56 protein-coding genes, 1 tRNA gene and 1 rRNA gene (1 of these 58 only partly in view) are annotated in these 57,318 nt (G+C 66.6%); 29 read left to right on the top strand and 29 right to left on the bottom strand.

The features are described 5' to 3' along the window. The 4 genes in view from EV580_RS29535 to EV580_RS29520 are tightly spaced (each overlapping or abutting the next) and all read left to right on the top strand, a layout consistent with a single transcriptional unit that may run on beyond the window. Positions 1-1,357 carry the 3' portion of an MCE family protein gene (locus EV580_RS29535; protein ID WP_286171920.1) on the top strand. It extends 47 nt beyond the left edge of the window, so the window shows 1,357 of its 1,404 coding nt (coding positions 48-1,404); its start codon lies beyond the left edge, outside the window; it ends in the stop codon at positions 1,355-1,357. Next, positions 1,354-2,520 carry an MCE family protein gene (locus EV580_RS29530; protein WP_133696108.1) on the top strand — a complete coding sequence of 389 codons (1,167 nt, stop codon included), beginning with the start codon at positions 1,354-1,356 and terminating at the stop codon, positions 2,518-2,520. Before EV580_RS29535 ends, EV580_RS29530 begins: the two co-directional genes overlap by 4 nt. Next, positions 2,521-4,029: an MCE family protein gene (locus tag EV580_RS29525; RefSeq protein WP_133696106.1), complete on the top strand. Its 1,509-nt coding sequence runs from the start codon at positions 2,521-2,523 to the stop codon at positions 4,027-4,029. Then, positions 4,026-4,532, top strand: a complete 507-nt coding sequence (locus EV580_RS29520) for an Rv2253/PknI dimerization domain-containing protein (protein ID WP_286171919.1) — start codon at positions 4,026-4,028, stop codon at positions 4,530-4,532. Before EV580_RS29525 ends, EV580_RS29520 begins: the two co-directional genes overlap by 4 nt. Positions 4,533-4,555: 23 nt before the next feature. Here EV580_RS29520 and EV580_RS29515 read toward each other — a convergent pair whose 3' ends face one another. Then, positions 4,556-5,755 (bottom strand): cytochrome P450, encoded by a 1,200-nt coding sequence (locus EV580_RS29515; protein WP_133696105.1) that lies wholly within the window; start codon positions 5,753-5,755, stop codon positions 4,556-4,558. Between the two features lie 87 nt (positions 5,756-5,842). Then, positions 5,843-7,063 (bottom strand): CaiB/BaiF CoA transferase family protein, encoded by a 1,221-nt coding sequence (locus EV580_RS29510; protein WP_133696798.1) that lies wholly within the window; start codon positions 7,061-7,063, stop codon positions 5,843-5,845. A 130-nt stretch (positions 7,064-7,193) separates the two neighbouring features. Between EV580_RS29510 and EV580_RS29505 the strand changes: the two genes are divergently transcribed. The 8 genes from EV580_RS29505 to EV580_RS29470 all read left to right on the top strand — a co-directional run bounded on the left by EV580_RS29505 (position 7,194) and on the right by EV580_RS29470 (position 15,153). Beyond that, positions 7,194-7,628 (top strand): Zn-ribbon domain-containing OB-fold protein, encoded by a 435-nt coding sequence (locus tag EV580_RS29505; protein WP_133696103.1) that lies wholly within the window; start codon positions 7,194-7,196, stop codon positions 7,626-7,628. Further along, positions 7,625-8,761: a thiolase family protein gene (locus EV580_RS29500; protein ID WP_133696101.1), complete on the top strand. Its 1,137-nt coding sequence runs from the start codon at positions 7,625-7,627 to the stop codon at positions 8,759-8,761. Before EV580_RS29505 ends, EV580_RS29500 begins: the two co-directional genes overlap by 4 nt. 12 nt (positions 8,762-8,773) lie before the next feature. Next, positions 8,774-10,282: an aldehyde dehydrogenase family protein gene (locus EV580_RS29495; protein WP_133696100.1), complete on the top strand. Its 1,509-nt coding sequence runs from the start codon at positions 8,774-8,776 to the stop codon at positions 10,280-10,282. 45 nt (positions 10,283-10,327) lie between these two features. Beyond that, positions 10,328-11,188 (top strand): mycofactocin-coupled SDR family oxidoreductase, encoded by an 861-nt coding sequence (locus EV580_RS29490; protein WP_133696098.1) that lies wholly within the window; start codon positions 10,328-10,330, stop codon positions 11,186-11,188. A gap of 32 nt (positions 11,189-11,220) precedes the next feature. Then, entirely contained in the window at positions 11,221-12,063 is an 843-nt protein-coding gene (locus EV580_RS29485) for an LLM class F420-dependent oxidoreductase (protein ID WP_133696097.1), read from the top strand. Between the two features lie 27 nt (positions 12,064-12,090). Then, positions 12,091-13,194 carry a Zn-dependent alcohol dehydrogenase gene (locus tag EV580_RS29480; protein ID WP_133696095.1) on the top strand — a complete coding sequence of 368 codons (1,104 nt, stop codon included), beginning with the start codon at positions 12,091-12,093 and terminating at the stop codon, positions 13,192-13,194. Positions 13,195-13,199: 5 nt separating this feature from the next. Continuing rightward, positions 13,200-14,576, top strand: a complete 1,377-nt coding sequence (locus EV580_RS29475) for a lipocalin-like domain-containing protein (protein WP_133696093.1) — start codon at positions 13,200-13,202, stop codon at positions 14,574-14,576. Between the two features lie 70 nt (positions 14,577-14,646). Next, positions 14,647-15,153 (top strand): hypothetical protein, encoded by a 507-nt coding sequence (locus EV580_RS29470; protein ID WP_208114678.1) that lies wholly within the window; start codon positions 14,647-14,649, stop codon positions 15,151-15,153. On the opposite strand, the gene EV580_RS29465 is transcribed toward EV580_RS29470, so the two are convergent. The 3 genes from EV580_RS29465 to EV580_RS29455 form a co-directional block, all read right to left on the bottom strand. Continuing rightward, complete coding sequence (locus EV580_RS29465) at positions 15,119-16,285, bottom strand: cytochrome P450 (RefSeq protein ID WP_133696090.1); 1,167 nt, start codon at positions 16,283-16,285, stop codon at positions 15,119-15,121. The two genes, EV580_RS29470 and EV580_RS29465, sit on opposite strands and share 35 nt — an antisense overlap. Before the next feature lie 83 nt (positions 16,286-16,368). Then, entirely contained in the window at positions 16,369-16,935 is a 567-nt protein-coding gene (locus EV580_RS29460) for a TetR/AcrR family transcriptional regulator (RefSeq protein WP_133696088.1), read from the bottom strand. Then, positions 16,932-17,924, bottom strand: a complete 993-nt coding sequence (locus EV580_RS29455; protein WP_133696087.1) for an NAD-dependent epimerase/dehydratase family protein — start codon at positions 17,922-17,924, stop codon at positions 16,932-16,934. Before EV580_RS29455 ends, EV580_RS29460 begins: the two co-directional genes overlap by 4 nt. A gap of 83 nt (positions 17,925-18,007) precedes the next feature. Between EV580_RS29455 and EV580_RS29450 the strand changes: the two genes are divergently transcribed. Continuing rightward, complete coding sequence (locus EV580_RS29450; RefSeq protein ID WP_133696086.1) at positions 18,008-18,820, top strand: SDR family NAD(P)-dependent oxidoreductase; 813 nt, start codon at positions 18,008-18,010, stop codon at positions 18,818-18,820. A 4-nt stretch (positions 18,821-18,824) separates the two neighbouring features. On the opposite strand, the gene EV580_RS29445 is transcribed toward EV580_RS29450, so the two are convergent. The 7 genes from EV580_RS29445 to EV580_RS29415 all read right to left on the bottom strand — a co-directional run bounded on the left by EV580_RS29445 (position 18,825) and on the right by EV580_RS29415 (position 24,701). Then, positions 18,825-19,628, bottom strand: a complete 804-nt coding sequence (locus EV580_RS29445; protein WP_133696085.1) for an SDR family NAD(P)-dependent oxidoreductase — start codon at positions 19,626-19,628, stop codon at positions 18,825-18,827. Positions 19,629-19,642: 14 nt separating this feature from the next. Beyond that, positions 19,643-20,308 (bottom strand): TetR/AcrR family transcriptional regulator, encoded by a 666-nt coding sequence (locus EV580_RS29440; RefSeq protein WP_166654948.1) that lies wholly within the window; start codon positions 20,306-20,308, stop codon positions 19,643-19,645. 23 nt (positions 20,309-20,331) lie between these two features. Continuing rightward, positions 20,332-21,477, bottom strand: coding sequence for a sulfotransferase family protein (locus EV580_RS29435; protein ID WP_133696084.1), 1,146 nt, complete (start codon positions 21,475-21,477; stop codon positions 20,332-20,334). Then, positions 21,474-22,676: a DUF1214 domain-containing protein gene (locus EV580_RS29430; protein WP_133696796.1), complete on the bottom strand. Its 1,203-nt coding sequence runs from the start codon at positions 22,674-22,676 to the stop codon at positions 21,474-21,476. The genes EV580_RS29435 and EV580_RS29430 overlap by 4 nt, the downstream gene beginning before the upstream one ends. Positions 22,677-22,903: 227 nt before the next feature. Next, the gene (locus tag EV580_RS29425; RefSeq protein ID WP_133696083.1) at positions 22,904-23,251 is read right to left on the bottom strand and encodes a VOC family protein; all 348 of its coding nucleotides are present in this window, start codon (positions 23,249-23,251) and stop codon (positions 22,904-22,906) included. 88 nt (positions 23,252-23,339) lie between these two features. Continuing rightward, on the bottom strand, positions 23,340-24,554 hold the full coding sequence (locus EV580_RS29420; RefSeq protein ID WP_133696795.1) for an RtcB family protein: 1,215 nt from the start codon (positions 24,552-24,554) through the stop codon (positions 23,340-23,342). Between the two features lie 63 nt (positions 24,555-24,617). Further along, a tRNA-Leu gene (locus EV580_RS29415) sits at positions 24,618-24,701 on the bottom strand. Between the two features lie 575 nt (positions 24,702-25,276). Between EV580_RS29415 and EV580_RS34380 the strand changes: the two genes are divergently transcribed. From EV580_RS34380 to EV580_RS29400, 3 genes are read left to right on the top strand one after another with little or no spacing between them, the layout of a single operon-like run. After that, positions 25,277-25,528 (top strand): LAGLIDADG family homing endonuclease, encoded by a 252-nt coding sequence (locus tag EV580_RS34380; protein ID WP_286171917.1) that lies wholly within the window; start codon positions 25,277-25,279, stop codon positions 25,526-25,528. A 49-nt stretch (positions 25,529-25,577) separates the two neighbouring features. Beyond that, a complete protein-coding gene (locus EV580_RS29405; RefSeq protein ID WP_133696081.1) occupies positions 25,578-25,970 on the top strand; it encodes a hypothetical protein in 393 nt (130 codons plus the stop codon). Then, a complete protein-coding gene (locus tag EV580_RS29400) occupies positions 25,967-26,326 on the top strand; it encodes a DUF3817 domain-containing protein (RefSeq protein WP_133696080.1) in 360 nt (119 codons plus the stop codon). The genes EV580_RS29405 and EV580_RS29400 overlap by 4 nt, the downstream gene beginning before the upstream one ends. Here the strand turns inward: EV580_RS29400 and EV580_RS29395 are convergent. The 9 genes from EV580_RS29395 to clpS all read right to left on the bottom strand — a co-directional run bounded on the left by EV580_RS29395 (position 26,316) and on the right by clpS (position 33,623). Continuing rightward, positions 26,316-27,770 carry an MFS transporter gene (locus EV580_RS29395; RefSeq protein ID WP_133696078.1) on the bottom strand — a complete coding sequence of 485 codons (1,455 nt, stop codon included), beginning with the start codon at positions 27,768-27,770 and terminating at the stop codon, positions 26,316-26,318. The two genes, EV580_RS29400 and EV580_RS29395, sit on opposite strands and share 11 nt — an antisense overlap. Before the next feature lie 46 nt (positions 27,771-27,816). After that, a complete protein-coding gene (rdgB, locus tag EV580_RS29390) occupies positions 27,817-28,425 on the bottom strand; it encodes an RdgB/HAM1 family non-canonical purine NTP pyrophosphatase (RefSeq protein ID WP_133696793.1) in 609 nt (202 codons plus the stop codon). Next, entirely contained in the window at positions 28,422-29,201 is a 780-nt protein-coding gene (gene rph / locus EV580_RS29385) for a ribonuclease PH (RefSeq protein WP_133696076.1), read from the bottom strand. Before rph ends, rdgB begins: the two co-directional genes overlap by 4 nt. Positions 29,202-29,246: 45 nt before the next feature. After that, complete coding sequence (locus EV580_RS29380) at positions 29,247-30,020, bottom strand: cyclic nucleotide-degrading phosphodiesterase (protein WP_166654947.1); 774 nt, start codon at positions 30,018-30,020, stop codon at positions 29,247-29,249. A 57-nt stretch (positions 30,021-30,077) separates the two neighbouring features. Further along, positions 30,078-30,899 (bottom strand): glutamate racemase, encoded by an 822-nt coding sequence (murI, locus tag EV580_RS29375; RefSeq protein ID WP_133696067.1) that lies wholly within the window; start codon positions 30,897-30,899, stop codon positions 30,078-30,080. Further along, positions 30,896-31,558, bottom strand: a complete 663-nt coding sequence (locus EV580_RS29370; protein WP_133696065.1) for a rhomboid family intramembrane serine protease — start codon at positions 31,556-31,558, stop codon at positions 30,896-30,898. Before EV580_RS29370 ends, murI begins: the two co-directional genes overlap by 4 nt. Before the next feature lie 118 nt (positions 31,559-31,676). Further along, entirely contained in the window at positions 31,677-32,711 is a 1,035-nt protein-coding gene (locus tag EV580_RS29365) for a P1 family peptidase (RefSeq protein ID WP_133696063.1), read from the bottom strand. Then, the gene (gene aosR, locus EV580_RS29360) at positions 32,708-33,295 is read right to left on the bottom strand and encodes an oxidative stress transcriptional regulator AosR (RefSeq protein ID WP_133696061.1); all 588 of its coding nucleotides are present in this window, start codon (positions 33,293-33,295) and stop codon (positions 32,708-32,710) included. The genes EV580_RS29365 and aosR overlap by 4 nt, the downstream gene beginning before the upstream one ends. A gap of 22 nt (positions 33,296-33,317) precedes the next feature. Beyond that, on the bottom strand, positions 33,318-33,623 hold the full coding sequence (gene clpS, locus EV580_RS29355; protein WP_133696059.1) for an ATP-dependent Clp protease adapter ClpS: 306 nt from the start codon (positions 33,621-33,623) through the stop codon (positions 33,318-33,320). Between the two features lie 66 nt (positions 33,624-33,689). Between clpS and EV580_RS29350 the strand changes: the two genes are divergently transcribed. Genes EV580_RS29350 through EV580_RS29335 form a run of 4 tightly spaced genes read left to right on the top strand, consistent with a single transcriptional unit; the run spans position 33,690 to position 38,981 of the window. Then, positions 33,690-34,979: a nicotinate phosphoribosyltransferase gene (locus tag EV580_RS29350; RefSeq protein WP_133696057.1), complete on the top strand. Its 1,290-nt coding sequence runs from the start codon at positions 33,690-33,692 to the stop codon at positions 34,977-34,979. Further along, positions 34,976-36,961, top strand: a complete 1,986-nt coding sequence (locus EV580_RS29345) for an ATP-dependent DNA helicase (protein WP_133696056.1) — start codon at positions 34,976-34,978, stop codon at positions 36,959-36,961. Before EV580_RS29350 ends, EV580_RS29345 begins: the two co-directional genes overlap by 4 nt. Before the next feature lie 43 nt (positions 36,962-37,004). Further along, positions 37,005-38,447, top strand: coding sequence for a neutral zinc metallopeptidase (locus EV580_RS34685; RefSeq protein ID WP_133696054.1), 1,443 nt, complete (start codon positions 37,005-37,007; stop codon positions 38,445-38,447). Positions 38,448-38,471: 24 nt separating this feature from the next. Beyond that, positions 38,472-38,981, top strand: coding sequence for a DUF3887 domain-containing protein (locus EV580_RS29335; protein ID WP_133696052.1), 510 nt, complete (start codon positions 38,472-38,474; stop codon positions 38,979-38,981). Positions 38,982-38,987: 6 nt separating this feature from the next. Here EV580_RS29335 and EV580_RS29330 read toward each other — a convergent pair whose 3' ends face one another. Together EV580_RS29330 and glgP are read right to left on the bottom strand one after the other, a co-directional pair. After that, positions 38,988-39,722, bottom strand: coding sequence for an MspA family porin (locus EV580_RS29330; RefSeq protein ID WP_286171914.1), 735 nt, complete (start codon positions 39,720-39,722; stop codon positions 38,988-38,990). Between the two features lie 119 nt (positions 39,723-39,841). Next, positions 39,842-42,424 carry an alpha-glucan family phosphorylase gene (glgP, locus tag EV580_RS29325; RefSeq protein WP_133696051.1) on the bottom strand — a complete coding sequence of 861 codons (2,583 nt, stop codon included), beginning with the start codon at positions 42,422-42,424 and terminating at the stop codon, positions 39,842-39,844. Positions 42,425-42,627: 203 nt separating this feature from the next. On the opposite strand from glgP, the gene EV580_RS29320 reads away from it, so the two are divergent. Together EV580_RS29320 and glgB are read left to right on the top strand one after the other, a co-directional pair. Continuing rightward, the gene (locus tag EV580_RS29320) at positions 42,628-44,715 is read left to right on the top strand and encodes an alpha-1,4-glucan--maltose-1-phosphate maltosyltransferase (RefSeq protein WP_133696049.1); all 2,088 of its coding nucleotides are present in this window, start codon (positions 42,628-42,630) and stop codon (positions 44,713-44,715) included. Between the two features lie 23 nt (positions 44,716-44,738). Further along, a complete protein-coding gene (gene glgB / locus EV580_RS29315) occupies positions 44,739-46,934 on the top strand; it encodes a 1,4-alpha-glucan branching protein GlgB (protein ID WP_133696047.1) in 2,196 nt (731 codons plus the stop codon). Here glgB and EV580_RS29310 read toward each other — a convergent pair. Genes EV580_RS29310 through EV580_RS29300 form a run of 3 tightly spaced genes read right to left on the bottom strand, consistent with a single transcriptional unit; the run spans position 46,931 to position 49,456 of the window. Then, complete coding sequence (locus tag EV580_RS29310) at positions 46,931-47,827, bottom strand: tetratricopeptide repeat protein (RefSeq protein WP_133696046.1); 897 nt, start codon at positions 47,825-47,827, stop codon at positions 46,931-46,933. The genes glgB and EV580_RS29310 overlap by 4 nt on opposite strands. A gap of 13 nt (positions 47,828-47,840) precedes the next feature. After that, the gene (locus tag EV580_RS29305; RefSeq protein ID WP_133696044.1) at positions 47,841-48,215 is read right to left on the bottom strand and encodes a DUF3817 domain-containing protein; all 375 of its coding nucleotides are present in this window, start codon (positions 48,213-48,215) and stop codon (positions 47,841-47,843) included. A 59-nt stretch (positions 48,216-48,274) separates the two neighbouring features. Then, positions 48,275-49,456, bottom strand: coding sequence for an acetyl-CoA C-acetyltransferase (locus EV580_RS29300; protein WP_133696042.1), 1,182 nt, complete (start codon positions 49,454-49,456; stop codon positions 48,275-48,277). Positions 49,457-49,547: 91 nt separating this feature from the next. Between EV580_RS29300 and mce the strand changes: the two genes are divergently transcribed. Then, the gene (mce, locus tag EV580_RS29295; RefSeq protein ID WP_133696041.1) at positions 49,548-50,018 is read left to right on the top strand and encodes a methylmalonyl-CoA epimerase; all 471 of its coding nucleotides are present in this window, start codon (positions 49,548-49,550) and stop codon (positions 50,016-50,018) included. A gap of 4 nt (positions 50,019-50,022) precedes the next feature. Here the strand turns inward: mce and EV580_RS29290 are convergent, their stop codons facing one another. Both EV580_RS29290 and nucS read right to left on the bottom strand, forming a co-directional pair. After that, positions 50,023-50,319, bottom strand: coding sequence for an Rv1322 family protein (locus EV580_RS29290; RefSeq protein ID WP_133696039.1), 297 nt, complete (start codon positions 50,317-50,319; stop codon positions 50,023-50,025). Further along, positions 50,319-50,993, bottom strand: a complete 675-nt coding sequence (nucS, locus tag EV580_RS29285; RefSeq protein ID WP_133696037.1) for an endonuclease NucS — start codon at positions 50,991-50,993, stop codon at positions 50,319-50,321. Before nucS ends, EV580_RS29290 begins: the two co-directional genes overlap by 1 nt. A 49-nt stretch (positions 50,994-51,042) precedes the next feature. Here nucS and EV580_RS29280 point away from each other — a divergent pair, with 49 nt between their 5' ends. The 6 genes from EV580_RS29280 to EV580_RS29255 all read left to right on the top strand — a co-directional run bounded on the left by EV580_RS29280 (position 51,043) and on the right by EV580_RS29255 (position 57,163). Next, positions 51,043-52,647: an adenylate/guanylate cyclase domain-containing protein gene (locus EV580_RS29280; protein ID WP_133696035.1), complete on the top strand. Its 1,605-nt coding sequence runs from the start codon at positions 51,043-51,045 to the stop codon at positions 52,645-52,647. Between the two features lie 69 nt (positions 52,648-52,716). Beyond that, on the top strand, positions 52,717-53,679 hold the full coding sequence (locus tag EV580_RS29275; protein ID WP_133696033.1) for a GlxA family transcriptional regulator: 963 nt from the start codon (positions 52,717-52,719) through the stop codon (positions 53,677-53,679). A 63-nt stretch (positions 53,680-53,742) separates the two neighbouring features. Beyond that, positions 53,743-54,411 carry an HD domain-containing protein gene (locus EV580_RS29270; RefSeq protein WP_133696032.1) on the top strand — a complete coding sequence of 223 codons (669 nt, stop codon included), beginning with the start codon at positions 53,743-53,745 and terminating at the stop codon, positions 54,409-54,411. Between the two features lie 33 nt (positions 54,412-54,444). Then, entirely contained in the window at positions 54,445-55,938 is a 1,494-nt protein-coding gene (locus EV580_RS29265) for a DNA-3-methyladenine glycosylase 2 family protein (protein WP_133696031.1), read from the top strand. After that, complete coding sequence (locus EV580_RS29260; RefSeq protein ID WP_133696029.1) at positions 55,938-56,438, top strand: methylated-DNA--[protein]-cysteine S-methyltransferase; 501 nt, start codon at positions 55,938-55,940, stop codon at positions 56,436-56,438. The genes EV580_RS29265 and EV580_RS29260 overlap by 1 nt, the downstream gene beginning before the upstream one ends. Positions 56,439-56,488: 50 nt before the next feature. Further along, entirely contained in the window at positions 56,489-57,163 is a 675-nt protein-coding gene (locus EV580_RS29255) for a GAP family protein (protein ID WP_255525402.1), read from the top strand. Positions 57,164-57,231: 68 nt separating this feature from the next. Here the strand turns inward: EV580_RS29255 and rrf are convergent. Beyond that, positions 57,232-57,318: ribosomal RNA gene (rrf, locus tag EV580_RS29250) — 5S ribosomal RNA — on the bottom strand; the annotation flags it as partial.

The following is a 57,318-nucleotide window of genomic DNA, read 5'->3' as shown; positions in this document are numbered from 1 at the left end:
TCTGGTCGGCGGCGCAGCGGTCCTCCTCGTGCGTAACACCTTCTTCGGGCCCACAACGATCACCGCGTACTTCGCCAGTGCGACAGCGATCTACCCCGGTGACGACGTCCGGGTGTCAGGAGTCAAGGTCGGCACCATCACCGCGATCGAACCCCAAGGGCCGCAGGCGAAGATGACGTTGCGGGTCGATCACGGTGTCGCGATTCCCGCTGACGCCAAGGCTGTCGTCGTCGCGCAGAATCTGATCGCCGCGCGCTACGTCCAGTTGACACCGGCCTACACCACCAGCGGACCGAAAATGGCCGATAACGCGGTCATCCCGCGCGAGCGCACCGCGGTACCGGTCGAATGGGACGAGGTGAAGGCGCAATTGATGCGCCTGGCAACCGATCTGGGCCCCAAGGCCGGGACCGATACGACATCGGTGGCGCGCTTCATCGATTCCGCCGCCAATGCGCTCGACGGCAATGGTGAGAAGTTGCGGGGCACGCTGTCGCAGTTGTCGACGATCGCCCGGGTATTGGCAAACGGCAGTGGCAATCTCGTCGATATCATCAGCAATCTGCAGGTCTTCGTAACCGCACTGCATGACAGCAACACTCAGATTGTGCAGTTCGAGGACCGGTTGGCCACCCTGACGAGCGTTCTGAACAACAGCCGCAGCGACCTAGACGCGGCGTTGACATACTTGTCGGCGGCTGTCGGCGACGTCCAGAGTTTCATCGCCGAGACCAGGGACAAGACCTCCGAGCAGATTCGCCGCCTGGCCGCGGTCACGCAGAACCTGGCCGATCACAAGGTCGACCTGGAAAACATTCTGCACATCGCGCCCAACGCCTTCTCCAACCAGTACAACATCTACGGACCTGACAACGGCGCGCCGATCGGCGCGTTCGTGTTCAACAACTTCTCCAATCCGGTTCAGTTCATCTGCTCCCAGATCGGCGCGATCCAGAACGCCACCGCACCGGAAACGGCCAAGCTCTGCGCGCAGTATCTCGGCCCGGCGCTGCGCCTGCTGAACTTCAACTACCTCCCGATGCCGGTCAATCCGTACCTGATGAAGTCAACCGATCCCGACAAGCTCATCTACACCGATCCCGCGCTGGCGCCCGGCGGTAGCGGCCCGGCTCCCGGCCCGGCTGACGAGCCACCGGCGGTCTCGGCGTACACCGGACTGGAGCCACCGGGGCCGGGCCAGCCGCCTGCCGTCGCACCGGGACCGTCTGCGCCCGAACATCTTCCGGCTTTCCCGTCACCGGCGTTGTTTCCCGGCGCCCCCGTTCCGCAGGGACCCCCGCCCGGTCCGGCAAGCCTGCCCGGCATGCTCATGCCCGCCGAGAGGCCTGCGCCATGACCGGGCGGACGTACCGCGTGGTCGCTGTCGGCGCCGCCGCGCTGATCACCGCGGGCTGCGGCTTTCAGGGACTGAACTCGCTGCCACTGCCCGGCGCCGTGGGTCGCGGATCCGGTGCCGAGGTGTACCACGTCGAGATCGCCAATGTGGGCACGCTGGAGTCGAATTCTCCGGTGATGATCAACGATGTCGTCGTCGGCAGCGTCGGGAAGATGCGGTTCACGAACTGGCATGCCGACGTCGAGATTTCGCTGCGCCCCGGGGTCACGGTGCCGGCCAACGCGATTGCCCGGGTCGGTCAGACGAGCCTGCTGGGATCGATGCACCTGGCCCTCGACCCACCCGTGGGCCAGCCCCCGCAGGGTCATCTGCAACCCGGCAGCACCCTGACATTGAACGAGTCGTCGACCTATCCGTCCACCGAACAGACGTTGTCGGCGTTGTCGGCAGTGGTCAACGCGGGCGGTCTGGGGCAGGTCGGCGATATCATCCACAACTTCAACGCCGCACTCTCGGGGCGAGAACCCCAGATCCGGGATCTGTTGTCTCGTCTCAACGACTTCGTCGGAATGCTGGCACGCCAGCGGGACAACATCATCGCCACGATCAACGGGCTGGACAGGTTGTCGAGCACTCTCGCCGGGCAGGTCGGCGACATCGACGAGGCCCTGCACAAGATCCCGCCGGCCCTGGACGTGCTGATCCGCGAACGTCCCAGGATCACCGACGCGTTGGACAAACTGCGCTTGTTCAGCGACACGACGACCACTCTCGTCAACGACACCCAGGCCGACCTCGTCAGGAATCTGACCAATTTGGGGCCGACCATTCGCGCCCTCGCCGACGTCGGTCCGGGTCTGAACCGGGCGTTGGCCTTCGCCACGGTCTTCCCCTACGGCCAGGATCTGATCGATCGCGGCGTGAAGGGCGATTACATGAACTTGTTCACGGTCATCGACCTCACGATTCCGCGACTCAAACGGTCACTGTTTCTCGGAACCCGTTGGGGCGACGCCAATGCGCAGCTCGTCGCCGCACCCGGTGATCCCTCCTACTTGAACTACACCTACAACCCACTGGGCGTCGGGGTGCTGCCGCCGGACCCTGCACCGCCGGCGGCTCCGCCACCCCCGGTCGCCCCGGCCGACGAAGGTGGTCGCTAGATGCTCACTCGTTTCGTCCGCATCCAGCTGATCATCTTCACGATTGCCTCGGTCGTCGGGCTCACTGTGATCGGAGTCAAATACCTCCAGACCGCGACCCTGCTCGGCCTGGGCCGGCTCACCGTCACCCTGCAACTGCCCGCCAGCGGCGGGCTCTACCGGTTCAGCAACGTCACCTACCGAGGCGTTCAGATCGGCAAGGTCACCCAGGTCAAGGTCGTCGACGGCAGGCGCGTGGAAGCCACCCTCTCCCTGGATGATTCGCCCCGAGTGCCCGTCGACCTCATCGCACACGTGCGCAGCATCTCCGCGGTCGGCGAACAGTTCGTCGACCTACAGCCCAACACCCAAGGCCCGCCCTACCTGTCCGACGGATCGGTCATCCCGATGAGCAGGACCGCCATCCCGCAACAGGTCGGGCCGATGCTCGATCAGCTCAACAACCTCGTCGGGAGCATTCCCAAAGAGCGGATGCACGACTTGCTCGACGAGTCGTTCAAGGGATTCAACGGTGCCGGATACGATTTCGGATCACTGATCGACTCGGGCACGACTCTCACCCACGACCTCAGCGGTATCGCCGAGCGCAACCGCACTCTCATCGACGACAGCGCTCCGCTGTTGCGCTCCCAGGCTGACAGCGTGGATGCGATCCGGACCTGGGCACACAGCATTGCGGGTCTGACCGGCCAACTGGCCCAGAATGATCCACAGCTGCGCACCGTATTGGACACCGGACCCGGATTCGCCGACGAGGTCTCGAAGCTGCTCAATCAGGTGAAGCCGACACTGCCGGTGCTGTTGGCCAACCTCACCACGGTCGGACAAGTCATGGTGACCTACCACCCATCCATCGAACAGCTACTCGTACTCTTGCCGCCGACGGCGGCCAACTACCTGTCCATCACGCCGAGCAACAACGCGACGGGGCTTCCGATGGGCGACTTCGGTATCTCGATCGGGGATCCGCCGGCCTGCACGGTGGGCTTTCTGCCGCCGTCGCAATGGCGCTCACCGGCCGACACCACCACCGTCGACACCCCGGACGGCCTGTATTGCAAGCTGCCCCAGGATTCGCCGATCGCCGTGCGCGGCGCGCGCAACTATCCCTGCATGGGCCACCCCGGGAAGCGCGCACCCACCGTGCAGATCTGTGACAGCGACAAGCCCTACGAGCCGCTCGCCATGCGTCAGCACGTGACCGGTCCCTACCCACTGGACCCGAATCTGATCGCCCAGGGCGTCCCGCCCGACACCCGAGTCGACCCGAGCGACAACATCTTTGGGCCGTTGCAGGGTACGCCCCCACCGCCGAGCGCGCCCGCACCAGACCCGGCACCGTCCGTCGCGCCGAGCGCCTTCGATGGCAGCGGCCCGTCGGTGGCGACTGCCCGCTACGACCGTCAGACCGGCGCGTACATGGCTCCCGACGGACACCTGTACCACGCCGCGGATCTGACCACTACCGCGCCGAAGGTGTGGACCGATCTCGTGAGCGGGCCCCAGTGACACGCCGCGCCGCGGTTGTCGCCGTCGCGGCGGCAGTGGCGATGGGCCTGACCATGCCTCCCGCACATGCCGAGTCCAGCGCACCACTCAACGGCCGATTCCTGGCTGTCTCCAACGGCGACTGGGCTCAGACCAACGACTCCTACCGCAACGAGGCAACCGTCCGCAGCACCTGGACGATCACCTCGACGTGTATCCAGGGCGACGAATGCAGCGGCCAGGTCACCAGCGACCAGGGCTGGTCGGCGCCGCTGCGCAAACAGAACGACACCTGGATCGTCGACCGCGACCTCCCCGACTGGGAACCCTGCCCGGATGGCACCGCCTATCCAGGCCACCAGAAAATCCGGTTCTGGCGAGTCAATGCCGATGGCAGTCAAGACTTTTCCGGCAAATCGCCGGTCTTTGCCGGCGAAGACAAGACGGTGGGCCAGAGCGGCGCCTGCGGCATCAACAAGTGGCTGGCCATCCGGATGCCGTTCTCGCTGCAGCAGATCGACTGAGCGTCCCGCACCGAGCGGGACCCCTAACGCAATACCCGCACCGGCGCGTGGTGCCAGCCCACAACATTGGTCATGGCGACCCGCTTGAGCCGGTCGCGGTGAACTTCGAAGCGCGGCATGAAGTCCAGCAGCTTGTCCAAGGCGACGACACTTTCCATCCGGGCCAGAGCGGCGCCCAAGCAGCTGTGGATGCCGTACCCCAAGCCGAAGTTCTGCGCCTCGCTGCGATCGCGGGTGATGTCGAACGTGTCGGCACCGCTGAACGCCCGCTCGTCACGGTTGGCCGCGCCCAGGCACAGCAGGACCGGCTTGTTGGCCGGGATAGTGCCACCGGACAACTCGACATCGGCGGTGCTGTACCGCACGAGGTACTGCGCCGGGGCCTCCCAGCGCAGCAGCTCCTCGACCGCACCCGGGATCAGACTGCGATCCGCATACATCATCGCCCACTGGTCAGGATGATCGGCGAACGTCACGATGGCGTTGCCCACCAGCTTGGTGACGGTCTCGGCACCCGCCCCACCGAGCATCGAGGCGAATCCGGTGATCTCGATGTCGTCGAGCCTGGTCATCTCGCCGTCGCGTTCGATTTCGACATTGATCAGGTCGGTGATCATGTCGTCCTGCGGGTTGGCGCGATGTTCCTGGATGATCTCGTAATACATCAGACCGGTTTCGATGCCGGCGGCGATGCCCTCTTCGGGCATCTCGACCTTGCCGTATTCGCGTTCCAGCTGCTTGTCCAACAACAGTCGGACCTTCTGCCGCAGCTCGACGGGGACACCCAGCATGGCGGTGATGACCTCGACCGGGAACAGCGCCGAGAAGTCTTGCACCACATCGAAATTCTCCGGGTCGACGGCATCGAGGAACCGGTCGATCTGGGTGATCACCGTCTGGCGCTGGCGTTCGATGGCCCGCGGGGTGAAGACCTTGTTGACCAGGCTGCGCATCCGACGGTGATCGGGCGGATCCATCATGATCATCAGCGGCGGTACCGGATTGTCGGACTGCACCATCGCCAGGTCGATACCGCGCGCCGACGAGAACGTGGTGTGGTCCTTCATGGCCAGCGAGACGTCTGCGTGCCGGGTCAGCGCGTAGAAGTCGTATTTCTCGCTGTAGTAGACGGGTGCTTCGTCGCGCATACGCCGGTAGGTGGCGTAGGGCGAGTTGAAGAAGTCGTCCGAGAACGGGTCAAAGACCACTTTCGACGTTGTCACCATATCCTCCTCGACCGGCGGCAGAGCCGCACCGTGGTGCTCCATGAGAGTGTATTCATTGCAGCGCTGCGCTTTTCGGTTTTGCGATCACAGGATTGCGCCGGCTTCCTTCGCCTTCTCGATGTCATCCCAGTCGATGCCGAGCTCCATCAGAATCTCCTCGGTGTGCTGACCGTGTTCGGGCGAGCGGGCCGGCGGCGGCGGGGTCTCGTTGAATTGGACCGGTGCCGCGACGGTGCGGTATTCATTGCCGCGGTCGTCGACGTTGGTGATGACGTATCCGTTGGGTTCGACCTGCGGGTCGGCCAGCGTTTCCCTCGACGTCGCGTACGGCGCCCACACGCCGGGTTCGTCGGCCAGCGCCTTCTGCCAGTGCTGCAGGTCTTCCTCGGCGAAACGCTTGTTGAGAATGTCGATGGCCTCGGCACAGTTGGCGATGAGGTTGGCCGACGGGACGAACCGCTCATCGGTCGCCAGTTCGGGCAGTCCGACACGATGGCAGAACCCGGCCCAGAACTTGTCCGGCTGCAAGAAGACCAATTGCAGCCAACGTCCGTCGCGGGTCTTGTAGCGGTTGACCACCGGGTTGAACGCCACCCCCGGCGGCGCACTTGGCATCCCGTCGGCGTCGAACAAGTCGGCGACCGCGATCGAGGGCGCACTAGCCCACATCGCCTGGGCCAGAAGGGAAGAGTCCACCACCGAGCCCTCACCCGTGCGCTCGCGGTGGAACAGCGCCGCGCACACGCCGCCGGCCAGGGTCGCCCCGGCCTGCAGGTCGCCGAAGGCCGGTCCCTGGCTGGCCGGGAAGTCGGCTCCGAACGGGGTGAGCGTGTAGCCGACACCGCCGCGCGCGAGGTACGTGGCGCCGTCGAAGCCGCCCTGGTCGCTGTCCGGTCCGCGAACCCCCAGGCCGGACCCCCGGGCGATGATGATCGTGGGATTGAAGGCACGGATGTCTTCGACCGTCAGCCGGGCGCGCTCCAATGCGCCCGGCAACCAGTTGGTCAGCAGGACATCGGCGGTGGCCAGCAGCTTGCCGAACATCCCCCGGCCGAGTTCGGACTTGAGATCCAGAGCCAGGCTGCGCTTTCCGCGATTGCCGAGTTCCATCATGAAGTCGACGTCAGCCCGGGCGACATCGCGGGTGAAGCCACCGACCACCAGCGCGCGGCTCGGGTCGCCGAATTCGACGCTCTCGACCTTGATGACGTCGGCGCCCCAGTCGGCCAGGGCGGCCCCGGCAGATGGCACGTAGGTCCACGACGCCATCTCGACGACGCGAATTCCGGTGAGCACCCCTGGCATAGACATCCCTTCTCGGACGAGCGTTGACACAACGTTACCGTAAGACATACGGTTGTAATCCACAACGCTGGTGTTCGTTGGATTACGCGGGGCCGCAGGTGGAACGAGCAGAGGACCACGAAGCAGTGTCATGGAGTTGAACGTCAAGCCGGTGCCGATCCCGGATCCGGTGAGCGCCTACTACTGGGAGAAAGCCACAAACGGCACGCTCACCGTCCAAGGATTCGAAGGGCTCGACATCCGCCAGCATCCGCCGGGGCCCACCCCGGAGATTCCCGGCGGCGGCCCGGCAGATGCGGTACCCGTCGCGGTGGAGGTCAGCGGTCGCGGCACCCTGTTCTCGTTCACGGTGCTGCGCCAGCCGTTCCATCCCGGGTTCCTGGACGCGATCCCGTTGCTCATCGGATTGACCGAACTGGACGACGCCCCGGGCGTTCGGATCATGACCAACATCGTCGAGGCGGATCCGGACGAACTGAGCATCGGCATGGCGATGGAGGTGGTGTTCGAACCGCGTGGTGATCTGGCGATCCCGCAGTTCCGCCCGGTCCGGACGCCGCAGTGACACAGGGCAAGGCAGCCGTCGTCGGCGTCGGCTATTCGAGCGTGCACCGGGCCAAGGGGGTCGACGGGCGGGGCCTGGCCGTCGACGCCGCCCGCGCCGCGATCGCCGATGCAGGCCTGCGGATCTCCGATGTCGACGGGATCTTCGAGTACGCAGGCAATGAGCAGTCCTACGACATCGCCAAGATGCTCGGCGTCGAAAACCTGGTTGCCTTCGGCGATTTCGGCCCGTGGGGCCCCTCGGCGATGAGCTCGGTGGTCGGCGCCCACATGGCAGTCCAGTCCGGCGCCTGCGAGGTCGCGCTGGTGGTCCGCTCGGTCACCCGGGAGTGGGGCCAGCAGTCGGCGGAGAAGATGCTGCCGCCACCGTCGGGCATGTGGCAGTGGGATCTTCCCTACGGTATCGCCGGCGGGATGATCCCGGTGATGGCGATGAAGATGCGCCGCAGATTCGCCACCCTCGGCGGCAGTGAAGAAGATTACGGCCACGTCGCGGTCAACGCGCGGCGTTGGTCGAGCCTCAACGAACGCGCCGTCTTGCGGGACCTGATCACGATGGACGACTATCTGAACTCACGGATGGTCTCAGATCCCGTGCACCTCTTCGATTGTGACTATCCGGTCACCGGCGCCTGTGCCGTCGTCATCACCAATGCCCAGCGGGCGGTGGACACCCCCAAGCCGCCGGTCTGGATCGACGCGATCGCGATGGGCACCGGATGGAAACCGGATTGGACCTACACCGACGACTTTCTGTTCGGCGGGACCCGGCCGTGCGCCGACACCATGTGGAAACGCGCGTCGGTGTCCCCGGCTGATGTCGACGTCGCGCAGCTGTACGACGGATTCACGCATATCACCGTGTCCTGGATCGAGGCGATGGGGTTCTGCGGCATAGGCGAATTCGGCGACTGGGTCGACGGCGGCGCCGCGATCGGGCCGGGTGGCGCACTGCCGTTGAACACCCAGGGCGGCCAGCTCGCCGAGGGACGCCTGCACGGGATGAGCTTCCTGGCCGAGGGGGTTGCTCAGCTGCGCGGTGAATGCGGCACGCGCCAGGTACCCGATGCCCGGGTGGCCGTCGTCGCCAATGCCCATGGACCACACTGCGCCTCAATGGTGCTGACCGCATAACCAGGAGCAGCAATGACAACAACGTCAACGGAATCCACAGCGCTCAACCTGCGTGCGGCCGGACGCGCGGAAACGCGGATGTTCATCGACGGTGAGCTCCGTGATGCACAGTCCGGCAAGCACTTCGACAACATCAGCCCGGCTACCGGCGCGGTGCTGGGCACCGCCAGTGCGGCAGGCCCCGAGGACATGACGGCGGCGATCGCCGCGGCGCGACGGGCGTTCGACACCACCGACTGGAGCACCAACCACGCGCTACGCAAGCGGTGTCTGGTGCAGCTGCAGGAAGCGTTGGAGAAGGAAGCCGAGGATCTTCGCGAAGAGATCATCGCCGAAGTCGGTGCGCCACTGATGACGACGCTGATGGCCCAGGTCGACTGGCCGCTGGCCGATGCCTTGACGTTTCCGACCGAACTCATCGACTCGTTCGCGTGGACGCGTGAGTTGGGCGTCGGCAAGGCCGGCGACGGACAGCGCAGGGTGGTCAAGGAGCCGGTCGGTGTGGTGGCCGCGATCGCACCATGGAACTACCCGTTCGAGATCGTGTCCAACAAGCTGGGCCAAGCCCTGGCGACCGGGAATACCGTTGTGCTCAAACCGGATCCGAACACGCCGTGGACATCGACGCGGCTGGGACGGATCATCGCCGAGCACACCGACATCCCACCCGGCGTCGTCAACGTCGTGCCCACACCGGACAACGCAGTGGCCGAGCTGCTGGTCACCGATCCTCGCGTCGATCTCATCTCCTTCACCGGGTCGACGGACGTCGGGCGCCGGATCGCAGGCCGGGCCGCCGAGACACTCAAGCGGGTGTTCCTGGAGCTGGGCGGCAAGTCCGCGCTCGTGATGCTCGATGACGCCGACCTGGACGTGGCCATCCCCCAGACCGCCCAGGTGTGTTTCCATGCCGGCCAGGGCTGTGCGGTGAACTCCCGGCTACTGGTACCGGCCCATCGCTACGACGCCGTGGTCGCCCGGGTGATCGAACTGTTCGAGATGTTCAAACCCGGTGACCCGGCGCGCGCCGACACCCTGCTCGGGCCGGTGATCAACCCCAAGCAACGGGATCGCATCCTCGGATTCATCGACCGCGCGAAAGCCGCTGGCGCACAAGTACTCACCGGCGGTACGACCCCGACCGACATGCACCCCGAGCTGGCCGGCGGCAACTACGTGCTCCCCACCTTGATCGCCGCCGTCGACAACGCCGCCGAGATCGCCCGCCAGGAGGTGTTCGGCCCGGTGATGGTGGTGCTCCCCTACTCCGACGACGCCGAGGCGCTGGCGCTGGCCAACGACAGCGACTACGGACTGTCGGGATCGGTGTTCACCACCTCGCCGGACCGGGGTATGGAGTTCGCCAATCGGGTTCGGGCGGGATCGTTCAGTGTCAACGGCGGACTGTTCTACGGCGCCGACGCCCCGTACGGCGGCTACAAGGCCAGCGGCATCGGGCGGCAGAACGGTATCGAAGGCTTCGAGCAATACCTGGAGACCAAGACCATCGGCTACCTGTGAGCCACCCAAAAACACTGTAAAAAACCAACACTAGGGAGAACCCCCATGGGACGAGTTGACGGCAAGGTCGCCATCATCAGTGGCGCGGCGCGCGGCCAGGGCCGGTCGCATGCACGATTGTTGGCGGCCGAGGGCGCCGACATCATCGCCATCGATATCTGCGCCGACATCGAGACCAACGACTACCCGCTGGCACGGCCCGAAGATCTCGACGAGACGGCTCGCCTGGTCGAGAAGGAAGGGCGCAACGCCTACACCGCGATCGTCGACGTACGCGACCGCAACGCGGTTGCCGACGCGATCGACGCCGGGGTGGCTGAATTCGGCAAGCTCGACATCGTCGTCGCCAACGCCGGCATCGCCCCACTGACCAAGGGTGGCCCGCGCCAAGCGTTCGTCGACGCCGTCGACGTCGACCTCCTCGGGGTGCTGAACCTGGTGCACGCCAGCCTCAAACACCTCACGGCAGGTGCTTCGATCATCGCAACGGCGTCGCTGGCGGCATCGCTGGCGTCGCAGAACACCAGCGGGATGGACGCCGGTCCGGGCGGCGCCGGATACGGGTTCGCCAAACAGATCGTCGCGCACTACGTCAACAACCTGGCCCTGCAGCTGGCGCCCGAGTTCATCCGGGTCAATGCCGTGCACCCGACCAATGTCAACACCCCCATGCTGCACAGCGCGCCGATGTACGCCGCATTCCGGCCCGATCTGGAAAACCCGACCCGCGAAGACGCCGAGCTGACCTTCCCGATCATCAACGCCATGCCGGTGCCCTACGTCGAACCCGAGGACATCAGCGAGGCGGTGCTATATCTCGCATCGGATGCCGCGCGCTACGTCACCGGCCAGCAGCTGCGCATCGACGCCGGCGGCGCGATCAAAGCGCTCCCCTGGTCGGGCTAGCCCTCCCCCACAAGCGATAGGACACCACAGCAGTGAAGTTCGGCATCACCCTGGCCAGAGCCAATCCCGGAATCTGGAGCACGCTGACCCGCCGCGCGGATGAACTCGGATTCGAATCCGTTTGGATCCCAGAACATCTGGTGCTCCCGGCCAATATCAGCGGTAGCCCACATCATGGTGCCGAGCATCCGCCGATCCCGCCGCAGACACCGGTCTTCGACGCCCTGAACTACCTGTCGTTCCTGGCCGCACAGACCACCGCCATTCGGCTGGGGACGCACGTCTACAACATCGGGCTGCGCCACCCGTTCGTCAGCGCCCGCGCCGCGGCCACCCTCGACGTGCTGTCGGGAGGCCGGTTCGACTTCGGGATCGGCGCCAGCTGGTTGCGCGAGGAGTGGGACGCCGTCGGGTGGGACTTCAACACCCGCGGCGCCCGAGTCGACGAGGCACTGGAGATCTGCAAGGCGTTGTGGACCGAGCCGACGGTGGCGCTGCAGGGCCGGTTCTTCAGCTTCGACGAGGTGATGTTCGAACCCAAGCCGGTGCAGCCGGGCGGTCCGCCGATCCACGTGGGTGGCGACGGCAAGGCGGCGCTGCGCCGCGTCGCCCGCTTCGGTGACGGCTGGATACCGATGAACCACACCCCCGACATGCTGCCGGCGTCATTGCGAACGCTCGACGAGCTGTGGATCGAAAACGGCAGGCTGGGTCGCCCACAGGTCACCATGAGCTACACGGTGACCAGCATCGACGACGTCAAGAAGCTTGCGGACGCCGGACTGGACCGGGTGATCGTCGACCCCTGGCAGCGCACCAGCGGGGCACTTGACGGGATTGCCCGGTTTGCCGACGAAATCATGAGCAAGATGTGAGACGACCGAAGCGACGAGGGGACGGCGATGACTGAACGCGCAGCGATTCTGCGTGCGATATCCGAACCACTTCGGCTCGAGGACATCCAGCTCGCCTCGCTGGCGGCCGGACAGGTCCGGGTGCGCATCGCCGCCAGCGGCGTCTGCCATTCCGACCTGTCCCAGGCCACCGGCTTGCTGCCGGCCGGTACGCCCTGCGTTCTCGGCCACGAGGGCGCGGGGATCATCGAGGCGGTCGGGTCCGAGGTCACCCACGTCAAGCCCGGCGATCATGTCGCGATCGCCTGGATCGCCTCGTGCGGGCGGTGCTGGTACTGCTATCGCGGCGAGGTCCATCTGTGCCGCAACGCGATTCGCGATGTCTACTCCATGCCGTATGCCACCGACACCGAGGGCACCGCGCTGTTCACGTCCATGGGGGTGTCGAGTTTCGCGACGGCCACCAACTGTCTGGCGCGGGCCGTCGTCAAGATCGACGACGACATCCCGCTGGACATCGCCTCACTCGTGGGCTGCGGGGTCGCCACCGGCGCCGGGGCGGCACTGAATACCGCTCCGGTGCAACATGGCAGTTCGGTGGCGGTGATCGGCATGGGCGGTGTGGGTCTGGCGGTCCTGATGGCCGCGCGGGTGCGGGGCGCGGCCGAGCTGATCGCCGTCGACCCGGTGGCGTCTCGCCGCGAGATCGCCGTCGAGCTCGGCGCCACACACGTGATCGATCCCAGCAGCGAGGATGTCGTCGCACAGGTCAAGGCGCTCACCGGCCGCCGGGGTGCCGACTACGTGTTCGAGGCCGTCGGACGAGCCGCGACAATCGAAACCGCGTTCGCCGCCACCCGCCCGGGCGGCACCACCTGCGTGGTGGGTGCGGCATCGCCGGCCGAGAAAATCTCGCTGCCGGCTCACGATCTCTACATCCAGGGCAAGACGGTGGTGGGCTGTCAGTACGGATCGGTGGTGCCGGGCCGGGATTTCCCGATGCTGCTGAACTTGTGGCGCTCCGGCGCACTGCCGTTGGACAAGCTCATCACCCGGCGGATCAGGCTCGACGACGTCAACTCCGCTTTCGATGACCTGGTGAGCGGCAGCGGAATTCGATCAGTGATCGTCAACGACGAAGTGAGGGTGTAGTAGAGATGACCAACACCGACGCGTGGCGGCAGTACCCGTATGACCTGGTGGCCGGCGAACCGCAGATGCAGTTCCCCGCCGCCGAAGGTACGCACCCCGAATTCCAGTCCGACACCTGGTATTTGGCTGGGCATCTGACCGGAACCAAATCCGGTCGCCGGTTTGCGTTCATCACGATCTTCAACCGCAACAGGCCGGCAGACAACATCGTCGCCGACTTCTACACGTTCGCCTTGTTCGACACCGACAACGGCGTGTACGGCACCTACACCGACTACGACATGCCACCGAAGAACATGGTGCCGGGCGCCGTTCCGAAGCTGACAAGCGCCGAGGGTCACCTGGACCTCCGCTACGACAGCAGCGCGGGCACCGTCCTGTGGTGGACCAACCTCGATGCCGACGGCGAATTGGTGCCCTACACCTACGATTACGACGCAGTCGGAACCGACCAGGACGGCGCGCCGATGAGGCTGACGCTTCATCTCACGCCGACCAGAGGCCCGGTTCCGGTCGGGGGTTCGGTGCACAACGGACGCATCGTCGCGTGCCTACAGGATGACACGTACTCGTACTTCCAGACCGGTCTGACGATGACGGGCACCCTGCAGTGGGGTGACATCTCCGAAGAAGTGCACAGCGATTCGGCCCACATCGACCGGCAGTGGTTCCCTCGCTATGCCGGCGGCGGAGGTACGGGCGGTGACGCTCGCGGCCAGGCCCACGAATGGCACACCATCGCCCTCGACAACGGTGTCGATCTCAGCGTGTGGCGCCAATATGACCGGCGCGGCGGAAATGTGTTGGTGCCGTTCACCGGTATCACCGCGACGTATGAGGACGGGACGCCGCCGGAATGTGTCGACGACCTCGACGTCACCACCACCAGCTATGTGCGCTGGCCCGACGAGGTGCGCAGTTTGATGAAACCGCTTGCCCAGGCGCGTTATATGCCGGAGCGCCACATCGTTCGGTCGAAGACCCTGGACCTGGAGCTCGTGGGCGAGCCGCTGGTGCGCGCACCCGGCCACGCGCTGCCCATCGAATATCAAGAGGGCCCCTACGGCTACGTGGGCACCATGGGCGGCGAACCGGTCACCGGCGTCGCGCTCTACGAGGCGTCCAACGCGATGTACCGCGATTGGGAACTCATCGACGTCCTGGAGACCCAAATCGCCTACCACCACGTCGGTTCCGCCGGGCTCAGCGATGATCTGTCCGCGGCCCGGTCCTTGATCGCAGGCAACGACAAGCCCGCGACGATCGCACATCTCGACGAGACTCTGCGCGCGCAACTGGCCGGGCTCGACGCACCCATCTCCACCGAGCTGACCCAGTTGCTCGAGGGACTGATCGAGGCGGTCCGCAATGACCTCCACTAGTGCACGGTCACCGCTCGCCCCGCGCCCGTCATCGGTGCATCCCGCTGGCTCAACCCCCGGGCAGGCTCACGTGCATTCGATGATCGTCGTCATCGATCAGATCGGCGATGCCGTCCGCGTCATCGGCGGATGGCTGTGCGACCGGGTCTGGGCCGGATGGGACGTCACAGCGTGGGTGCCCGCCGGTTGCGACACCACGCCACTGCGGATACTCGGCGTGCCTGCCGTAGCGCTCGATGGCGATCCCTGGCCGGCCCGGCGGCCCGCGGCGATCGCCGTCGGCTGTGACCTGACGTCGTTGCCGTCCGCGCTGCACACGAAGGTCGACGTCGTGATCCGCGACCCCAGAACCGAAGTCACCGTGTGGGGCGACCGGCGGCCCCTGTCCGGCAACCGTCTACACGATGTGCAGCACCGGCTCAGCGCGGCCGCGGTCGCGTTCAAGACCCAAGCTCTGCACGCCGCGTCGCTGTCCGGGACCTGCGCGTCGACGGAGAACTTCCTCAGCTACACGCCACAGTCGCGCACCGCACCGTCGGCCCCTAGCCGTTGGGCTGCAACAGGATCGGCAGTTTGATCGTCTCGCGCAACAGTGTCGAGGCACCCATTTCCACGCCGTCGAGTACCTGGTAGTCCGGCCACCGGCGCAGGATCTCGGTGAACACGACCTTGGCCTCCAGCCGGGCGAGCTGTGCGCCCAGGCAGAAGTGCTCACCGACGCCGAAGGCCAGATGCGGGTTCGGTGAGCGTGTCACGTCGAAGGCATCGGCGGTCTCGCCGAACACCGTCTCGTCGCGGTTGGCCGCGGCGTACAGCATCACCATGTAGGCGTCTTCGGGGACCTGCGTGCCACCGATCTCGACCGGGCAGGCCGCCGTCCGTCCCATCGCCAGAATCGGTGTGACCCAACGCAACATCTCTTCGACAGCAGCCGGGATCAGCGACTCGTCGGCGGCCAGCGCGGCGCGCTGATCGGGATGCTCGGCCAGTGCCACCAGCCCGCCGCTGATCAGATGCCGGGTGGTCTCGTTCCCGGCGACCAGCAGGCTCATGCAGAAGCCCAGCTGTTCGCTGCGAGTCAATTCGGCGTCCGCGGTGATCGCCGTCAGAAGATCCTCCGGCGGTTCGGGCTCGGCGATCCGGGCGTCGAGTTTGGTATTGAAATAGCCGAAAAAATCGATGGCGGCCATCGCCCGCGGATCGGTCGGATCGGTCGCGGCGATCGCGATCGCGTCCGACCACTTGCGGAAGGTCGGCATGTCCTCGGCGGGCACGCCGAGCATGTGGGCGATGATCAACAGCGGAACCGGCGCGCTGATCGCATCGATGGCGTCGATCGGCACTGTCGGGTCGATGTCGTCGAACACCGAGGCCACGATCGATTCGACCAGATCCGCGAGTTGCGCGACGCGGCGAACGGTGAAGCCCCTGTTGACGATTCGGCGCATGGTGACATGACGGGGCGGATCGACGTAAAGGATCGAGTCATTGCCCGACACTTCCCTTTTCACGTCACCGATGAGGACGCCCTTGGAGGAGATGTAGGCGGCGGGGTCCCTGCTCATCTCGCTGATCTGGGCGTGACCGGTGACCGCCCAAAACCCGGAGTCGGGCAATTCGGCGACGGGACAACGACGACGCAATTCGGCCAACTCCCCGTCGGGGCCGTCGCGCCAGAATTCCGGATCGTCGATCTTCGGAGCCGTCATCACGTACCTTCCGCCGGGCCAAACCGATCAACCGTATCAATTACGGTAAGCATACAAAACCGTGTCCCGGGGTCGGCATACGGTCAACCGGTCGGCAGTCCGACGATGGCACGGATCTGACGGAGCGCGGACGATGAGTCGCGATCGGGGAACGAGTAATGGCTCAGTGCGGTGCGTGCGATCGCCGCGGCGATATCGCGCGGTGCCGCGTTCAGTTCGACGCCTTCGCGCTGACACTGCCGGATCACGCCGACAAGCCCTTCGGTGATCACCGGCAATGCCCCGACGATCTGATCGTGGGCGAATCGCGGTTCCAGATCGACGACCCGCCGGGGCGGTTGTTCGAGGAGCACCGTGGCCACGACGTCGAGCGCGGCCTCCAGGCGGGCCTGGCCGGTCCGGCCGTCCATCGCCTTTTCCACTGCGGCATTGAAGCGCTGATACTCGTACTTGCCGAGGGCGTCGATCAGCTCCTCTTTGGACAGAAAGTAGCGGTAGATGCTCTGGCGCGACACGCCCGCGACCGCAGCCACTTCCGTCAGCGACAGCTTGCGCATCCCGGACTGCAGGACCAGTCGGCGCGCGGCGTCAAGGATCCGTCCGGTCAGATCGCCGTGATCTGACCGGCTGTTCTCGGCGGCGCTTGTCATGTCAATCGCCCGATTTTACGCAGCCAGGGAATGTAGGCGCGCAGTCCGTCGTCGAACGAGATCGGGTCGTACCCCAGCCGGCGGGTGGTGGGATTGTCCGCGGAGCGGGCCAGGCGGGCATCCTTGGCCGCGGCTTCGGCGATCGCCATCAGCGTCGGGCCGAACTCCGCGGTCAAGCGCTCGGGATCGGTGCGGTAATCCAGGTCCTCGACGCTGTGGTCGATGCCGGCGATCTCGCAGGCGCGGTTGATCCCCGCGGCGGTGCTGATGGTGTCTTCCGGGCGACCGATCAGCAGGTAGCGCTCGCCGGCGACACCACGGTCCAGCGCTGCGATCGACCCGCGTGCGACATCGGCCCCCGCAACCCACGTGACCGGGAAGGCGAGGTACCGGGAGATACGGCCGCGCAGACCGGCCAGCAGAACACGGTTGAAGCTGGTGCGGTGCAGGGCCCGCTCGACGACGACGCCCGGTCCGAAGATCGCGCCGGGGTGACAGGTGACCACGTCCTCGCCGGCGGCGGCGCGTTCGTGGGCCTCCAGAAAGGCCGCCAACTTGGTGACCGTGTAGGGGTCGTCCGGTGGGTTCGCCAGCACCGGAGCCTCTTCGAACTCTTTGTCGGTGGTCAAGTCGATGAACGTGGCGGTGCTCAACGCGACGACGCGACGCATGCCCAGCTTCTGGCCCGCGTCAAGGACATTGGTGGTGCCGGTCATGTTGACCGCCTTGAAATCGTTGATGTCCTGGCTCGCGCCGCCGAGCAACGCCGCGCAGTGGATGGCCGCCTCGGCACCGGCCGCCGCACGCAGCACATCGTCCGCGTCGCTGATGTCGCCCTTGATCAACTCGACGCCCAGCGCGGCGAGCGCCTGGGCCTCGTCGGGATTGCGCACCAGCGCCCGCACGTGATCGCCGCGCTCGATCAGCTGCTCGCAGACGTTGCCGCCGGTCTGGCCGGTACCTCCGGTGACGAAGATCGTGGCGCCCATCGTTCCCTCTCGGTCTGTTACAAATATGACAATTTTCGTCCTGAATGTAACAGCCGAGCTGGGCATGGTCTACAGTCAGGAGCATGACTGTCGATCCTGCACAGATTCTGTTGACCGACCGGGTGGCCGTCGTCACCGGTGGAGGTGCCGGTATCGGACGCGGTGTCGCGGCCGGCCTTGCCGCGTTCGGCGCGCGCGTGGCGATCTGGGAGCGTGACACCGACAGTTGCGCGTCGGCGGCGCAAGAGATTGGGGCACTGGGCATTCCGACCGACGTCCGCGACAGCGGGCAGGTCGACGCCGCCCTGGCCCAGACCGAAGCCGAGCTGGGCCCGGTCACCATCCTGGTGAACAACGCCGGTGGCGTCTTCTACTCGGGCATCCTCGAGACATCCGAAAACGGTTGGGACGCCTTGTACAAGGCCAACTTGCGACACGTGTACCTGTGCACGCAGCGGGTGGCCAAAGCCATCGTGGCACACGGCCTCTCGGGCAGCATCATCAACGTCACCTCGATCGAAGGGGTGCGCGCCGCACCGGGTTATGCCACCTATGCGGCGGCGAAGGCCGGCGTGATCAACTACACCAAGACCGCCGCATTGGAGCTGGCGATGCACGGGATCCGGGTCAATGCCCTGGCGCCGGACATCACCATGACCGAAGGGATGATGCAGGTCGCCCCGCCAGGTGGTGAACGCCGCTTCGGCTTCACCGTGCCGATGGGCAGGGCCGGCCACGTCGACGAAATGGCCGGAGCCGCCGTGTTTTTAGCGTCCAGCCTGTCCAGTTATGTCACCGGGCAGACGATTCACGTCGACGGCGGAACGCAGGCCAGCAGCGGCTGGTATCACCACCCCGAGACCGGGGACTATGCGCTGGGGCCCAGCGCGTACTGACGGCTCAGACGAAGTCCGAGCCGCCGTCGACGTTGACGGTGGCGCCGGTGACGTACCCGTTGCGCCGTGACGCCAGATAGGTGGTGATTGAGGCGATCTCCTCGGGCAGCCCGGCGCGGCCGAGGTCGCACGGCTGGTGGAAGTTGTCGTCGATCCACTTCATCACGTGCACCGGATCGCTGGCGTCCAGACCGTCGGCGGCCAGGATGTCCTTCAGATTCTCGGTGAAGCTCGCGGTGACGATCGTGCCAGGACACACGCAGTTGACCAGAATGCCGTCCTTGGCAAGGCTTTTCGACAGGTTCTTGGTGATGCTGGTCAAGGCTGCTTTGGATGCGGTGTATGCCACGATGCGCGGGTTCTGGCGCTGGATCGAATGCGCCGAGAACGTCACGATGCGGGCCCACTCGGCCTTCCGCAGACTGGGCAGCGCGGCCCGGATCGAACGCACGCCGGACATGGTGCCGAGCCCGAAGGCGCTTTCCCAATCGGCATCCGTCATGTCCTCGAAGTACCCGTCCCCGGGGCCGATCGTGTGCACCAGGCTGTTGAGGCTCCCCCACCGCTCGGCGACCTCAGCGAAAGCCGTGGCGATGGAGTCCGCGTCGTTCATGTCGACGGAAATCCCCACCGCGTCAGGGGATCCGGCGGCACGCAGTGACTCGGCCGCGGCGTCCAGCGGCCCTTGGTCACGGGCCATGATGGCCACCCGCGCGCCCTCCTCGGCGAGGGTGCGGGCGATCGCCAGCCCCATCCCCTTGCTGCCGCCGGTGACCACCGCGGTCGCTCCAGCCAGTCCCAAATCCATTGCAATTCCCTTCGTCAGGTCGGTGTGGAATCGAATTCCCGTAGAACTTCTGCGATGGCGTCCGGTGCGACGCCAAGCCCGCGCAGACAGAACCGCACAACACGCTCGCGCAGACCGGTCAGCTCGCAATCGCCGGTGGCCCAGTGCCGCTCGACATTCGCCCACACCGTGCCCTGGATGCACAGCGCCTCGTTGGCGGGATCGATATCGGCGAAAGCGCCTGTCTCACTGCCACGTTCGAGCTGTTCACGAAGTGGCAGCAGGATCTCGGTGTAGGCCGGTCCGACGAGCTCGGGGTCGGCGAACATCTGCGACTGCGCTTCGAGCGACATTTTGCGCAGATCCGATCGGATCTGTTCGTTGAACGCCAGATCGAGCCGCCCGTCGATCCACTCGGCCACTGCGCGTACCGGGTCGTCATACTTGGCCATGCGGCTGCGCAACCGCAGCTTCTCGACACGCGCCATCTCTACGAACACCGCGGTCACGAGCTCGTTCTTGGAGTCGAAATGGCGATAGAACGCGCGCGTGCTCAGATTGGCCCGCTTGAGCACGCCGGCGATGCTCAATGCGCGAACGCCCTCTTCGCGCACCAATGTCGACGCCGCAGAAATGATCTCGACGCGCACTCGCGGATCGGGATCGAGTTTCTTGCGTCCAGCCGTGGATGTCGGTTGCATGGTCTGTCATCACCACGGTGCCGCTAGGCCGAGGCGTCGTACGCGGCGAGATAGTCGCTGAACGTCTCGCGCACCTGTTCGGGTGTCAGACCGTAGTCGGCCAGTTCGTAACTGTGGGTGCCACGATGTCCAGGCTGGTGCCCACCGGCCCAGTCCTGCACCCGGGCGCGCGACTCGTCCGAGAACGTCAGCCCCAGCTCGCTGTAGCTCTTGGCCACGGTGCCGACCGGGTCGGTTTGCAGATCGGCGAAGGAGACGTCGACGAAGCGGTCGTCGCCGAATTTCTTCCGGAAGTCCATAGCGCGCTTGATGCCTTCGGACCACCACGCCAATTGCTCGGCACCGAGTTCGGCGTTGTCCCGATAGTCGCTGCTCCAGCTGCGGACGTAGGCGATGAGGCTGCACACCGAACCGAGCACCTTGGCCGGATCCCGATGGCTCCACAGGAATTTGGCGTTGGGGTAGGTGTCGACGAAGGCGTCGAGCGCAAACATGTGCACCGGGGTGCGCAGCAGCCAGAGATTGGGCTTGCAGTGCCACTGCAGCAGTTTGAGGGCTTCTTTGTGGAACTGGTACGTCTCCCGCATATCGCAGTCCAGCAGCCACTCGACATAACTGGGCACCCGAACCACCCCGTCGAAGTGGAACGTCCGGAAGCTCATCCCCATCAGGTCCTGGCACTCGGTGGCGGCCTCGGCCTCGGAATTGATGATGGCCTTGAAGTCGGGGAACATCTGCTCGACCATCGCGATGCCCTCGGCCGCCTGCGCGATGCGGGGGTCGGTGCGCTGGGTGGCAGTCTCCGGTGGCGGGGTCGGTGCCTGAGATTCCCAGGTGCGCAGGAAGCGGAACTGCGGGTCGGCCGAAACCAGTTGTCCCAGAGCGGTAGTACCCGTGCGCGGCAGACCCAGTACGACGATCGGGCCGTCGACGACCTCGTCGTGAATCTCGGGGTGCGCCTTGAGGGTGTCGACGATCCGCAGCCGCTGCATCAGCGCGTTGCTGGTGGTGGCGTGCTGCATCACCCGCCCGAGGTCGTTCAGCTCGGCCTCGGTGTTGAGTGCGTCGACGGTGCGTTCGAGCCCCTCGCGGTAATAGGTGGACCCGAAGTCCGACAGACCGGTCGCGTCACGTGCACCGGCTTCGAGTTCGTCGGCGGTGAAACTCATCGAAGGAACCTTTCGGTGATGGCCCGGCGGCGGCGTGCGATGACGTCGGCGCGTTCGGCTGGGGTGGTCATCGTGGTGCCGCCGGGCAGCTCCGCAAGCACGGCACCGGCGTCCACGACGCGCGTCGCCGGCACCGGCGCGGATTCAGTCCGCACACAACGCAACAACAGTGCACCGTTGCTGTGGCCGGCCGTCTCCAGCCAGTTGGCCACCCCGGGGTCCTCGGCGCTGAGCACAAATCGGGCAATTCCGTCGGCGTCGATGACGGCCTGGTGCCCGTTGAGACTGGACTGGTGCCGTCCGTAATGAACGGTCTCCAGCCACGGGTTGCCGACCGAGATGCTCCAATACACACCCTTGGGCGGTTCGAATTCGATGATCAGCGCCTGTCCCGGATCTAGCGCGAACCTTCCTATGACAGGCCGATTTTCGGCCGCGGCACCCATCTCACTCATATCCGCGGGTTGAAGGAATCCATTGACGGGCGGCATCGCGCCGAAGTCAAGAAAGAACTTCAGATTGTCATAGACGAAGTCGCCGAGCGCGACGAGCTGACGGGACACGAACGTGGTCGGCTCGACAGTCCCGTGTGCGACGTCCGCCTTGGGACCGATCCGTTCGATGTCGAGCGAGGCGGGCACCTCGGTGTCCCAGTCGTAGAAGAAGTTCCGGACCGTGAGCGTCGGATGCTCGCCGGTGAGTTTGATCCAGTTGCCGTCGTGTTCATCCGCGGACAGGATCGCCTCGAAGGTGCCGTCGGGATTGACGTCCAGATCGTCGACCAGGTAGTTGGCGGTCGCGGCGATGCCGTCCATGGTCTGGATGCCCACGTAGCGGGCGGTGCCCCGTGAGCCGTAGAGCCGGTAGGTCTCCCCCGCCCGCATGCTGGCGTTGAGGTAGACGCAGTCGGGGCATTCCAGACCCCAGGTGACGATGTCGTCCATGCTCGCCCGCTGCACCGACAGCACCGGATCGGGATCGGCGCGCAACGCCATATCGATGCCGACCGTCAGCAGGATCATCAGGTGCCGCATGCCAGCGGCGAAGTCGATGCTGTTCTTGTTCACCGGATCGGACATGACCAGCTGTGATGCGGCCTCGAGCCGCTCTTGGAGATGCGCCCATGCGGCAGGTAGTTCGACGTCGTTGCCGGTGCCGGACAGGGCCGCCTCGGCGATGGAGTGCGGCAGCCAGGACAGCGGATTCTTCCACGCTGGCTGGTCCGAGTCGGCGGCCACGTCGCACTCCTTCGCTTCCGCTGCTATGCGGCTGGAGATTTCGAAAACGTCGTTTTCGATTTACGACACGATCATCACACCATCGCTACCGTAATGTCAACGGTTTGACGGAGAAGGTTCAGGGCAGACCGCCTGGCGACGCCAATACTGGTTAATCGCAGCGGTATTCGATGTTGTGGCCTACCGGGTTAGGCGCGGGGTGCTACGCAGAACGCGTTGCCCTCGGGGTCGGCGAGCACTACCCAGCCGAAGTCACCGAAGCTGTTGCGAGCGGTTTCGGTGGCGCCGAGCCCGACCAGCCGTGCGACCTCCGCCTCGACGTCGGCGGTGGAGAAGTCGAGGTGCACCTTGTTCTTGCCCGGCGTCGGATCCTCCACCTGCTGGAAGGCCAGACCCGGCCCCTCGGGACGACTGACCACGACGAAGAAGGGCGGGGCGATGGGCGTGACCTCGCCGTCGAGAGCGCGAGCCCACCAGGCGGCCAGCCCTTCGGGATCGGTGGTGTCGAACGTGATGTTCTCGGTCTTGAGTGCCATGACCCGACGCTAGCCCAGGCCGGTGACAGATCCGGGTGAACTCTGTGGTGCCGGCGGCGTACCGCCCGCACCACAGAGTCCCCTCCCCCTAGGTGCCCTTGACGTTGAGCACCTGCCGCAGCTCGTGCACAGCCTCCACGAGGTCAGCGGCATCGGCCATCACGGTGTCGATGTCCTTGTACGCGTCCGGGATCTCGTCCACCCACTCGTCGCCGTGCCGGTACTCGATGCCCTGCATGCGGTCGGCGAGGTCGTCAGCGGTGAACCGGCGCCGCGCCTCCGCGCGGGAGAATCGCCGCCCGGCACCGTGCGGTGCCGAGCAGAGCCCAGCCGAGTTTCCCTTGCCGCGCACGATGTAGGACCTCGTCCCCATCGACCCCGGGATGATGCCGAGCCGGCCTTCGTGAGCGTCGATCGCACCCTTGCGGGTCAGCCACACATCTCGGCCGCCGTGCTTCTCCTTTGCGGTGTAGTTGTGGTGCGTATTGACCGTCGTCTCGACGAAATCGCTCGTATCACCCTGCGCGCCAACCCAATCACCGAAAACCAGCGCGAAGCGATCCATCATCTCCGCGCGGTTCTCCATCGCAAAACGCTGGGCCCAGTTCAGCTCTCGCAGGTACGCGGAGAACTCCGGTGTGCCCTGCGGGAGGTAGGCCAGGTCGGGGTTCGGCAGGTCGATCCACCACCGCTTGCACAGCTGCTGTGCCACCTTGATGTGCTTGAGCGCGATCTTGTTCCCGACTCCGCGGGAGCCGGAATGCAGGAACAGCCATACCCTTTCAGCCTCGTCGAGGCACAGCTCGATGAAGTGGTTGCCACCGCCCAGCGATCCGAGCTGCTCGCGCCACTTCGGCGAGTGCGACAGGTCGACGTTGAGGCGAGCCTTGTCCTCACCGTCGTCACCGGGCCACGCAAGGTTCTGCAGCGCCTCGATGCGCGCCGCCGTGAACGGGAACCGATCCAGGTCGTGGTTGTAGTTCCCCGGCGACAGCGGAATGGCGGACTCGATCGCCGCCCGCAGTGCCGACATATCGCGGCCCGCAAGGTCATTCGCAGTGAACGTCGTTCGGGCAGCGATCATCCCGCAGCCGATGTCCACGCCGACCGCGGCAGGGATCACCGCATCGATGGTCGGAATCACGGTGCCGACCGCGGAACCCTTGCCCGAGTGCACGTCAGGCATCAGCGCCACGTGCGGATGTACAAACGGCATGGCCGCCGTCTGCTTGGCCTGGTCGACGGCACTGTCGTCGATATGCGAAGCGAAGTTCAGCAGCTTATGCCCGTCGATTCGGTGCATAGTCATGACTTGAATTGTGCAGGGGTTGTCGAGCCGATATTAGGAACCTGCCAAGAAACTGAGTACGGGCGGGGGGACTCGAACCCCCAAGCTCTTCCGAGCAATGGCACCTAAAGCCATCATGTTTGCCAGTTTCATCACGCCCGCGAACGACACGATTCTAGCGTCGGGCGCAGCGATCTTGTCGGTGGCGGCCAATACGTTCTGAATAGGACCCGAAGACAGGAACCAGCGTGCGATCAGTCAAGGAATTCGAGCTTGTACGCGGTCTCATCGCCGCCGGCTTGAATGATTGCGCGATCTCTAGACAGACAGGGATTCCGCGCCGCACAGTGCAGGTGTGGCGGACCCGATCGCCCAAGTGGGATCGCGCACAGCGGTCGGGACCGTGTGCCGGACTCCACGACTTCGACGATCTGCCACCTAGTGACTATTGCTACTTGCTTGGCCTGTATCTCGGCGACGGCTGCGTCTCAAAGACCGCTCGCAGCTGGATACTCAGGGTTACCTGCGATACGAAGTATCCCGGCATCATCGACGGCTGCCGAAGGGCGATTGACACCCTGATGCCGGGACAACGGGCGGGCGTGTGGACCAGACCGAGCGGCACATGCGCTGACGTATATCTCTCCTCCAAACACTGGCCATGCCTGTTCCCGCAACACGGTCCCGGCCTGAAGCACCGCAGGCCCATCAAGTTGGAGCCGTGGCAGGAACGGCTCGTGGAACAAGCACCCGAGGACTTCATCCGCGGTCTGATCCACAGCGACGGGTGCCGTGTCATCGCCAACGACCGCGGCGTCGAGAGCATCCGCTACCACTTCACGAACCACTCCGAAGACATCCTCGGCCTGTTCACCGGGACTCTCGACCGGCTCGGCATTCCGTGGACCCGGTCGACCAAGTACATCGTCTCGATCTACCGCAAGGCGGCCACTGCGCGCCTCGACGAATTCATCGGTCCGAAGTGCTGAGCGTCACGCAGCGGTGAACCCATAACCGCTGGCAGGGTACCGTCGTGGTGTGTCCACGACCCGCCGCCACCGCTTCGGCCTGATCATCCTGGTGATCATTGCCGCCTGTGGTTGCCTGGCGCTGGGCTGGTGGCAGTGGAGCAGATTCGAGTCGAACTCCGGCACGTTCCAGAACCTGGGCTACGCCCTGCAATGGCCGATGTTCGCGGGCTTCTGCGTGTACGCCTACCGCAAGTTCATCCGCTACGAAGACGCTCCCCCCGAGCCGACATCGACGACGGAGTCGGTCACCGAGATTCCCGCCGGGCTGCTCCCCGAACGCCCAACGGCTCGCGCCACTTCGGACGACGCCGACCCCGCAATGCGCGAATACAACGCCTACCTCGCCGAGTTGGCCCAGTCCGACAAGGCGCAAGACGATCAGAACAGGACCACCGCATGACCGCACCCGACTCGCCCAAAGCAGACGAGCAGACGGGCGTCCCGAACGAGACGATCCGCAAGGCCCTCAACGGCTACCGGGTCCTGGCCTGGACGACGGGCCTGTGGCTGATCGCGCTCTGCTACGAGATGGTGCTGAAGTACGTCGTGAAGGTCGACGACCCACCCACCTGGATCGGCGTCGTCCACGGCTGGGTCTACTTCATCTACCTGCTGTTCACCGCCAACCTCGCGGTGAAGGTGCGCTGGCCGATCGCCAAGACCATCGGCGTGCTGCTGGCCGGCACGATCCCGCTGCTGGGCATCATCGTCGAGCAGGTGCAGACCCGGGAACTGAAGACCCGCTTCAACCTCTGATCAGCGGATCGTCCTCGAGCTCCAGCTCGTCGGGCGACCACTCCTCGACCGCATCGGCCGCGGTTGGGATCGTCACCGCGACAACGGCGGCCAGCGCCGCGACGCCGGCGGAGATCAGCAACGCGATCCGCAGCCCCTGTAACGACGGCATCGTGTGCCCGGCATAGCTGATCGTCATTGTCGCGAGCACCACCCCGATGACCGCGCTGGAGATCGACGTTCCCAGCGACCGGGCGAGCGCGTTGATTCCGTTGGCCGCGGCCGTCTCCGAGACCGGCACCGCGGCGTTGATGAGCGCGGGCAACGACGAGTACGCGAACCCGACCCCGAGGCTGATGGCGACGTTGACCACCATCACCGCCGCCGGGCTGCCGAGCAACCACACCGCACCCAGATAAGCGCCCGCGATGATCGCCGCACCGCAGACCAGGGTGAACTTGGCGCCGCGGCGGCCGGCGATCCGCGCCGCGAGCGGGGACGCGAACATCATCGCCAGCCCGCCGGGCGCCATCCACAGACCCGCCTGCAACATCGATTGCCCCAGGCCGTATCCGGTTCCCTTGGGCAGCTCGAGTACCTGCGGGGCGACCAACGAGAGCGCGAACATCGAGAAGCACACCAGGATCGCCGCGATGTTGGTGGTCAGGACCGGCCGGCGCAGCGTGGTCCGCAGATCGACCATCGGCGACGGGGTCCGGAACTGCCAACGCGCGAAGACGGCGAACACCACGACGGAGACGACAAACAGCGACACCGTTGTCGTGCTCGTCCACCCCCAGGTCGAGCCCTTCGAGATCGGCAGGAGCAGCGTCACCAACCCGGTGGTCAGCAGTACGAAGCCCAACGGGTCGAACCGGTCGGCGGAGGTCGGCGGAATGTTGGGGACCAGGAAATAGAACAGCAGCATCGCCATGACGCCGAGAACGCTTGCGCCCCAGAACAATGTGTGCCAGTCGGTCTTTTGCGCGATCACCGCCGACAGCGGCAGTCCCAACGCGCCACCGACCCCCAGTGACGAGCTGATCAGCCCCATCGCGGAGCCGACCCGGTCCGCGGGTATCGCCGCGCGCAGCACACTGATCGCGAGCGGGATGATCGGGATGCCGAAGCCCTGCAGCCCGCGCCCGACGATGAACGGCAGCAGCGAGCTGGTCATCGCGGCGATCAACGAGCCAACCGTCAACGTGGCCGCGCAGACCATCAGCATCGGCTTGGGCCCGTACATGTCGCCGAGACGGCCGAACACCGGCGTGGTCACCGCGGCGGTCAGTAGCGTCACCGTGATCGCCCACGACGCGTTGTCGGGACTGGTGTGCAGCAGCATCGGAAGCTCGGGAATCAGCGGGATCATCAGCGTCTGCATCAGCGACACGCTGATACCGGCGGCCGCCAGGACGGCGATCAAGACCCCGGGGTGCCCCACCCGGACCGAGTGACGACCCATCTCGGCATCATGACACGTTAGATGCGCTAAAAAAAATCTTGCTGAGTCAGGTCAACGCGCGCAGCGCCGGAATGAGCAGCGCCAGTGCCCGGCCTCGATGCGATGCCGAGTCCTTCTCTTCGGGGCTCAGCTGTGCGGCGCTGCGAGTTTCCCCGTCGGGCACGAACAGCGGGTCGTAGCCGAAGCCGCCCTCACCGCGCGGCGCCCGGGCGATCACCCCGGGCCACTCTCCGCGCACGACGGCACTGTCGGAATCGGCGGGACCGTAGACCAGGGCACACGCCGACACGAAAGCCGCCGAGCGCCGCTCGTCGGGCACGTCGCGCAGCTGCGCCAGCAGCAGGTCATTGTTGGCGCCGTCCTCGCCATGCGTGCCGGCCCACCGCGCCGACAGCACGCCCGGCATTCCGTTGAGCGCGGTGACGGTGATTCCCGAGTCGTCGGCGACGGTCGGCAGGCCGGTGGCGGCGTAGCCGTCCCGAGCCTTGGCCAACGCGTTCTCTTCGAACGTGGCGCCGGTCTCGGGGGCTTCTTCGAAGGGCGGCACATCGTCCAGCGACACCAACGTCAGACCGGATACGCCCGCGGCATCGAGAACGCGGCGCAGCTCGGCCAGCTTCTTGGCGTTGCGGCTGGCAACGAGGAGTTGTGTCAGGACCCGAACGCCTTCTTGGCAGGCGGGCCTTCCGGCAGCACACCGGGATACGGCAGTTCGAGCGCCTCGCGTTGTACGGCGAACAGCGTCTCGCAGCCGGCGAGCGCGGCGTCGAGCATCTTGTCCAGCGTCGAGCGCGGGAACGTCGCGCCCTCGCCCGTGCCCTGAATCTCGACGAGGGTTCCGGTGTCGGTGGCGACGACGTTCATGTCGACCTCGGCGCGCGAATCCTCTTCGTACGGAAGGTCCAGGCGCACCCGGCCGTCGACAACACCGACGCTGACCGCGGCGATGGCACACGACAGCGGACGCGGGTCGGACAGCTTGCCGCCCGCGGCCAGATACGTGACCGCGTCGGACAGCGCGACGTAGGCGCCGGTGATTGCCGCCGTCCTGGTTCCGCCGTCGGCCTGCAGCACGTCACAGTCGATCGCGATGGTGTTCTCCCCCAACGCGGCCAGGTCGATGCACGCCCGCAGCGAGCGTCCGACCAACCGGCTGATCTCCTGGGTGCGCCCACCGAGACGGCCCTTCACCGATTCACGATCCGAACGGGTGTGGGTGGAACCGGGCAGCATCGCGTACTCCGCGGTGAGCCAGCCCTGGCCCGAGCCCTTGCGCCAGCGCGGCACACCTTCGGTGACGCTGGCCGTGCACAGCACCCGGGTCTCGCCGAAGGCGATCAGGACCGAGCCGGCCGGATGCGAGGTGAAACCGCGGGTGATGGTGACCGGCCGCAGCTCGTCGTCGAGCCTGCCGTCTTGTCGTCTGGACACCTGGCAACCCTATCGGAGGGACGTCTCCGGTCTAGGCGGCTGGCGTCAGTGTCGACGGACCTCGATGGTCTCCCCGCACACCACGGCATGGACCGGTCCGTCGAACTCGGCCTTGGCCTCGCTGATCACGTCTTCGCGCGACGTCCACGGCGGGATGTGGGTCAACAACAGCTCACCGACACCGGCGCGCTTGGCCATCTGCCCGGCCTCAGTGCCCGACAGATGCAGATGCGGCGGCCGGTCCGGCGCGTGGGTCCACGAGGCCTCGCACAGGAATACGTCTGCCCCACTGGCCAATTCGACGAGCGAATCGCACACCCCGGTGTCACCGCTGTAGACCAGCGTGGCGCCCGTCGGGTCGGTGATCCGCATCCCGAACGATTCGGTCGGATGGGTCACGAGTCGCGGCATGACGTTCAGCGCCCCGAATTGCACGGACTGCTTGTCCTGCCAGTGATGGATGTCAAAGATGTCGGAGAAATCGTCGAGCTCGCCGCCCATCGGTGACGACGCGGCCGCCAGCCGGCTCCACGTGTCGCTGGGGCCGTACATCACCCCGCGGCCCTTGGCCGGGCTCGGGTGATAACGGCGCCACACGAACAAGCCGGGAAGATCCAGGCAGTGGTCGGCGTGCAGGTGCGACAGCAGCACATGGACGTCGTTGGGATCGGCATAGCGCTGCAACGCGCCGAGCACCCCGCCGCCGAAATCGAGAACCAGCGGTGGCGTGTCGGGAGCGGTCAGCAAGTACCCGGACGCCGGCGAATCAGGCCCGACAACACTGCCGGAGCAACCAAGGATGGTGATTCGCACAGTCACCAGCTTGCCATGCCCAGATGCCACAAGAGGAAAACATGGCGGGTTTGGCCATGAGAATCACTTGGTCGCGCCGACGTGACGCTGAACAGGGTGGACACCCGTGATCGCCGGCCCCAGGAAGCGCGCCGCCAGGGCTGTGAATGCCTCGGGATCGCCGGTTGCCTCGAACAGCCGGGTCGCGGGCGGAGCCTCGTGCGGCCGCAGCAGATCGCCCTCGGTCAGCACTTTCAGCAAGTCTTTGGCCGTCTCCTCGGCGCTGGACACCAGGGTGACCGAATCCCCCATCGCCAGCTGGATCAGCCCGGACAGCAGCGGATAGTGGGTGCAGCCCAACACCAGCGTGTCGACCTGCGCGTGCTGCAGCGGCTCCAGATAGCCCTCGGCCAAGTTCAGCACCTGACGGCCGCTGGTGACACCGCGCTCGACGAAGTCGACGAATCGCGGGCACGCCACCGCCGTGATGTCGACGTCGCGGGCGGCGGCGAACGCATCTTGATAGGCCTGCGAGGCGATGGTGGCCTGGGTCCCGATCACCCCGATGTGCCCGGTGCGGGTGGTCGCGACCGCGCGCCGGACCGCGGGCAGGATCACCTCGATGACGGGAACGTCGTAACGCTCACGCGCGTCGCGCAGGCAGGCCGACGACGCGGTGTTGCAGGCGATAACGAGGGCCTTCACCCCGCGCTCAACGAGGTCGTCGCCGATCGCCAGGGCGTGGGCGCGCACCTCGGGAATGGTCAGCGGGCCGTACGGGCCGTTGCCGGTGTCGCCGACGTAGATGATGTCCTCGTCGGGCAGTTGATCGATGATCGACCGCGCCACGGTCAGCCCGCCGACGCCGGAATCGAAGATGCCAACCGGCGCGAAGCGGTCGCTCATGACGTCAGGCCGGGAAACTGACCGGCCTTCTTACGTTCCCGCGCTTTGCGTTCCGGGCCGGAGAGCCAATAGGCCGCGAGCACGCCGGCGATCGCGCCGCACAAATGACCCTGCCAGGACACCCCGCCGCAGGTGTTCAGCTCGGGCAGTGCTCCCCACAACACGCCGCCGTACACGAACAACACGACGACACCCGTCACGATCTGCCAGACGTGCCGGGTGAAGACGCCGAAGACCAACAGGAACGTCAGCCAGCCGAAGATCAGACCGGAGGCACCGATGTGGTTGGTCTCCAGCCCGCAGCCGATGTTGCCGATCAGCCAGGTACCGAATCCGCCGACGACCCAGATGATCAGGGTGGCCCAGACGAACCGCCCCATCCCCGTCAGCGTCACCAGGAAGCCGAGTACCAGGGCAGGCACGGTATTGGCGGCCAGGTGCTGCCAGTTCGCGTGCAGCAACGGCGCGAACACGATGCCCCACAGGCCGTCGCTTTCCAGCGGCCGGATGCCGTTGCGGTCCAGTGAGTGCCCCGAAAGCTGGTCGACGAGTTCGATGACGTAGAGCAGCGCCACGAACATCAGGATGGTGGCGCCGCCGACCTTCCACACCGCCGGCTTCTTAGGCTGCGGCGGAATGGTCGAGTACGGCTGGTTCATCTGTGTCTCACCGGAGCCTCCGCGTCTACGCCCAGGGCTGGCCTTCCAAAGCCTCTTCGGCTTCGTCCAGGCTACCGGCGTACGCGCCGGTGGAGATAGCGTGCCGGTCGTTCCGGGCTCAGCGAGCGGATGCGTCGAACGCGCCGGGCAACATGCCGCGGTAGGTCGGTATTCCAGCCGCCGATTCGGCGGCCAGCACCGCCACCAGCACCGCACGCGCCAGACAGTCCGCCCCTGCCGCACCCAGCCTCGCCAGCGGCTTGGTCTCGGGCACCATCTGCTTTGGCGTGCCCTCGTCCGGTTCGAGTTCGACGGCACCGGTGGCCAACGCGAAGACGGTGTCGCCGTCCAGCGGGGTGTGCGCGGGCCGGATGGTGTGCGCCAGGCCGTCCTGCGCGGCCACCGCGAAACGCCGGCAGGCCGCGGGTGACAGCGCCGCGTCGGTGGCGACGACGGCGATGGTGGTGTTCAGCGGACCGGACTCGGCGTCCAGCGCGGTGAGCGCCGCGATCTGCTCGGCAGGCGGGCTGACCAGCCCGAACTCGGTGACCAGGTGGCTCATCCAGGGCAGGCCGGTGGCCGGGTCGACCACATTGCCCGCACTGTTGACGACGACGATCGCGCCGACCGTCACCCCGTTCTCCAGTGTCATCGAGGCCGTTCCGACACCGCCCTTGAGCACCGCGGCGCGCGCTCCGACGCCGGCGCCGACCGATCCGACCGCCACGTCCACGCCGGCCGCCTGCGCGGCCGCATAGCCGAACTCGGCCGTCGGCCGGCATCCCCAGCCGCCCACCGGAAGATCGAAAATCACCGCGGCCGGAACGATCGGGACGAGCCCACCTTCCATCGCCACCCCGCGGCCCTGCTCCTCCAGCCAGGTCATCACACCGTCGGCGGCGGCCAGCCCATAGGCACTGCCGCCGGTCAACACGACCGCGTCGACATGCCGGACACTGTTGGCCGGGTCGAGCAGATCGGTCTCCCGGCTGCCGGGCGCGCCGCCCCGCACGTCGACGGCCCCGACCGTGCCCGGCGGCGCGACGATCACGGTGGTGCCGCAGGCCCAGCCCGACCCCAGCGTCGCATCGGCGTCGAGCCGGCCGTGATGACCGACCAGGATGCCGGTGACGTCGGTGATCGAGCCGCTCATCGGATGGGCTTACCCATCAACCCGAGCACCAGATACTCCTGCAGCACGGTCAGCCATTGGTACACGTCGAGGTGCCCGGCCAACGGATGGTCGGGGGGCAGCCGATCAGGCCCGTCCGGCCCGATCTCGAGCATCGCGCCAAGGGCAAGCCGCACGTCGTTGATCGAGGCGATCCAGGCGTTGGCGTCGCCCTCGGTGATTTCGAAGCGTCCCCCACCCTCGGGAAGAGTGTCCAGAACCCGTTGCGCCGCAGCCTTTTTCGCGTCGATGATGTCGGGCTCATGCAGGCTGCGCAGGGCGCCGTTGAGACTTTCGGCCGCCGCCGAGCCGGCCGGGTGATCGCGCTGCGGTTTGAAGAAGTCGGGTAGCAGCCGGCGCATCGTCGAATCCTCGGGCGGCTGCGGATTGCCGGCGCGGATCCCGGTGATCTGCTCCAGCGGATCCGACGGGGTCGCGGCCTCGCGTTCGTCGAGCATGCCCTGCACCGACAACACCATGTTCTTCAGCAGCGCCGCCTCGTGCGGGGCCAAGGCCGAACGAAAACGGGGACCCTCAGCGGTGTCGACCCGCTTCCATTTGCGCACGTTGTTCCCGGGTTGGTTGAGCTCAGCGGTCCTGTTGCATGGTTGCCCACAAACCGGCCGCATGCAGTTTGGTCACGTCGACTTCCATGGACTCGCGACTGCCCGCCGACACGACCGCCTTGCCCTCCTGGTGAACCTGCAACATGAGCTTCGTGGCGTGCGGTTCGCTGTAGCCGAAGAGCTTCTGGAACACGTAGGTCACGTAGTTCATCAGATTGACCGGGTCGTCCCAGACGATCGTCACCCAGGGGTTGTCCAGGGCACCGACGGTATCCGTCTGTTGCTGTCCTGCGGCATCCGGTCGGGTCGGAGCTGCTTGCGAGCCCATGGGCATAAGGATAGCGAGCAGGCTCATTGCCTTTCCAGCCCGTGGGGCTGCCGATACCGTTGCGCTGTGACCGCCGCCCTGCTGACGGACAAGTACGAGCTGACGATGCTGGCCGCCGCACTGCGCGACGGTTCGGCCGAACGCACCACCACCTTCGAGGCGTTTGCCCGCCGACTGCCCGACGGCCGCCGCTACGGAGTGGTCGCCGGGACCGGGCGATTCCTGGAAGCCTTGAGCGAGTTCATTTTCGACGACGAGGCGTTGGCGCCGCTGACGTCGTTCCTCGATTCCGCGACGCTGGGCTACCTCCGGGACTTCCGCTTCACCGGCGATATCGACGGATATGCCGAGGGCGAGCTGTATTTCCCCGGCTCCCCGATCCTGTCTGTCACCGGCACTTTCGCCGAGTGCGTCCTACTGGAAACGCTGGCGCTGTCGATCTTCAACCACGACACCGCGATCGCATCGGCGGCCACCCGGATGGTCAGCGCGGCCGCGGGCCGGACGTTGATCGAGATGGGTTCGCGGCGCACCCACGAACAGGCGGCGGTGGCGTCGGCCCGGGCGGCCTATATCGCCGGGTTCACCGGTACCTCCAATCTGGAAGCCAACCGCCGCTACGGCATTCCGGCCATGGGGACCAGCGCGCACGCCTTCACAATGCTGTACACCACGGCCGACGGGCCCGACGAGAAGGCCGCGTTCCGCGCGCAGGTCGAAGCGTTGGGCACCGGGACGACGCTGTTGGTCGACACGTACGACGTGACGACGGGTGTGGCCAACGCGATCGCCGTCGCCGGAACCGAACTCGGCGCGGTCCGCATCGACTCCGGTGACCTCGGCGTGCTGGCGCGGCGGGTACGCGCCCAGCTCGACGAACTCGGCGCGACCGGTACCAAGATCGTCGTCTCAGGTGATCTCGACGAGTTCTCGATCGCGTCGCTGCGCGCCGATCCCGTCAACAGCTATGGTGTCGGAACTTCAGTGGCCACCGGCTCCGGCGCCCCGACCGCGAGCATGGTCTACAAACTCGTCGAAGTGGACGGCCTTCCGGTGGAAAAACGCAGTAGCCGCAAGGAATCCCACGGCGGACGCAAAGCCGCACTGCGGCTGTCGCGGCCGACGGGCACGATCGTCGAGGAGGTCATCCACCCGGTGTCCGCACCACCTGAGATGACCGAACCCGCGCGCACACTGACCGTCCCGCTGGTCCGCGGTGGCGAGATCCTGGCCGCACCCGACCTGGCCGCCGCGCGTGATCTGGTGGCCAACGGCCTGCGCAGCCTGCCATGGGAGGGCCTGGCGCTGTCGCAGGGCGAGCCGGCAATCCCGACCCGCCAGGTGCCGATGCGGTGAGCGCGGACGATCTCCCGCCGGTGACCGAGTTGCTGGCGACGGCGGTGGCCGCGCTGGGCGGCAATGAGCGGCCGGGCCAGGTGCAGATGGCCGAGGCGGTCGCCGAGGCGTTCGCGGGCGGCAAGCATCTGGCGGTGCAGGCCGGCACCGGAACCGGGAAGTCGCTGGCCTACCTCATCCCCGCGATCGCCAGGGCCGTCGCCGACGAGACCCCCGTCGTGGTGTCCACCGCGACCATCGCCCTGCAGCGCCAGCTCGTCGACCGCGATCTGCCCCGGCTGGTCGACGCACTGGCCGCCGCCCTGCCCCGGCGACCTAAGTTCGCGCTCCTGAAGGGGCGTCGAAACTATCTGTGCCTGAACAAGATTCACAACGGGAGCAGTGAAGACCCCGCCGACGCCCCGCAGGAGGAACTGTTCGCCCCGGCCGCCGCGACCGCGTTGGGCCGCGACGTCGCGCGGTTGACGGAGTGGGCGTCGTCGACCGAGACCGGCGATCGTGACGAACTGAAGCCGGGCGTGCCCGACCGGTCCTGGTCGCAGGTCAGCGTGTCGGCCCGGGAGTGCCTGGGCATGGCGCGCTGCCCGTACGGCACCGACTGCTTCTCTGAGCGGGCGCGCGGCGAAGCCGGTCGCGCCGAGATCATCGTCACCAATCACGCGCTGCTGGCCATCGACGCGATCGCCGACGCCGCGGTGCTGCCCGAGCACGAGTATCTGGTGGTCGACGAGGCCCACGAACTGGTGGACCGGGTGACGTCGGTGGCCACCGCCGAGCTGACCCCCGCCCCACTCGGCGTGGCCGTCCGGCGGATCGCCCGCCTGGTCAGCCCGCAGCTCGTGCAGCGGATGGAAGCGGCGGTGGCGACGTTCTCCTCCGCCATCCACGATGCGGAGCCCGGGCGGCTGGACTTCATCGACGACGAGTTCGCCACCTACGTGACGGCGCTGCGCGATGCGGCCACCGCCGCGCGCGGCGATATCGATCCGTCCCCCAAGGACCCCAAGGCCGCCGCCGCCCGCAGTGAGGCGATCGCGGCGCTGACCGAGATCGGCGACGCCGCATCCCGGGTGCTGGATTCGTTCGTGCCCGCCATCCCCGACCGCACCGAGGTGGTGTGGCTCGACCACGAGGACAACCGCGGCACCCTTCGTCCGGTGTTGCGGGTGGCACCGTTGTCGGTGGCGGGACTGTTACGCACCCGGCTGTTCGACAGTGCCACAACGGTTTTGACGTCGGCGACACTGACCGTCGGTGGATCGTTCGACGCGATGGCCGGCGCATGGGGACTCGGCGACGGCCCCAAGTGGACCGGCCTGGACGTCGGCTCCCCGTTCGAGCACGCCAAGTCGGGCATCCTCTACGTGGCCGCACACCTGCCGCCGCCGGGACGCGACAGCTCCGGCAACACCGAACAGCTCGACGAGATCGCCGGACTGATCGAGGCCGCCGGTGGGCGCACCCTCGGACTGTTCTCCTCGATGCGCGCTGCCAAGGCCGCAGCCGAGGCGTTGCGGGCGCGGCTCGACACCCCGATCCTGTGCCAGGGCGACGACGGAACCGCGGCGCTGGTCGAACGTTTCGCCGCCGACCCCGAGACTTCGCTGTTCGGCACGCTGTCGCTCTGGCAGGGCGTCGACGTGCCGGGCCCGTCACTGTCGCTGGTGCTCATCGATCGCATCCCGTTCCCCCGCCCCGACGATCCGCTGCTGACCGCGCGCCAGCGGGCCGTCGCCGCCCGCGGCGGCAACGGGTTCATGAGTGTGGCGGCCGCGCACGCCGCGCTGCTGCTGGCCCAGGGCGCGGGCCGGCTGCTGCGCCGGGCCGACGACCGCGGTGTGGTCGCGGTGCTGGACTCGCGGATGGCGACCGCTCGATACGGCGGCTACCTGCGCGCCTCGCTGCCGCCGTTCTGGCCGACCACCGACCCGGCACGCGTCAGACAGGCACTCCAGCGGCTCCGCGGTGACGCCACGTCCTGAATTGGGACCGGTAGAGGCCCGGCGCGCCACTAGGGTGACCCTCATGCAGCGACGATCCCTCGCACGCCTGCTCGCGATCGTGAGCACCGCAGTGGTGTTGGCCGGTTGCGGCACGACCATCGCGGGCAAGGCCGTCTCGGTGTTCGACGACCCGTTCAAGGTCGGCGGTCTGCAGGCGGTCGACGGGGCCAGCGGCCTGCGGTCGAATGCCGAGGAGCCCAGCCGCAAGGTCTCCCACTCCGACGGCGGCAAGGACGACGAGATCGCCGTGCAGTCGATCAGCGATCTCGAGGCGTTCTGGACCGACGCCTACAAGGGCACCTTCGACGGCAGCTTCAAGCCGGTGAAGGACCTGATCTCCTGGGACTCCAACGAGTACGACGGCGAATTCTGCGGCGACTCGACGTCAGGGTTGATCAACGCGGGCTTCTGCGAGGACGACAACACGATCGGCTGGGATCGCGGCGTACTGCTGCCCGCGTTGCGACAAGCCAACGGCGACATGGCGATCACAATGGTGCTGGCCCACGAATACGGGCACGCGATTCAGCGGATGTCCAAGTTGAACAAGAAGGGCACCCCGACACTCGTGGCCGAGCAGCAGGCCGACTGCTTGGCAGGCGTCTACATGCGCTGGGTAGCCGAAGGCAATTCGAAGCGGTTCACGCTGAGCACCGGTGACGGCCTGAATAATCTTCTGGCCGCGATGATTTCGTTCCGCGACCCGCTGCTGAGCCAGGACGACTACTCCGATGGCGGCGACGAACACGGCTCGGCATTCGAGCGGATCTCGGCCTTCCAATTCGGCTTCACCGACGGGGCCTCGTCCTGTGCGGCGATCGATGCCAAGGAGATCGGCCAGCGCCGCGGCGATCTGCCGATCGAGCTGCAGAGCGACCAAACCGGTGAGTGGCCGGTGACCGAGGAGTCGGTCCGGGCGATCGTCGAGGCGATGAACATCCTGTTCAAGCCGAAGGCCCCGCCGACGCTGAGCTTCGATGCCTCCTTGGCCGCCAAGTGCCCCGACGCCCGGCCCAGCGAGCCGGTGTCGTTCTGCCCCAAGACCAACACCATCGCCGTCGACCTGCCCGCGCTGGAGAAGATGGGCGCCTCCAACGAGGGCGAGGACAACGTCCTTGTCACCGGCGACAACACCGCGTACTCGGTGCTGGTGTCGCGCTACATGCTTGCGGTGCAGCACGAGCGCGGCGGGTTGGTGCTCGACAATGCCGAGGCCGGATTGCGCACCGCCTGCCTGACGGGTGTGGCCACCACCAAGCTGTCCAAGGAAGTCACCACATCCGACGGGAACACCGTCGCGCTGACCGCCGGTGACATCGACGAGGCCGTCGCGGGTCTGCTGACCAACGGCCTGGTCGCCAGCGATATCAACGGTGAGTCGGTTCCCGCCGGGTTCAACCGCATCGACGCGTTCCGCATCGGAGTACTCGGCGATCAGGATCGCTGCATCAAACGGTTCCCGTGATCGATCTGAGGGCACACTCGGGAGATGGATCCACTCGAATCGGTGCGCGCAGCACGCGATGCCCAGAACCAGGCCGAGGCGATGATGGCCGCTGCCGTGCAACAAGCACGAGAGTCAGGTCGAACCTGGCAGGAGATCGGCGCAGCGGCCGGCGTACCCCAGCAGGCCGTTTTCCAGCGTTACGGCAACCCGACTCCGCTGCCTGAGGCAGCCGACCTGGCGAGGACCGTCATCGGCGATCTCGTCCATGCCCGGTGGGCCGACGTCAGCGCGCGCTTTGATGCGACGATGCGCGAGGGGCTCACCGAGGACGACCTTGCCGGGGCGTGGGGTCAGATCCTGGAATCGGCTGGGGCTTACCAGAGCCACGGCGACACCGCGGCCGTGCGTACCGGCGACTTCACCACCACCAACACACCATTGAGCTTCGAGGCCGGCGGGTTCGTCGCTCGCATCACCTTCTGGGACGATCACACGATTGCCGGACTGTACGTCCTCACTCCCGATGCGGCCGCGCGCACTGAAAGTCGTTGACGCTGACTAAATCTTCTTGGTGACCCCGTACCAGGACAGGATCGCATCACCCTCGTCGGTGGACTTGGACAACGTCGCATAGGAGCGGATGAACGACTCCCCCACGCAGCCGTCGATCTTGACGTGGAAGTTGCTGATGGAGACCCAGGGCCGATCGCCCCTGTACTCCTTTTTCGTCACCGGGACGATGTTGATGATGCCCGGCTTGAGGCCGACGGTGATCGCGCCACCGAGGTTGCCGCCGACGCCGGGCAGCAGGCCTTCCGCGGCGACGTTCGGGAAGTCCAGACCGATGAATCCGAGCGAAGAGCTGACGCCCATCGTGCCGCCCAACGCGACACCGTTGGACGTGCTCATGTCGATGCCGCAGCCGATCTGGTAACCGACCTCGAATACGCCCTTCGGCATGTCACCGGGTCCGTCGAGTGCGCCGTTGAAGACACCGCTGACGGCATACTCACGCGACGAGATCGCGGTGGTGAGCGGCGCGATCGGCATCTGAACCTCGTCCTTGGCCGAGATCGCGAGCGTCCAGCCATCGGGCGAATTCGTGGTTGCCGGCGGTGTGGACATCACCTTGCCGTCGTCGACGGGCGGAGCGGCCGGATCGGCGACCGGTTCGGCAGCGCCCACGGGCTGGCCGAGGTCGGGGCCGCCGGGATCGGGATCGGCCCATGCGGGAACCGGAGTCGCCAACAGGGTGCCTACCAGCGCCATCTGCACCGCATGACGTACAACCACGTCCCCGAACGCCTTCCCGGAGGCCGATGGTCCGCCCCGATGCGGGACCCCTCGACGTTCCTTTTGGGAACCTACAGGTGGCTCCCATGCACTGCTAACCGGTTCTGAAACTCCCAGCGTTACGCCAGCGTGACGAGACCGAGCTCGTTGTCACCGGCCAGCAGTGGGTGATGCGGCAGCACTCGCACCGTGTATCCGAGGGACCCGGCCAGCGGCAGCGGGGTCGTCGTCGTGAAGACGTCGGTGCCGCCGTCGCCAGGACCGGTCAGTGTCATCGCCACAGTGATGGGGTCCTGCAAGGCGTCCGCGGCGTCGACACGGCCCAGCACCGCCTGCACCACCACCTCGTCAGGCTTCAGCCCGGCCAGCTGCACGGTCGCCGTCAGCGTCAGCTCCGAGCCCAGCAGCGGGGTGTCAGGCAGGCCGGTGCTGTCCACATCGGTGATCTGGATCCTCGGCCAGGCTTCTTTCGCACGCAGTCGGTACGCCGACAGCTCGCGGGCGGCACCAAAGGGCAACCCGTCCTCTGGTGCGCTGGTCCGGCCGAACGACTGTGCGGCCGGGGCGTAGTAGTTCTCGGTGTAGTCGCGCACCATCCGCGATGCCAGCACCTTGGGACCCAGCGACTGCAACGTGTGCCGCACCATCTCGACCCATCGAATCGGCACACCGTTGTCGTCGCGGTCGTAGAACCGCGGGCCGACCGTGTGCTCGAGAAGGTCGTAGAGTGCGGCGGCCTCCAGATCGTCGCGGCGGCCTTCGTCGGCCAGACCGTCGGCTGTCGGTATCTCCCAACCGTTTTCGCCGTCGTACCACTCGTCCCACCAACCGTCGCGGATGGACAGGTTGAGCCCGCCGTTCAGTGCGCTCTTCATGCCCGATGTGCCGCAGGCCTCCAGGGGACGCAGCGGATTGTTCAGCCACACATCGCAACCCCAGTACAACTGGTGTGCCATGGACATGTCGTAGTCGGGCAGGAATGCGATGCGGTGCCGCACTTCTGGACGATCGGCGAACTTCACGATCTGCTGGATGAGCGCCTTGCCCGCGTCGTCGGCAGGATGAGACTTGCCCGCCACGATCAGCTGAAGGGGTTTCTTCTCGTCGAGCAGCAGCGCCTCGAGACGAGCCGGGTCCCGCAGCATGAGGGTCAGCCGCTTGTAGGTCGGAACGCGGCGGGCGAAGCCGATGGTCAGCACATCGGGGTCGAAAGCCGTTGCGATCCAGCCGAGTTCGGCATCTGAGGCGCCGCGCTCCAGCCAGGACCGGCGCAGCCGCAACCGGACGTCGTCGACCAGCAGTGCGCGCAGCTGCGAGCGGATCCACCAGATGTGGCCGGTGTCGACCCCCTGCAGCCGCTGCCAGACGTTGGGCTCGCGGAGCGCCTCGGTGGAGCCGGCCAGCTCGCGGCCGAGCTGCAGCCATTGCGGAGCGGCCCACGTCGGGCCGTGCACGCCGTTGGTGATCGAGCCGATCGGCACCTCGGAAGGGTCGAAGCCAGGCCACAATTCGTCGAACATCGTCCGGCTGACCCGGCCGTGTAGCAGCGACACTCCGTTGGCGCGCTGGGCGAGCCGAAGGCCCATGTGCGCCATGTTGAACTTCGACGGATCGTCCTCGGCCCCGAAGGCCAGCACCCGGCCGACCGGAACTCCGGGCAGCAGACCGGTTTTGCCGTCGTCGCCGAAGTAGCGCTGCACCATGTCCACCGGGAAACGGTCGATGCCGGCCGGTACCGGGGTGTGCGTGGTGAACACCGTCGCCGAACGCACGAGGGTCAGTGCGGTGTCGAAATCGAGCTGCTGCTCAGAGATGTACTCCCGAATCCGCTCCACGCCCAGGAAACCGGCATGGCCTTCGTTCATGTGGAACACATCCGGCGCGGGCCGGCCCTCGATCGCGGTGAAGGCGCGGATGGCCCGCACACCGCCGATACCGGCCAACAGCTCCTGCTTGATGCGGTGTTCCTGGTCGCCGCCGTACAACCGATCGGTGACGTTGCGCAGATCGTGCTCGTTCTCGGGGATGTCGGAGTCCAGCAGGAGCAGCGGAATCCGGCCGACCTGCGCCACCCACACCCGGGCCCGCAGCACCTTGGAATCCGGCATCGCCAATTCGACCAGAACCGGCGCTCCGGCGGGGTCGGTCAACAAGCGCAGCGGAAGTCCCTGCGGGTCCAGCGACGGGTAGTTCTCGTGCTGCCAGCCGTCGGCGGTCAGCGACTGCCGGAAGTACCCCGACCGGTAGTACAGGCCGACGGCGATCAACGGCAAGCCGAGATCCGACGCGGACTTCAGGTGGTCGCCGGCCAGGATCCCCAGACCACCCGAATAATTGGGCAGCACTTCGGCGACGCCGAACTCCATCGAGAAATAGGCGATCCCCGTCGGCATGCCCGCACCGTCTTGCTGCTGGTACCACATCGGCCGACTCAGGTAGTCGTCCAGATCAGCGGCGAGCTGATCGAGGACGTGCAGGAACTGCTCGTCGGTGGCCAACGCGTCGAGCCGGGCCGGGGTGACGGCTCCCAGCAACGCCACCGGATCCTGGCCGGTCTGCAGCCACAGCTGCGGATCGATCGAGGCGAACAGGTCCTGGGTCGGTTTGTCCCACGACCACCGCAAATTGATCGACAGCCGACCGAGCGCTGCGAGCCGATCGGGCAAATGGGCACGGACCGTGAACCTGCGTAGAGCCTTCACGCGTTCCAACCTTACTGAGATTGCAAGGCCCCGAGGGCCGACCGCGTGCTTCTTCCCCCCGCATTCATTCGGGCTACTACGGTGTGAATAGGGCGGGATGCGGTTACCCCGAGGGGCAAGGAGTCTCACGACCGGTGCAGGACGAAGGCGTCGACTGCACGACGACAGCTTGTTGAAGACCGAACAGGAATGGAGTGGTTTGGGTGCCCGGTCGGATCGAGATCGATGACGTCGCGCCCGTCGTGTCCTGCGGTACCTACCCGGCCAAAGCGGTCGTCGGCGAAGTGGTGCCGGTGTCCGGGTCGGTGTGGCGCGAGGGTCATGACGCGGTGGCGGCGACGTTGGTGGTGCGCTATCTCGGAACCTCCTACCCCCAGCTAGGACAGAGCCCCGCCCGCCGGGTCAAGGCGCTGGAGGGCGCCGATCTGGCCGCCGCGACGCCGGCGGCCAGCCGGGTCAAACCGCAGCTGTATGGAATGGCGACGGGACGTACACCGGATCTGTTTCACGGCCAGTTCGTGCCCGATCGGGTGGGTTTGTGGACGTACCGGATCGACGGCTGGGGCGACCCGATCACCACATGGCGGCACGCCGTGACCGCGAAACTCAACGCCGGCCAAGGTGAGTCGGAGCTCGACAACGACCTGCTGGTCGGCGCGCGTCTGCTGGCGCGGGCAGCCACCGGGGTGCCGCGTGATCGCCGCACGCCGCTGCTCGACGCCGCCGCGGCACTGCGCGAGCCCGGCGACCCGCTGACCCGTGCGGCGCTGGCGCTCTCCCACGACGTCACCGACCTGCTCGAGCAGTTCCCGCTGCGCGAGCTGGTCACCCGTGGCGCCACCTACGGGGTGTGGGTGGACCGGCCGCTCGCGCGCTGCGGCGCTTGGTACGAGCTGTTCCCCCGCTCCACCGGTGGCCGGGACTCGAGCGGGCGGCCCGTGCACGGCACGTTCGCGACCGCGGCCGCGGCGCTCCCCCGGGTCGCCTCGATGGGCTTCAATGTCGTTTACCTGCCGCCCATTCACCCGATCGGCAAGGTGCACCGCAAGGGCCGCAACAACAGCGTGACGGCCGAGCCCGGCGACGTGGGGTCGCCGTGGGCGATCGGCAGCGACGAAGGCGGCCACGACGCCATCCACCCCGACCTGGGGACGATCGACGACTTCGACGCGTTCGTCGCCGCGGCGCGGGAGAACGGCCTCGAGGTGGCCCTGGATCTCGCGCTGCAGTGCGCGCCGGATCATCCGTGGGCGAAGAACCACCGGCAGTGGTTCACCGAGCTGCCCGACGGCACCATCGCCTATGCGGAGAATCCGCCGAAGAAGTACCAGGACATCTATCCGCTGAATTTCGACAACGATCCCGGCGGACTCTACGACGAAGTGCTTCGCGTGGTGCGGCACTGGATCGACCACGGCATCAAGATCTTTCGGGTCGACAACCCGCACACCAAGCCACCGAACTTCTGGGCGTGGCTGATCAGTCAGGTCAAATCGGTCGACCCTGACGTGCTGTTCCTGGCCGAAGCGTTCACCCGGCCCGCGCGGCTCAACGGGCTTGCGAAACTCGGCTTCACCCAGTCGTATTCGTATTTCACCTGGCGAACCGCCAAGTGGGAGATCGAGGAGTTCGGCCGCCAGATCGCCGAGCACGCCGACTACACGCGGCCCAACCTGTTCGTCAACACCCCCGACATCCTGCACGAAAGCCTGCAGGAAGGCGGTCCCGGAATGTTCGCGATCCGCGCGGTGCTCGCCTCCACAATGGGCACGTCGTGGGGGGTCTACTCGGGCTTCGAACTGTTCGAACACCTGCCGGTGCGCCCGGGCAGCGAGGAGTATCTGGACTCCGAGAAGTACGAGTTGCGCCCGCGCGACTTCGAGGGCGCCCTGGCGCAGGGACAATCACTCGAGCCATTCCTCAAGCGCCTCAACGAGATCCGCCGCGTCCACCCGGCACTGTGCCAGATGCGCACCATCACCTATCACCACATCGACAACGACGCCCTGCTGGCCTACAGCAAGTTCGATCCGGTGTCGGGCGACACCGTGCTGGTCGTGGTGACGCTGAACGCGTTCGGCCCGGAGGAAGGCACTGTGTGGCTGGATATGGGCGCATTGGGTATGCACCCCTACGACCGGTTCTGGGTCCGGGACGAGATCACCGGCGAGGAATACCAATGGGGGCAGTCGAACTATGTGCGCCTGGAGCCGTCGCGGGCGGTCGCGCACATCTTGAACATGCCGTTGATACCGCAGGAGCAGAGAGCAAGTCTGCTGCGGCGGGAATGACGGGAACTGGAAGGAGCTAGGCAATGACGAGAACTGACAAACTCGCCAGCCCGCATCTGGCACCCGATCCCGGCGAGCTGGCCAGGCTGGTCGCCGGGACTCATCACAGCCCGCACAGCATTCTGGGCGCCCACGAGTACGGCGACCACACCGTCATCCGTGCGCTCAAGCCGCACGCCGAACAGGTCGTGGCGCTGGTGGGCGACGAGCGTCATCCGTTGGCGCATATCGATTCCGGTGTATTCGCCGTCGCGCTGCCGTTCACCAACCTGGTGGACTACCGGCTCGAGATCACCTACCCGGGCGGGCACACGATCACCGTGGCCGACGGCTATCGGTTCCTGCCCACCTTGGGCGAGATGGATCTGTACCTGTTCGGCGAGGGACGCCACGAACGCCTGTGGGAGATCCTTGGTGCGCACCGCCGGTCGTTCACCACCGCCGACGGGGTCGTGGAGGGTGTGTCGTTCGCGGTGTGGGCCCCGAATGCCAAGGGCATCAACCTGATCGGTGACTTCAACCATTGGGACGGCAACGACGCCCCGATGCGCGTGCTCGGGTCAAGCGGCGTGTGGGAGTTGTTCTGGCCCGGCTTCCCCACCGACGGGCACTACAAGTTCCGCGTCCACGGCGTCGACGGTTCGGTCACCGACCGGGCCGATCCGTTCGCGTTCGCGACCGAGGTTCCGCCGCACACCGCATCGCGAGTGTTCACCTCCGAGTACACCTGGGACGACGCCGGTTGGATGGCCGAGCGGGCAGCCAAGAACCCGGTATTCGAGCCGATGAGCACCTACGAGGTTCACCTCGGTTCGTGGCGTCCTGGTCTGAGCTACCGCGACCTGGCCGAGCAGCTCACCGAATACGTTCTGGCCCAGGGCTTCACCCACGTCGAACTGCTGCCGGTGGCTGAACACCCCTTCGGCGGATCGTGGGGCTACCAGGTGACGTCCTACTATGCGCCGACGTCACGGTTCGGGACGCCTGACGAGTTCCGGCTGCTGGTGGACACCTTGCACCGGGCCGGGATCGGCGTGATCGTCGACTGGGTCCCGGCACACTTCCCGAAGGACGCCTGGGCGCTGGGCCGATTCGACGGCACACCGCTCTACGAGCACTCCGATCCACGCCGGGGTGAGCAACTCGATTGGGGTACCTACGTTTTCGACTTCGGCCGTGCCGAGGTGCGCAACTTCCTGGTGGCCAACGCGCTGTACTGGTTGCAGGAATTCCACGTGGACGGACTGCGCGTGGACGCCGTCGCATCCATGCTCTACCTCGATTACTCCCGGCCGGAGGGCGGCTGGACGCCCAACATCTACGGCGGCCGGGAGAACCTCGAAGCGGTCCAGTTCCTCCAGGAAATGAATGCGACCGTGCACAAGATGGCGCCCGGCATCGTCACGATCGCCGAGGAGTCCACCTCCTGGCCCGGCGTGACCCGCCCGACCAATCTTGGCGGACTTGGCTTTTCGATGAAATGGAACATGGGGTGGATGCACGACACCCTGGACTACATCAGCCGCGACCCGATCTACCGCACCTACCACCACGGCGAGCTGACCTTCTCGTTGCTCTACGCGTTCAGCGAGAACTTCGTCCTGCCGATCAGTCACGACGAAGTGGTGCACGGCAAGGGCACACTCTGGGGCCGCATGCCGGGCAACGACCACGTCAAGGCCGCCGGCTTGCGCAGCCTGCTGGCCTACCAGTGGGCGCATCCGGGAAAGCAGCTGCTGTTCATGGGCCAGGAGTTCGGCCAGCGCGCGGAATGGTCCGAGGAGCGCGGCGTCGACTGGTATCAGCTCGACGAGAACAGCTATTCGGGCGGGATCATGCGATTCGTCGCGGATATCAACGAGCTGTACCGCAGCCACCCGGCGTTGTGGAGCCAGGACAGCAGGCCCGAGGGCTACTCCTGGATCGACGCCAACGACTCGGCCAACAACGTGCTGAGCTTCCTGCGCTACGGCAGCGACGGCTCCGTGCTGGCGTGCGTGTTCAACTTCTCCGGTTCCGAGCACACCCGCTATCGGCTGGGCCTGCCACACAGCGGAACATGGCGTGAGGTGCTCAACAGCGACGCGACGATCTACAACGGCGCGGGGGTAGGCAACTTCGGTGCCGTCGAGGCCACCGACGAGCCGTGGCACGGCCGGCCGGCGTCGGCGACGCTGGTGCTGCCGCCGACTTCGGCGATCTGGCTCGAGCCCGCCTAGTACAGCGCGTTGGCGAGGTTGCGCCGGCCGGTGATCACATCGGGATCGGCCGGGTCGAACAACTCGAACAGCTCGATGAGGCGCGTGCGGACCTTGGTGCGGTCGTCATCGGATGTCTTGCGCACCAGGGCGATCAGCCGATCGAAGGCGGGGATCACGTCTTGGTTGAGGATCTGCACATCGGCGGCGGCGAAGGCCGCGTCGATATCGTCGGGCGCCGCGTCGGACGCGGCCACCGCGTCGGGGCTGTGCGAGGTGGCACGCTGCAGGAACGTCATCTGGCGCAGCGCGCCCTTGGCCTCGGCATGACCGGGATCGGCGTCGAGGATGGCCTGGTAGGCCGCCGCGGCGGCGCCGAACTCGCCGGCGTCCAGGAGCTCACGAGCCTGCGCCAACGCGGGGTCGACGGCCGCCTCCTCCTCGGAATCGCCTGAGCCGGAGAGCTTTCCGGCCGTCGCCGACAGCAGCGAGTCGACCCAGCGGCGCAGCTGCTCGGGAGGCTGCGGACCTTGGAAGCTGGCCAGCGGCTGGCCGCCGGCCAGGGCCACCACCGTGGGCACCGCTTCGATGCCGAACATCTGGGCCACCCGCGGAACCACGTCGACGTTCACCGTGGCCAACGACCACTTGCCGTTGTCGTCGGCGGCCAGCGCGCCGAGGACTTCGGCCAGCTGCACCGAGGCATCGCTGCGCGGCGACCAGAGCACCACGACCACCGGCACCTGACCGGACTTGACCAGCACTTCGGCTTCGAAATTCGCTTCGGTGACCTCGCTGCCACCGCTGGGCGCGGCGGCGGCACCGGCGGCGGGCTGCTGGGCTCGCTGCTTGAGGCCGGACAGATCGACGGCACCGGCCATGGCGGGGCCGATGGAGGGGCGTGGACGCGTCACGTACCCAAGTCTGTCACGTCGTCGACGCGGCAGAATCCCGCGGTTGGGAAGACGCCGCGGGAGCCCCGCCACCACCCAATTTGGCCGTCCGATCAGCCCATATGAGGAAGATCACACTTCCGAGCGGCACGATGCTGCCCAGCAACGCCAGCAACCATGTGACCACGCCCCACTTATAGGCGATGCCGGCCAAGAGAGCAGTGATCACAAACGCGATGAACACCAGTCCGTGGGCCATGCCGAAGATCTTCACGCCGATCTCGGTCCGCGGGCTGCCCAGGTACTTGAAGTACATCCCGACCAGCAGTCCAACCCAGGTGACCGCTTCAGCCAGCGCGACCAACCGGAACCGGCCGGCCGTGCTGCGGATATCAAAGGTGCTCGCCATGCCGCCATTGTGCCGCAGCGACGCGCCAGCTACTACGCCGCGTCGTTGACGCGGTCGAGTTACCCGGCGCGCAGGATCAGCGCGTCGCCCTGGCCGCCGGCACCGCACAGCGCGGCCACGGCGTAGCCCGAACCGCGCCGCGAGAGCTCCAGGGCCGCATGCAGCGTGATGCGCGCGCCCGACATCCCGATCGGGTGGCCGACCGCGATGGCGCCGCCGTTGCGGTTGACCCGCTCAGCGGCCACGCCGAGCTCCTTGGTCGAGGCCAGCGCGACGGCGGAGAACGCCTCGTTGATCTCGATGACGTCGAGCTGGTCGAGGCTGATGCCCTCACGTGCGACGGCCTTCTTGATGGCGTTGGCCGGCTGAGACTGCAGCGTGGAATCGGGGCCGGCGACCACACCATGAGCGCCGATCTCACACAGCCACGTCAGGCCGAGTTCCTGTGCCTTGGCCTTGTTCATCACCACGACCGCGCAACCGCCATCGGAGATTTGCGATGCCGAACCGGCGGTGATGGTGCCGTCCTTGCGGAACGCGGGCTTGAGGCCGGACAGCGACTCGGCGGTCGTGTTGGCGCGGATGCCCTCGTCTTCGAGAAATTCGATCGGGTCACCCTTGCGCTGCGGGATGCTGACCGGCACGACCTCGTCGGCGAACACGCCGTCCTTCCACGCGGCGGCGGCCTTCTGGTGCGAGATGGCGGCGAATTCGTCCTGCTCTTGGCGGGTGAACTTGTCAGTGTCGTTGCGCTGCTCGGTGAGCGCGCCCATCGGCTGGTCGGTGAAGACGTCGTGCAGGCCGTCGTAGGCCATCGAGTCGAGCACCGTGACGTCGCCGTACTTGTAGCCCTCACGGCTGTTCACCAGCAGGTGCGGCGCCTTGGTCATCGACTCCTGACCACCGGCGACGACGACGTCGAACTCGCCGGCGCGAATGAGCTGGTCAGCCAGCGCGATCGAGTCAATCCCGGACAGGCACATCTTGTTGATGCTCAGGGCGGGCACGTCCCAGCCGATCCCGGCGGCCACCGCGGCCTGGCGGGCGGGCATCTGCCCGGCACCGGCGGTCAGGACCTGGCCCATGATCACGTAGTCGACCAGCGAGGCCGGAATCTTGGCCTTCTCCAGGGCGCCCTTGATGGCAATGGCACCCAGGTCGCTGCCCGAGAAATCCTTGAGCGATCCCATCAGTTTTCCGATCGGAGTGCGAGCTCCAGCAACGATCACCGATGTCGTCATTCCTACCTCCAGAGCGTTTCGAGCCGCCTCGATGCGGCTATTCCCGGATCCCCCAGTGTTGTATCCGATGTGGTTAGGTTACCTTTGCGTTATGACTGCCGAGCAAGTTGATGCCCGTCCAGTTCTCGCTGGTTCACTCGTCACCGCTGTCGACCACGTCGGCATCGCGGTACCCGATCTCGATGCCGCGATCCAGTGGTATCACGAGCACCTCGGCATGATCCTGGTGCACGAGGAGATCAACGAGGACCAGGGTATTCGCGAGGCGATGCTGTCGCTGAAGAACGCGACCTCGGATTGTGCGCAGATCCAGCTGATGGCTCCGCTCGACGAGACCTCGACGATCGCCAAGTTCATCGACAAGCGCGGCCCCGGCATCCAGCAGATGGCCTACCGGGTGAGCGATCTCGACGCGATCTCGGAACAGCTGCGCGACCAAGGCGTCCGGTTGATCTACGACGCACCCCGGCGCGGAACCGCGAACTCGCGGATCAACTTCATCCACCCCAAGGACGCCGGTGGCGTTCTGGTGGAACTCGTCGAGCCCGCCGCCTCGCACTAGTTCGTCACGACCACTTTCGAGTGGGACCGCGCGTCGCGCGCTTGCTCCAGCACGCCGTGTGCCAGTGCCGCCTGTCGTCGAGTCCCGACTCGCCGTGATCGACCGGCCACACCACCACATGCGCTGTCCCCGAACGTATTTCGTGGTCACACCCTGGGCATCGGTAATTCTTGACGGCGCGCGCACCTGGTACCGGTCGCACTTCGTAGTCGAACCCGTCGGCACCGAGCTCGATTCGGCGCTGGCCGGGCAGCGGCGGCAGGTCGCTGGACTTCCGACGTTCCGGCCGACGCCGCGGCATCAGAAGAGCCGGAACTCGTCGCTGTCCATGCCCCGCATGACGTCGTAATCGAGAGTGACACAACGTATCCCGCGGTCGGTAGCCAGCGTGCGGGCCTGCGGCTTGATCTGCTGGGCAGCGAACACCCCACTGACGGGCGCCAGAAGGCTGTCCCGGTTGAGCAGTTCGAGATAACGCGTCAGCTGCTCCACGCCGTCAATCTCCCCGCGGCGCTTGATCTCTACCGCCACGGTGCGGCCCGCGTCGTCGCGGCACAGGATGTCCACCGGGCCGATGGCGGTCATGAACTCGCGGCGGACCAATGTGTAGCCGTCACCCAACAGCTCGATGTGCTCGGCAAGCAGCTTCTGCAGATGCGCCTCGACACCGTCCTTCACCAGCCCGGGATCGACCCCGAGCTCATGGCTGGAGTCGTGCTCGACGCTCTCGATGGTGATGCGCAGCTGCTCGCCGGTCTTGTTCTCCACCACCCATACCGGCAAAGAATCGTCCGGCGCCTGCTCGGTCAGCCAGCAGGGCGGGCTCATCCAGTTCAGCGGCTTGTAGGCACGGTCGTCGGCATGGATGCTGACCGAGCCGTCGGCCTTGATCAGCAGCAGCCGGCGAGCAGAGGGCAGGTGAGCGGTGAGGCGACCGATGTAGTCGACGGTGCATTGAGCGATGACGAGGCGCACCGCACAAGCTTAGGGTCTGCACCCCGCGACGAATTAGGCTGACGCCACCATGAGTTCCCACCCCAGCATTGCGCAGCGGTTGGGCCGGGTTCTGGAACGGGTCACCCGCCAGAGCGGGCGGCTGGCCGGCACGCCGGCGTACGGGTCGCTGATCCTGGGCAGGGTCAACGAGAGCCCGGGCCGGCGGCGGGTTCGGGTCCAGACGCTGATCACCATCTCGTCGGTGACCGTCAATGTCATCGGGATCCTGGTGGCGGGGCTGCTCATCACGGTGGCCTATCCGGTACCCAGCGTGTTCACCGACGTGCCGTTCTGGCTCACATTCGTGGTGGTGCCCGCCTACGCCGCCTTCGCGCTGGCTTTCGGCAGCTGGTGGATCACCACTCGGACCGTCAACGACCTCCGGTGGGCGGTCGAGGGGCGCGCGCCAACGCGCGCCGATCAGCGCAACGCCGCCTTCACGCCATGGCGGGTCGCGGTGGCCCAGCTGACGCTCTGGGCGGTCGGCACCGTCGCCTTCACCATCCTGTACGGGCTCTACGACACCGACTTCATCCCCCGACTTGCCCTCGTGGTCGGATTCGCCGGCCTGCTGGCCTCGACAAGCGCCTACATGTTCACCGAGTTCGCCCTGCGCCCGGTGGCCGCCCAGGCACTGGCGGCGGGGCCACCGCCGCATCGACTGGCCCCCGGGATCATGGGCCGCACGATGACGGTGTGGATGCTGGGCTCCGGTGTACCGGTCATCGGGATCGGCCTGACCGCGCTGTTTTCGTTGATGCTGCAGAACCTCAGCAAGACGCAGCTGGAAGTCGCCGTCATCATCATCTCGTTCGTCACGCTGGTGTTCGGGTTCATCCTGATGTGGATTCTGGCCTGGCTCACCGCAACTCCGGTCCGTGTGGTGCGCTCGGCACTCAAGCGCGTGGAGGACGGCGATCTGAGTGCCAGCCTCGTGGTCTTCGACGGCACCGAACTCGGTGAGCTGCAACGGGGTTTCAACTCCATGGTGGCCGGACTGCGGGAACGCGAGCGGGTCCGCGACCTGTTCGGCAGACACGTCGGCCGTGAGGTCGCCGCGGCGGCGGAATTGCAGAAACCCACGCTGGGCGGCGAAGAGCGCCATGTGGCAGTGCTTTTCGTCGATATCGTCGGGTCAACCCAGCTGGTCAGCACCCTGCCGCCGATCGAGGTCGTCGAACTGCTCAACCGGTTCTTCGCGGTGATCGTCGACGAGGTGAACCGTCACCGGGGCCTGCTGAACAAGTTCGAAGGCGATGCGACGCTGGCAGTCTTCGGGGCGCCCGTCACGTTGGAGAACCCCGAAGACGATGCGCTGGCCGCGGCCCGCACCATCGTGGCGCGCCTCGCCCGCGAGGTACCCGAATGCCCGGCGGGTATCGGAGTGGCGGCCGGTCAGGTGGTCGCCGGCAACGTGGGCGCCAACGAGCGCTTCGAGTACACCGTGATCGGCGGACCGGTCAACGAGGCGGCCCGCCTGTCGGAGCTGGCCAAGACCGCCGACAGCCGGGTGCTGGCGTCGGAGGCGGCGGTCGAGAACGCCGGCGAGGAGGAACGGGCGCGCTGGGTGCTGGGCGAGTCGGTGACGCTGCGCGGGCACGACCAGCCGATCCGGCTTGCGGTACCGGCCTGAGGCAACAATCCGGCGATAGCTGGCCAGATACCGGCGGTAGGCCCTAATCCAGCCACGTACCCTTGGCCCGTGCACACCGTGGCTGTTCTCGCGTTGACCGATGTGGTCGCCTTTGACCTGGCCACCGCGGTGGAGGTGTTCAGCCGCGTACCGCTGCCCGACGGGACCAACGGCTACCGGGTGCTGGTCTGTGCGGCCACGCCGACGGTATCGGCGGGCCCGATTCGGATCGGCACCGACCATGGGCTCGACGTGCTGGCCCACGCCGACACGATCGTGGTCCCCGGCCGAAACGACGTGACCACCGAGGTGCCCGGCGACGTGATCTCGGCGCTGCACCACGGCTACGAGCGCGGCGCCCGGATCGCCTCGATCTGCTCGGGCGCATTCACGCTGGCGGCCGCGGGGCTGCTCGATGGACGGCGAGCCACCACCCACTGGGTGGCCGCCGACTTCTTCCGCGCCCGCTACCCGGCCGTCGAGTTGGACCCCGACGTTCTCTATGTCGACGACGGTCAGATCCTCACCTCGGCCGGCGCGTCGGCGGGTTTGGACCTCTGCCTTCACATGGTGCAGCGTGACCACGGGTCGGCGATCGCGGCGACAGCGGCCAGGCTTGCGGTGGCACCACTGCACCGCAGCGGCGGACAAGCCCAATTCATCGTCCGAAATCAGCTGCCCGCCAACACCATTGCAGCACCCAACACCCTGGACGCTGTGCTCGCCTGGATCGAGCAGAACGCCGACTCCGAGCTCACCCTCGCCGATATCGCGAACGTGGGGGCGATGAGCATCCGGACCCTGAATCGGCGCTTCCAGGCCGAGACTTCCCAGACGCCAATGCAGTGGGTGACCGGCGTGCGGGTTCGCCATGCGCAGCAGTTGTTGGAGAGCACGACCGAGGGGGTGGAGAAGATCGGGCGCCTGGTCGGTTTCAGCTCACCGGCCAACTTTCGCGATCAGTTCCGTCGCCTGACCGGCGTGGCGCCGCAGACCTACCGCAGCACGTTCCGTGGCCGGCTTGTGTCCTGATCCGAGGGGTACACGGCCGTCAGGCCACTGGTGTGCCGGGTCCCGGTTCGGCACCGTGAGGGCATGACCGTCAACGAGTGGAACCTCCCAGACTCCGATATCTGTTCAGCCGCACTGCAGCTCGCCACCGACGTCTCCCCCGCATACATCACCAACCACTGTGTGCGGAGCTATCTGTTCGGCCGCGAACTCGCCGCCGCCGATGGCCTGCGTGCCGGCACCGACTATGACGACGAACTCGTCTTCCTCAGCTGCATCCTGCACGATTTGGGCATCACCGATATCGGCGGCGGAGACCAGCGCTTCGAGGTCGACGGGGCCGATGCCGCGGCCGCCTTCCTGCGTGAGCGCGGCGTCGACGCGGCCGCAGTACACACCGTGTGGCAAGCGATCGCGCTGCACACCAGTGTCGGTCTTGCGCACCGATTCGGACCCGTACAGTCGGTGTCGCACCTCGGAATTGCGTTGGACATCAACGGGTTCGACAAGCAGCGGCTGTCGACCGGCTTCGCCGAGCGAGTGCACGCCGCATGGCCCCGTCACGATCTGGGGTACGCGATCGCGTCGGCGATCGCCGATGACACCCGGGCCAACCCGATGAAGGCTCCGCCGTTCTCGTTTCCGGCCCACTTGCATCAGGTGATCAACGGCGGACCGTCGTTCACGTTCCTGGATCTGGTGGCGAACTCGGGCTGGGGTGACCAGCCGACCACGATGTCGGTTTTCCGCTAGTACTGTCGGACCCGACGTGTAAAAGTTCCAGATGTGCATGACGATTTCGACCACTGCTACCGGGCCGTGCAATCCAGGGACTCCCGGTTCGACGGTTGGTTCGTCACCGCGGTCAAGACCACCGGCATCTACTGCAGGCCCAGCTGTCCGGTGCGCCTGCCGCTGGCCCGCAACGTGTCGTTCTACCCCAGCGCGGCGGCCGCCCAGCGGGCGGGCTTCCGGGCCTGCAAGAGATGCCGCCCGGATGCGTCGCCGGGATCTCCGGAATGGAATGTCCGCGGTGACGCCGTGGCCAGGGCGATGCGGCTGATCGCCGACGGCGCGGTGGATCGCGAGGGTGTCACCGGGTTGGCCGCTCGGGTGGGCTACACGACCCGCCAGCTGGAACGCATGCTGCAGGCCGAGGTGGGCGCCGGTCCGCTGGCACTGGCCCGAGCCCAGCGCGTGCAGACGGCTCGGGTGCTCATCGAGACCACCGACATGCCGTTCAGCGATATCGCGTTCGCGGCGGGCTTCGCCAGCATCCGGCAGTTCAACGACACCCTTCGTGCGGCCTGCGATATGACGCCGACAGCCCTGCGGCACAAGACGATTCACCGAGATCAGAATGGCAGTGCAGCACCGGGCGGGCAGGCGTTGTCGCTGCGGCTGCCGGTGCGAACGCCGTTTGCCTACGAAGGAGTGTTCGGGCATCTGGCAGCCGGTGCGGTACCGGGCTGCGAAGAGGTGCGCGACGGCGCCTTCCGCCGCACGTTGCGGCTGCCCTCGGGGTACGGGGTGGTCGGCCTGACGCCGCAGCCCGACCACGTCCGATGCACGCTCGTGCTCGAGCACGTCCGCGATCTTTCGACGGCCATCGCCCGCTGCCGGCGGTTGTTGGATCTCGACGCCGACCCCGAGGCCGTCATCGACGCGCTGGGCGCCGACACCGACCTGCGGGCGGTGGTGGCCAAGGCGCCCGGGCAGCGCATCCCGCGGACCGTCGACGAAGAGGAGCTGACGGTGCGGGCGGTGCTCGGGCAGCAGGTCTCGACAAAGGCGGCGCGCACTCACGCGGGGCGCTTGGTCAGCGCCTACGGCAGCCCGGTGACCGACCCGCACGGCGGCTTGACCCATACGTTCCCGAGCATTGAACAGCTGGCCGACATCGATCCGGCCCACCTGGCGATGCCGGCTGCCCGCAGGCGGTCATTGACCACATTGATTGCCGCGTTGGCCACCGGTGAGCTGACCCTGAACCCGGGTTGCGACTGGGAGCACGCACGCCAGCAGCTGCAGGCGCTGCCCGGAATCGGGCCGTGGACGGCGGAGATCGTGGCGATGCGGGGGCTCGGCGATCCCGATGCGTTCCCCGCCAGCGATCTCGGCGTGCGGCTTGCGGCTGAACAACTCGGCATCCCTGCCGACGTACGGGCGCTGACGGCACACAGCGCCCGTTGGCGCCCGTGGCGCTCGTATGCGGTCCAGCATCTGTGGACGACTCTCGACCATTCCGTGAATCAGTGGCCACCGAAGGAGACGATCTGATGACCGCCGTGCAGTACCGAACCATCGACAGCCCGGTCGGGCTGCTGACCTTGGCCGGTGTCGGATCGACGTTGATGCATCTGCGGATGGTGGATCAGACCTACGAGCCCGACCGCGCCGGCTGGCAGCCCGCCGAGGGCGAGGCATTCGCCGACGCCGTCGAGCAACTGGCCGCCTACTTCTCCGGCGAGCTCACCGAGTTCGAGCTCGACCTGGACCTCTGCGGGACGGAATTCCAGCGGAGAGTGTGGGCGGCGTTGCGCACGATCCCCTACGGGGAGACGCGATCGTATGGCGAGATCGCCATGCAGATCGGATCGCCCAGCGCCTCACGCGCGGTCGGAATGGCCAATGGCCGCAATCCGATCGGCATCATCGTGCCGTGTCATCGCGTCATCGGTTCGACCGGTGGACTGACCGGATACGGCGGCGGCCTTGACCGCAAGCGGCAGCTGCTCGCGCTCGAGCAGGTCCGGCAGACGGCCACCCTCTTCGACTGAGTCGCCCCTCGATCACCGCGGCGCCGCGCGACGAGGCAATATTGACGACGATGTGGCATGGATGGTTAGCGCTCCTCGGCGAGCTCACGGCTCTTGCCGCGATTGTGGCGTTGTCGCCCTTCACCGTCCTTCCGGCCGTCGCACTCGTCGTCCATAGCGAGCGGCCGCGGCCGGTGGGCCTGGCGTTCATTGCCGGCTGGCTGGTGGGTAAGGCGGCGATCACGGTGGCCTTCCTCCAGGTGCCCCAGCTCGTGCAGAGGCTGGACGGGCCCACGCCGTCGTGGACGGGCTGGCTGCGCATCGGCCTGGGGCTGCTGGCGTTGGTGGGCGGTGTGATCTATTGGCGCCGGTCGCACACGAGCACTGATAGTCCCCGGTGGGCCGGCCGCATCAAGCGGATCACGCCACTGAGCGCCGCCGTGAGCGGCGTGGTGTTGACGGTGATCAACGTGAAAGTGGTCGCGGCATGTGCTGCGGCCGGCTACCTCATCGGATCATCGCCGTTGAATGCTGGCGGAATTGCGGGAGCCATTGTGTATTTCACACTTGTCGGTGGCTCTACCGCAGCCGTGCCGATTCTCGGCTACGCAATATGGACGCATCGTATTGACCGATTTCTGGCGACATTCCGCGTTTGGATGACGCGGCGCCAACGCGTATTGACGCTTATTATTTTCGGCCTTCTCGGCGGGGCGCTTGTTTATTCAGGCGCCAGCGCATTGTGACGCTGCCATTCTTCACATAAAAATGCCTGGGCCCCCAATCGAAATTGGGGGCCCAGGACTTAAATTGTGTTCGGCGGTGTCCTACTTTTCCACCCGTGTTGGGTAGTATCATCGGCGCTGGCAGGCTTAGCTTCCGGGTTCGGGATGGGTCCGGG

The organism is Mycobacterium sp. BK086 (assembly GCA_004362315.1).
Classification (GTDB): Bacteria; Actinomycetota; Actinomycetes; order Mycobacteriales; family Mycobacteriaceae; genus Mycobacterium.
Note: the sequence above shows the minus strand (reverse complement) of the source record. Positions and strands in the feature narration are given on the sequence as shown.

What these genes read in the sequence shown, in the direction of transcription:
- EV580_RS29530 (WP_133696108.1), top strand. Translation starts at nt 1,354, where the DNA reads ATGACCGGGCGGACGTACCGCGTGGTCGCTGTCGGCGCCGCCGCGCTG.
- EV580_RS29525 (WP_133696106.1), top strand. Translation starts at nt 2,521, where the DNA reads ATGCTCACTCGTTTCGTCCGCATCCAGCTGATCATCTTCACGATTGCC.
- EV580_RS29510 (WP_133696798.1), bottom strand. Translation starts at nt 7,063, where the DNA reads ATGCCAGGGGTGCTCACCGGAATTCGCGTCGTCGAGATGGCGTCGTGG.
- EV580_RS29505 (WP_133696103.1), top strand. Translation starts at nt 7,194, where the DNA reads ATGGAGTTGAACGTCAAGCCGGTGCCGATCCCGGATCCGGTGAGCGCC.
- EV580_RS29495 (WP_133696100.1), top strand. Translation starts at nt 8,774, where the DNA reads ATGACAACAACGTCAACGGAATCCACAGCGCTCAACCTGCGTGCGGCC.
- EV580_RS29490 (WP_133696098.1), top strand. Translation starts at nt 10,328, where the DNA reads ATGGGACGAGTTGACGGCAAGGTCGCCATCATCAGTGGCGCGGCGCGC.
- EV580_RS29480 (WP_133696095.1), top strand. Translation starts at nt 12,091, where the DNA reads ATGACTGAACGCGCAGCGATTCTGCGTGCGATATCCGAACCACTTCGG.
- EV580_RS29475 (WP_133696093.1), top strand. Translation starts at nt 13,200, where the DNA reads ATGACCAACACCGACGCGTGGCGGCAGTACCCGTATGACCTGGTGGCC.
- EV580_RS29465 (WP_133696090.1), bottom strand. Translation starts at nt 16,285, where the DNA reads ATGACGGCTCCGAAGATCGACGATCCGGAATTCTGGCGCGACGGCCCC.
- EV580_RS29460 (WP_133696088.1), bottom strand. Translation starts at nt 16,935, where the DNA reads ATGACAAGCGCCGCCGAGAACAGCCGGTCAGATCACGGCGATCTGACC.
- EV580_RS29455 (WP_133696087.1), bottom strand. Translation starts at nt 17,924, where the DNA reads ATGGGCGCCACGATCTTCGTCACCGGAGGTACCGGCCAGACCGGCGGC.
- EV580_RS29450 (WP_133696086.1), top strand. Translation starts at nt 18,008, where the DNA reads ATGACTGTCGATCCTGCACAGATTCTGTTGACCGACCGGGTGGCCGTC.
- EV580_RS29445 (WP_133696085.1), bottom strand. Translation starts at nt 19,628, where the DNA reads ATGGATTTGGGACTGGCTGGAGCGACCGCGGTGGTCACCGGCGGCAGC.
- EV580_RS29440 (WP_166654948.1), bottom strand. Translation starts at nt 20,308, where the DNA reads ATGCAACCGACATCCACGGCTGGACGCAAGAAACTCGATCCCGATCCG.
- EV580_RS29435 (WP_133696084.1), bottom strand. Translation starts at nt 21,477, where the DNA reads ATGAGTTTCACCGCCGACGAACTCGAAGCCGGTGCACGTGACGCGACC.
- EV580_RS29425 (WP_133696083.1), bottom strand. Translation starts at nt 23,251, where the DNA reads ATGGCACTCAAGACCGAGAACATCACGTTCGACACCACCGATCCCGAA.
- EV580_RS29420 (WP_133696795.1), bottom strand. Translation starts at nt 24,554, where the DNA reads ATGCACCGAATCGACGGGCATAAGCTGCTGAACTTCGCTTCGCATATC.
- EV580_RS29400 (WP_133696080.1), top strand. Translation starts at nt 25,967, where the DNA reads ATGACCGCACCCGACTCGCCCAAAGCAGACGAGCAGACGGGCGTCCCG.
- EV580_RS29395 (WP_133696078.1), bottom strand. Translation starts at nt 27,770, where the DNA reads ATGGGTCGTCACTCGGTCCGGGTGGGGCACCCCGGGGTCTTGATCGCC.
- murI (WP_133696067.1), bottom strand. Translation starts at nt 30,899, where the DNA reads ATGAGCGACCGCTTCGCGCCGGTTGGCATCTTCGATTCCGGCGTCGGC.
- EV580_RS29370 (WP_133696065.1), bottom strand. Translation starts at nt 31,558, where the DNA reads ATGAACCAGCCGTACTCGACCATTCCGCCGCAGCCTAAGAAGCCGGCG.
- EV580_RS29365 (WP_133696063.1), bottom strand. Translation starts at nt 32,711, where the DNA reads ATGAGCGGCTCGATCACCGACGTCACCGGCATCCTGGTCGGTCATCAC.
- clpS (WP_133696059.1), bottom strand. Translation starts at nt 33,623, where the DNA reads ATGGGCTCGCAAGCAGCTCCGACCCGACCGGATGCCGCAGGACAGCAA.
- EV580_RS34685 (WP_133696054.1), top strand. Translation starts at nt 37,005, where the DNA reads ATGCAGCGACGATCCCTCGCACGCCTGCTCGCGATCGTGAGCACCGCA.
- EV580_RS29335 (WP_133696052.1), top strand. Translation starts at nt 38,472, where the DNA reads ATGGATCCACTCGAATCGGTGCGCGCAGCACGCGATGCCCAGAACCAG.
- glgB (WP_133696047.1), top strand. Translation starts at nt 44,739, where the DNA reads ATGACGAGAACTGACAAACTCGCCAGCCCGCATCTGGCACCCGATCCC.
- EV580_RS29305 (WP_133696044.1), bottom strand. Translation starts at nt 48,215, where the DNA reads ATGGCGAGCACCTTTGATATCCGCAGCACGGCCGGCCGGTTCCGGTTG.
- EV580_RS29300 (WP_133696042.1), bottom strand. Translation starts at nt 49,456, where the DNA reads ATGACGACATCGGTGATCGTTGCTGGAGCTCGCACTCCGATCGGAAAA.
- mce (WP_133696041.1), top strand. Translation starts at nt 49,548, where the DNA reads ATGACTGCCGAGCAAGTTGATGCCCGTCCAGTTCTCGCTGGTTCACTC.
- EV580_RS29290 (WP_133696039.1), bottom strand. Translation starts at nt 50,319, where the DNA reads ATGCCGCGGCGTCGGCCGGAACGTCGGAAGTCCAGCGACCTGCCGCCG.
- EV580_RS29280 (WP_133696035.1), top strand. Translation starts at nt 51,043, where the DNA reads ATGAGTTCCCACCCCAGCATTGCGCAGCGGTTGGGCCGGGTTCTGGAA.
- EV580_RS29270 (WP_133696032.1), top strand. Translation starts at nt 53,743, where the DNA reads ATGACCGTCAACGAGTGGAACCTCCCAGACTCCGATATCTGTTCAGCC.
- EV580_RS29260 (WP_133696029.1), top strand. Translation starts at nt 55,938, where the DNA reads ATGACCGCCGTGCAGTACCGAACCATCGACAGCCCGGTCGGGCTGCTG.
- EV580_RS29255 (WP_255525402.1), top strand. Translation starts at nt 56,489, where the DNA reads ATGTGGCATGGATGGTTAGCGCTCCTCGGCGAGCTCACGGCTCTTGCC.